This window comes from Citrobacter sp. KH_055_1 (assembly GCF_057838705.1).
Window position 1 is genome coordinate 4,137,521 of the sequence record NZ_CM174473.1, and the last position, 57,073, is coordinate 4,194,593.

56 protein-coding genes and 1 tRNA gene (2 of these 57 cut by a window edge) are annotated in these 57,073 nt (G+C 52.4%); 30 read left to right on the top strand and 27 right to left on the bottom strand.

Annotation, left to right across the window (positions count from 1 at the left end; translation table 11 throughout):
* On the bottom strand, positions 1-190 hold the beginning of the coding sequence (locus AC3ITF_RS19445; protein ID WP_146717640.1) for an AraC family transcriptional regulator. The gene continues 626 nt to the left of window position 1, outside the view; the window shows 190 of its 816 coding nt (coding positions 1-190); its start codon is at positions 188-190; its stop codon lies off the left edge, out of view.
* Positions 191-498: 308 nt separating this feature from the next.
* Between AC3ITF_RS19445 and AC3ITF_RS19450 the strand changes: the two genes are divergently transcribed.
* Genes AC3ITF_RS19450 through AC3ITF_RS19465 form a run of 4 tightly spaced genes read left to right on the top strand, consistent with a single transcriptional unit; the run spans position 499 to position 4,034 of the window.
* Entirely contained in the window at positions 499-1,440 is a 942-nt protein-coding gene (locus AC3ITF_RS19450) for a 4-hydroxyproline epimerase (protein WP_135912640.1), read from the top strand.
* The gene (locus tag AC3ITF_RS19455; protein WP_489175945.1) at positions 1,437-2,540 is read left to right on the top strand and encodes an NAD(P)/FAD-dependent oxidoreductase; all 1,104 of its coding nucleotides are present in this window, start codon (positions 1,437-1,439) and stop codon (positions 2,538-2,540) included. The genes AC3ITF_RS19450 and AC3ITF_RS19455 overlap by 4 nt, the downstream gene beginning before the upstream one ends.
* Positions 2,537-2,791 carry a (2Fe-2S)-binding protein gene (locus tag AC3ITF_RS19460; RefSeq protein WP_181618553.1) on the top strand — a complete coding sequence of 85 codons (255 nt, stop codon included), beginning with the start codon at positions 2,537-2,539 and terminating at the stop codon, positions 2,789-2,791. Before AC3ITF_RS19455 ends, AC3ITF_RS19460 begins: the two co-directional genes overlap by 4 nt.
* The gene (locus AC3ITF_RS19465) at positions 2,778-4,034 is read left to right on the top strand and encodes an FAD-dependent oxidoreductase (protein ID WP_489175946.1); all 1,257 of its coding nucleotides are present in this window, start codon (positions 2,778-2,780) and stop codon (positions 4,032-4,034) included. Before AC3ITF_RS19460 ends, AC3ITF_RS19465 begins: the two co-directional genes overlap by 14 nt.
* Before the next feature lie 434 nt (positions 4,035-4,468).
* On the opposite strand, the gene AC3ITF_RS19470 is transcribed toward AC3ITF_RS19465, so the two are convergent.
* The 3 genes from AC3ITF_RS19470 to AC3ITF_RS19480 are packed head-to-tail and all read right to left on the bottom strand — an operon-like array spanning position 4,469 to position 8,523.
* Positions 4,469-5,422 carry a hypothetical protein gene (locus AC3ITF_RS19470; protein ID WP_489175947.1) on the bottom strand — a complete coding sequence of 318 codons (954 nt, stop codon included), beginning with the start codon at positions 5,420-5,422 and terminating at the stop codon, positions 4,469-4,471.
* A complete protein-coding gene (locus AC3ITF_RS19475; protein WP_489175948.1) occupies positions 5,412-7,208 on the bottom strand; it encodes an ORC-CDC6 family AAA ATPase in 1,797 nt (598 codons plus the stop codon). The genes AC3ITF_RS19470 and AC3ITF_RS19475 overlap by 11 nt, the downstream gene beginning before the upstream one ends.
* A 1-nt stretch (position 7,209) precedes the next feature.
* On the bottom strand, positions 7,210-8,523 hold the full coding sequence (locus AC3ITF_RS19480) for a metallophosphoesterase family protein (RefSeq protein WP_489175949.1): 1,314 nt from the start codon (positions 8,521-8,523) through the stop codon (positions 7,210-7,212).
* Between the two features lie 474 nt (positions 8,524-8,997).
* Between AC3ITF_RS19480 and AC3ITF_RS19485 the strand changes: the two genes are divergently transcribed.
* Together AC3ITF_RS19485 and AC3ITF_RS19490 are read left to right on the top strand one after the other, a co-directional pair.
* Positions 8,998-9,378, top strand: coding sequence for a protein gop (locus tag AC3ITF_RS19485; RefSeq protein ID WP_116311779.1), 381 nt, complete (start codon positions 8,998-9,000; stop codon positions 9,376-9,378).
* Between the two features lies 1 nt (position 9,379).
* Complete coding sequence (locus AC3ITF_RS19490; RefSeq protein WP_116311780.1) at positions 9,380-10,444, top strand: beta family protein; 1,065 nt, start codon at positions 9,380-9,382, stop codon at positions 10,442-10,444.
* 23 nt (positions 10,445-10,467) lie between these two features.
* Here the strand turns inward: AC3ITF_RS19490 and AC3ITF_RS19495 are convergent, their stop codons facing one another.
* The 3 genes from AC3ITF_RS19495 to AC3ITF_RS19505 form a co-directional block, all read right to left on the bottom strand.
* Positions 10,468-11,262, bottom strand: coding sequence for a sce7726 family protein (locus AC3ITF_RS19495; protein ID WP_116311781.1), 795 nt, complete (start codon positions 11,260-11,262; stop codon positions 10,468-10,470).
* Between the two features lie 93 nt (positions 11,263-11,355).
* Positions 11,356-12,621, bottom strand: a complete 1,266-nt coding sequence (locus AC3ITF_RS19500) for a tyrosine-type recombinase/integrase (RefSeq protein WP_489175950.1) — start codon at positions 12,619-12,621, stop codon at positions 11,356-11,358.
* A gap of 164 nt (positions 12,622-12,785) precedes the next feature.
* Positions 12,786-12,870 (bottom strand) — tRNA-Leu (locus tag AC3ITF_RS19505).
* Between the two features lie 291 nt (positions 12,871-13,161).
* Between AC3ITF_RS19505 and AC3ITF_RS19510 the strand changes: the two genes are divergently transcribed.
* The 3 genes from AC3ITF_RS19510 (at position 13,162) to ahr (ending at position 15,850) form a co-directional block, all read left to right on the top strand.
* Entirely contained in the window at positions 13,162-14,175 is a 1,014-nt protein-coding gene (locus AC3ITF_RS19510; RefSeq protein ID WP_489175951.1) for an HNH endonuclease, read from the top strand.
* Positions 14,175-14,756 carry a class I SAM-dependent methyltransferase gene (locus AC3ITF_RS19515; protein ID WP_096758481.1) on the top strand — a complete coding sequence of 194 codons (582 nt, stop codon included), beginning with the start codon at positions 14,175-14,177 and terminating at the stop codon, positions 14,754-14,756. The genes AC3ITF_RS19510 and AC3ITF_RS19515 overlap by 1 nt, the downstream gene beginning before the upstream one ends.
* Before the next feature lie 74 nt (positions 14,757-14,830).
* The gene (gene ahr, locus AC3ITF_RS19520; RefSeq protein WP_096758482.1) at positions 14,831-15,850 is read left to right on the top strand and encodes an NADPH-dependent aldehyde reductase Ahr; all 1,020 of its coding nucleotides are present in this window, start codon (positions 14,831-14,833) and stop codon (positions 15,848-15,850) included.
* 31 nt (positions 15,851-15,881) lie between these two features.
* On the opposite strand, the gene idnK is transcribed toward ahr, so the two are convergent.
* Positions 15,882-16,403, bottom strand: a complete 522-nt coding sequence (gene idnK / locus AC3ITF_RS19525) for a gluconokinase (RefSeq protein WP_096758483.1) — start codon at positions 16,401-16,403, stop codon at positions 15,882-15,884.
* Between the two features lie 217 nt (positions 16,404-16,620).
* On the opposite strand from idnK, the gene idnD reads away from it, so the two are divergent.
* The 5 genes from idnD (at position 16,621) to AC3ITF_RS19550 (ending at position 22,474) form a co-directional block, all read left to right on the top strand.
* Entirely contained in the window at positions 16,621-17,664 is a 1,044-nt protein-coding gene (idnD, locus tag AC3ITF_RS19530) for an L-idonate 5-dehydrogenase (protein WP_489175952.1), read from the top strand.
* Positions 17,665-17,675: 11 nt separating this feature from the next.
* Positions 17,676-18,440, top strand: coding sequence for a gluconate 5-dehydrogenase (gene idnO, locus AC3ITF_RS19535; RefSeq protein ID WP_096758485.1), 765 nt, complete (start codon positions 17,676-17,678; stop codon positions 18,438-18,440).
* A gap of 82 nt (positions 18,441-18,522) precedes the next feature.
* Complete coding sequence (gene idnT, locus AC3ITF_RS19540) at positions 18,523-19,842, top strand: gnt-II system L-idonate transporter (protein WP_016155581.1); 1,320 nt, start codon at positions 18,523-18,525, stop codon at positions 19,840-19,842.
* Between the two features lie 51 nt (positions 19,843-19,893).
* Entirely contained in the window at positions 19,894-20,892 is a 999-nt protein-coding gene (gene idnR, locus AC3ITF_RS19545; RefSeq protein WP_181218743.1) for a DNA-binding transcriptional regulator IdnR, read from the top strand.
* A gap of 79 nt (positions 20,893-20,971) precedes the next feature.
* On the top strand, positions 20,972-22,474 hold the full coding sequence (locus tag AC3ITF_RS19550) for a helicase HerA-like C-terminal domain-containing protein (RefSeq protein WP_489175953.1): 1,503 nt from the start codon (positions 20,972-20,974) through the stop codon (positions 22,472-22,474).
* A 122-nt stretch (positions 22,475-22,596) separates the two neighbouring features.
* Here the strand turns inward: AC3ITF_RS19550 and lptG are convergent, their stop codons facing one another.
* From lptG to AC3ITF_RS19565, 3 genes are all read right to left on the bottom strand, one after another.
* The gene (gene lptG / locus AC3ITF_RS19555; protein ID WP_115259560.1) at positions 22,597-23,679 is read right to left on the bottom strand and encodes an LPS export ABC transporter permease LptG; all 1,083 of its coding nucleotides are present in this window, start codon (positions 23,677-23,679) and stop codon (positions 22,597-22,599) included.
* Positions 23,679-24,779, bottom strand: coding sequence for an LPS export ABC transporter permease LptF (gene lptF / locus AC3ITF_RS19560; RefSeq protein ID WP_115259561.1), 1,101 nt, complete (start codon positions 24,777-24,779; stop codon positions 23,679-23,681). The genes lptG and lptF overlap by 1 nt, the downstream gene beginning before the upstream one ends.
* Positions 24,780-24,841: 62 nt before the next feature.
* Complete coding sequence (locus AC3ITF_RS19565; RefSeq protein ID WP_212723231.1) at positions 24,842-24,892, bottom strand: hypothetical protein; 51 nt, start codon at positions 24,890-24,892, stop codon at positions 24,842-24,844.
* A gap of 153 nt (positions 24,893-25,045) precedes the next feature.
* Here AC3ITF_RS19565 and pepA point away from each other — a divergent pair, with 153 nt between their 5' ends.
* The 4 genes from pepA to AC3ITF_RS19585 all read left to right on the top strand — a co-directional run bounded on the left by pepA (position 25,046) and on the right by AC3ITF_RS19585 (position 30,696).
* Positions 25,046-26,557, top strand: a complete 1,512-nt coding sequence (gene pepA / locus AC3ITF_RS19570) for a leucyl aminopeptidase (RefSeq protein WP_115259562.1) — start codon at positions 25,046-25,048, stop codon at positions 26,555-26,557.
* Positions 26,558-26,686: 129 nt separating this feature from the next.
* The gene (gene holC / locus AC3ITF_RS19575; RefSeq protein WP_096758490.1) at positions 26,687-27,130 is read left to right on the top strand and encodes a DNA polymerase III subunit chi; all 444 of its coding nucleotides are present in this window, start codon (positions 26,687-26,689) and stop codon (positions 27,128-27,130) included.
* Positions 27,130-29,985: a valine--tRNA ligase gene (locus AC3ITF_RS19580; RefSeq protein WP_137400473.1), complete on the top strand. Its 2,856-nt coding sequence runs from the start codon at positions 27,130-27,132 to the stop codon at positions 29,983-29,985. Before holC ends, AC3ITF_RS19580 begins: the two co-directional genes overlap by 1 nt.
* Before the next feature lie 207 nt (positions 29,986-30,192).
* Positions 30,193-30,696 carry a GNAT family N-acetyltransferase gene (locus tag AC3ITF_RS19585; RefSeq protein ID WP_489175954.1) on the top strand — a complete coding sequence of 168 codons (504 nt, stop codon included), beginning with the start codon at positions 30,193-30,195 and terminating at the stop codon, positions 30,694-30,696.
* Positions 30,697-30,721: 25 nt separating this feature from the next.
* On the opposite strand, the gene AC3ITF_RS19590 is transcribed toward AC3ITF_RS19585, so the two are convergent.
* The 3 genes from AC3ITF_RS19590 to rraB form a co-directional block, all read right to left on the bottom strand.
* Positions 30,722-31,552, bottom strand: coding sequence for a topoisomerase II (locus AC3ITF_RS19590; RefSeq protein ID WP_489175955.1), 831 nt, complete (start codon positions 31,550-31,552; stop codon positions 30,722-30,724).
* A 148-nt stretch (positions 31,553-31,700) separates the two neighbouring features.
* Positions 31,701-32,459: a tRNA isopentenyl-2-thiomethyl-A-37 hydroxylase MiaE gene (gene miaE, locus AC3ITF_RS19595; protein WP_181506261.1), complete on the bottom strand. Its 759-nt coding sequence runs from the start codon at positions 32,457-32,459 to the stop codon at positions 31,701-31,703.
* A 51-nt stretch (positions 32,460-32,510) separates the two neighbouring features.
* Positions 32,511-32,936: a ribonuclease E inhibitor RraB gene (gene rraB, locus AC3ITF_RS19600; protein WP_096758495.1), complete on the bottom strand. Its 426-nt coding sequence runs from the start codon at positions 32,934-32,936 to the stop codon at positions 32,511-32,513.
* A gap of 99 nt (positions 32,937-33,035) precedes the next feature.
* On the opposite strand from rraB, the gene argL reads away from it, so the two are divergent.
* Together argL and argF are read left to right on the top strand one after the other, a co-directional pair.
* On the top strand, positions 33,036-33,131 hold the full coding sequence (gene argL, locus AC3ITF_RS19605; RefSeq protein WP_371414759.1) for a putative translational regulatory protein ArgL: 96 nt from the start codon (positions 33,036-33,038) through the stop codon (positions 33,129-33,131).
* Positions 33,101-34,105 (top strand): ornithine carbamoyltransferase, encoded by a 1,005-nt coding sequence (gene argF, locus AC3ITF_RS19610; protein ID WP_096758496.1) that lies wholly within the window; start codon positions 33,101-33,103, stop codon positions 34,103-34,105. Before argL ends, argF begins: the two co-directional genes overlap by 31 nt.
* Before the next feature lie 117 nt (positions 34,106-34,222).
* Here the strand turns inward: argF and AC3ITF_RS19615 are convergent, their stop codons facing one another.
* Complete coding sequence (locus AC3ITF_RS19615) at positions 34,223-34,675, bottom strand: YhcH/YjgK/YiaL family protein (protein ID WP_135912659.1); 453 nt, start codon at positions 34,673-34,675, stop codon at positions 34,223-34,225.
* Positions 34,676-34,914: 239 nt separating this feature from the next.
* On the opposite strand from AC3ITF_RS19615, the gene pyrL reads away from it, so the two are divergent.
* The 5 genes from pyrL (at position 34,915) to AC3ITF_RS19640 (ending at position 37,449) form a co-directional block, all read left to right on the top strand.
* A complete protein-coding gene (gene pyrL, locus AC3ITF_RS19620) occupies positions 34,915-35,049 on the top strand; it encodes a pyr operon leader peptide (RefSeq protein WP_096758504.1) in 135 nt (44 codons plus the stop codon).
* Positions 35,050-35,051: 2 nt separating this feature from the next.
* Positions 35,052-35,987, top strand: a complete 936-nt coding sequence (gene pyrB, locus AC3ITF_RS19625) for an aspartate carbamoyltransferase (RefSeq protein ID WP_489175956.1) — start codon at positions 35,052-35,054, stop codon at positions 35,985-35,987.
* Positions 35,988-35,999: 12 nt separating this feature from the next.
* Positions 36,000-36,461: an aspartate carbamoyltransferase regulatory subunit gene (pyrI, locus tag AC3ITF_RS19630; RefSeq protein ID WP_003025816.1), complete on the top strand. Its 462-nt coding sequence runs from the start codon at positions 36,000-36,002 to the stop codon at positions 36,459-36,461.
* A 76-nt stretch (positions 36,462-36,537) separates the two neighbouring features.
* Entirely contained in the window at positions 36,538-36,924 is a 387-nt protein-coding gene (gene ridA / locus AC3ITF_RS19635) for a 2-iminobutanoate/2-iminopropanoate deaminase (protein WP_135912660.1), read from the top strand.
* 72 nt (positions 36,925-36,996) lie between these two features.
* Positions 36,997-37,449, top strand: a complete 453-nt coding sequence (locus AC3ITF_RS19640; protein ID WP_135912661.1) for a transposase — start codon at positions 36,997-36,999, stop codon at positions 37,447-37,449.
* 65 nt (positions 37,450-37,514) lie between these two features.
* On the opposite strand, the gene AC3ITF_RS19645 is transcribed toward AC3ITF_RS19640, so the two are convergent.
* The 5 genes from AC3ITF_RS19645 to mgtL all read right to left on the bottom strand — a co-directional run bounded on the left by AC3ITF_RS19645 (position 37,515) and on the right by mgtL (position 43,884).
* Entirely contained in the window at positions 37,515-38,801 is a 1,287-nt protein-coding gene (locus tag AC3ITF_RS19645; RefSeq protein ID WP_006686394.1) for a TRAP transporter large permease, read from the bottom strand.
* Positions 38,802-38,831: 30 nt separating this feature from the next.
* Positions 38,832-39,341, bottom strand: a complete 510-nt coding sequence (locus AC3ITF_RS19650) for a TRAP transporter small permease (RefSeq protein ID WP_096758507.1) — start codon at positions 39,339-39,341, stop codon at positions 38,832-38,834.
* A 62-nt stretch (positions 39,342-39,403) separates the two neighbouring features.
* Positions 39,404-40,381 carry a TRAP transporter substrate-binding protein gene (locus AC3ITF_RS19655; RefSeq protein ID WP_096758508.1) on the bottom strand — a complete coding sequence of 326 codons (978 nt, stop codon included), beginning with the start codon at positions 40,379-40,381 and terminating at the stop codon, positions 39,404-39,406.
* 378 nt (positions 40,382-40,759) lie between these two features.
* Positions 40,760-43,468, bottom strand: coding sequence for a magnesium-translocating P-type ATPase (gene mgtA / locus AC3ITF_RS19660; protein WP_096759475.1), 2,709 nt, complete (start codon positions 43,466-43,468; stop codon positions 40,760-40,762).
* A 143-nt stretch (positions 43,469-43,611) separates the two neighbouring features.
* On the bottom strand, positions 43,612-43,884 hold the full coding sequence (gene mgtL / locus AC3ITF_RS19665) for a mgtA regulatory leader peptide MgtL (protein ID WP_370317568.1): 273 nt from the start codon (positions 43,882-43,884) through the stop codon (positions 43,612-43,614).
* On the opposite strand from mgtL, the gene treR reads away from it, so the two are divergent.
* The 5 genes from treR (at position 43,856) to nrdG (ending at position 51,224) form a co-directional block, all read left to right on the top strand.
* Positions 43,856-44,803, top strand: coding sequence for a trehalose operon repressor TreR (gene treR / locus AC3ITF_RS19670; RefSeq protein WP_117342399.1), 948 nt, complete (start codon positions 43,856-43,858; stop codon positions 44,801-44,803). The two genes, mgtL and treR, sit on opposite strands and share 29 nt — an antisense overlap.
* Before the next feature lie 157 nt (positions 44,804-44,960).
* On the top strand, positions 44,961-46,379 hold the full coding sequence (gene treB, locus AC3ITF_RS19675) for a PTS trehalose transporter subunit IIBC (protein ID WP_161959012.1): 1,419 nt from the start codon (positions 44,961-44,963) through the stop codon (positions 46,377-46,379).
* Between the two features lie 49 nt (positions 46,380-46,428).
* Entirely contained in the window at positions 46,429-48,081 is a 1,653-nt protein-coding gene (treC, locus tag AC3ITF_RS19680) for an alpha,alpha-phosphotrehalase (RefSeq protein WP_135912663.1), read from the top strand.
* Positions 48,082-48,499: 418 nt separating this feature from the next.
* Entirely contained in the window at positions 48,500-50,638 is a 2,139-nt protein-coding gene (nrdD, locus tag AC3ITF_RS19685) for an anaerobic ribonucleoside-triphosphate reductase (protein ID WP_115259574.1), read from the top strand.
* A gap of 121 nt (positions 50,639-50,759) precedes the next feature.
* The gene (gene nrdG, locus AC3ITF_RS19690) at positions 50,760-51,224 is read left to right on the top strand and encodes an anaerobic ribonucleoside-triphosphate reductase-activating protein (protein WP_489175957.1); all 465 of its coding nucleotides are present in this window, start codon (positions 50,760-50,762) and stop codon (positions 51,222-51,224) included.
* A gap of 3 nt (positions 51,225-51,227) precedes the next feature.
* On the opposite strand, the gene AC3ITF_RS19695 is transcribed toward nrdG, so the two are convergent.
* The 7 genes from AC3ITF_RS19695 to AC3ITF_RS19725 form a co-directional block, all read right to left on the bottom strand.
* Positions 51,228-51,512, bottom strand: coding sequence for a type II toxin-antitoxin system RelE family toxin (locus AC3ITF_RS19695; protein ID WP_000220581.1), 285 nt, complete (start codon positions 51,510-51,512; stop codon positions 51,228-51,230).
* Positions 51,502-51,744: a type II toxin-antitoxin system RelB/DinJ family antitoxin gene (locus tag AC3ITF_RS19700; RefSeq protein ID WP_115259576.1), complete on the bottom strand. Its 243-nt coding sequence runs from the start codon at positions 51,742-51,744 to the stop codon at positions 51,502-51,504. Before AC3ITF_RS19700 ends, AC3ITF_RS19695 begins: the two co-directional genes overlap by 11 nt.
* Before the next feature lie 77 nt (positions 51,745-51,821).
* Positions 51,822-53,735: a BglG family transcription antiterminator gene (locus tag AC3ITF_RS19705; protein ID WP_489175958.1), complete on the bottom strand. Its 1,914-nt coding sequence runs from the start codon at positions 53,733-53,735 to the stop codon at positions 51,822-51,824.
* A gap of 21 nt (positions 53,736-53,756) precedes the next feature.
* The gene (gene dagF, locus AC3ITF_RS19710; protein WP_174360793.1) at positions 53,757-54,497 is read right to left on the bottom strand and encodes a 2-dehydro-3-deoxy-phosphogluconate aldolase; all 741 of its coding nucleotides are present in this window, start codon (positions 54,495-54,497) and stop codon (positions 53,757-53,759) included.
* Positions 54,494-55,612 carry a DgaE family pyridoxal phosphate-dependent ammonia lyase gene (locus AC3ITF_RS19715; RefSeq protein ID WP_146717607.1) on the bottom strand — a complete coding sequence of 373 codons (1,119 nt, stop codon included), beginning with the start codon at positions 55,610-55,612 and terminating at the stop codon, positions 54,494-54,496. The genes dagF and AC3ITF_RS19715 overlap by 4 nt, the downstream gene beginning before the upstream one ends.
* The gene (locus tag AC3ITF_RS19720) at positions 55,596-56,729 is read right to left on the bottom strand and encodes an amidohydrolase/deacetylase family metallohydrolase (protein WP_174360794.1); all 1,134 of its coding nucleotides are present in this window, start codon (positions 56,727-56,729) and stop codon (positions 55,596-55,598) included. Before AC3ITF_RS19720 ends, AC3ITF_RS19715 begins: the two co-directional genes overlap by 17 nt.
* A gap of 113 nt (positions 56,730-56,842) precedes the next feature.
* Positions 56,843-57,073 carry the end of a DUF4310 family protein gene (locus AC3ITF_RS19725; protein WP_096758519.1) on the bottom strand. The gene runs 414 nt beyond the window's last position, so 231 of the gene's 645 nt are visible here — the last part of the coding sequence; its start codon lies beyond the right edge, outside the window; it ends in the stop codon at positions 56,843-56,845.

Here is a 57,073-nt window from a genome sequence, read left to right on the forward strand (position 1 = left end):
CCTGCACATCTTTGATAAAAAAAACCACATTCGGAATGGCATTAAGCAGTGGCGCAATCAATGCCATCGCATGGAGCAACGTCTGGATATTGTCCGGACGCTGGCGCGCCAGCCCTTCACATATCTGGCTAAGTTCAGCCACTTCCAGCACCGGCGACGGGGCCCGCACATCATCAATCACACAGGACATCATGCTTCCTCCCGATTAGTGACCTGAATATTTATTAACTTTTTGTTAACTGAGCAAGTGTCCTTACCGCGTTTTGCGATCCTGCCGTAGGTTTATAATTTCCCCTTTTCCAACCACTGGCGCGGTTGCCTTTTTTGGTTTACCACACCACTAACCAAATGATTAATAAAAAATAAATATGACAAAGCCATAACAATGATGCCGGCCATTATGCTGATTTCGTCATTTGGCGTGACGAAAGCGATCAAGCAGGAACGCAAGGCTTGCGTCAGCATTTAGCAACAAAGTATTAACCTTCCGGAGATCCTATGACAGCGCAGTACAGTGAACTGAGAGTGATTGATTCCCACACCGGCGGTGAACCCACTCGCCTGGTCATCGACGGTTTTCCGGATCTGGGAACGGGGAACATGGCCGAGCGTCGGGCGCGTTTTTCCCGCGACTACGACGACTGGCGTAAAGCCATTATTCTAGAGCCACGCGGTAACGACGTCCTGGTCGGCGCATTGCTCTGTGAACCTGTTTCGCCACAGGCCACGGCGGGGGTCATCTTCTTTAACAACTGCGGCTTTCTGAATATGTGCGGCCACGGCACCATCGGGCTTATTGCCTCGCTGGCATGGCTTGGCCGCATTCAACCCGGTAAACATCTGATTGAAACGCCGGTGGGCGATGTAACCGCCACGCTGCACGAAGATGGCAGTGTCTCGGTCGAAAACGTTCCGGCATACCGCTGGCGTAAGCAGGTACAAGTTGAAACCGTTCACGGTACGGTAACGGGTGACATCGCCTGGGGCGGCAACTGGTTCTTCCTCGTCAACGATCATCCGTTCGCGGTCACGCCGGACAAGATCCCTGAATTGACGGCATACGCATGGGCAATCCGTGAAGGGTTAGATCGTGCAGGCATCCGTGGCGAACATGAGGGCATTATCGATCATATCGAACTGTTTGCTGAGGATGATCACGCGGACAGCCGCAACTTTGTACTCTGTCCAGGTAAAGCCTGGGATCGCTCCCCCTGCGGCACCGGCACCAGCGCCAAGCTGGCCTGCCTGGCAGAGGACGGTAAACTCAAATCCGGAGAGTCCTGGCGGCAGGCAAGCATCATCGGCAGTGAATTTACGGCGCATTTCGTGCCGCATGGCGACAAGATCGTCCCGACGATCCGCGGAGAAGCATGGGTCTGCGGTGATAACCGGCTGATCCTCAATCCTGACGATCCGTTCTGCTGGGGGATCGTGCTGTGACCGAAAGTGACGTTATTGTCATCGGTGCCGGGATTATCGGCGCCGCCTGCGCCTGGCAGTTGGCCGCTCGCGGGCAGCGCGTCACGCTGGTCGATGACGGCAACCCGGGCGCGACGGCGGCAGGCATGGGCCACCTGGTGTGCATGGATGACGATCCTGCGGAGCTCGCCCTCTCCGCCAGGTCTCTGGCGAGCTGGCGTAAACTGACGCCCCGGATGCCGGAAAGCTGCGCCTGGCGCGGATGCGGCACGCTGTGGCTGGCAGAAACGCCGCAAGAGCTTGCGCTGGCAGAAGAAAAGAAACAACGGATGGCACAATACCAGGTTGTCAGCGAAATGCAGACCCGCGATCAGCTTGCCGCACGCGAACCGCTGCTCACCGCCGGGCTCACCGGCGGGCTGTGGGTCCCCGACGACGGGATAGTTTACGCCCCAAACGTCGCCCGCTGGTTTATTGACGATGCCGATTTAACCCATCTTCGTGATAGCGCCCTCTCTGTTGATGCCCCCTACGTCACCCTAAACAGCGGCAAACGACTGCGCGCACGCGCCATCGTCATCGCCAATGGTCTGGGGGCCAACACGCTGTTGGATGAACACTGGCTCAGGGCAAAAAAAGGCCAGTTGGCGATCACCGACCGTTACGGCCCCTTGCTCAGCCACCAACTGGTAGAGTTGGGATACGGTGCCAGCGCCCATGCAGGCGGCACCTCTGTGGCATTTAACATTCAGCCGCGCCCCACCGGACAGTTGCTGATTGGCTCCTCCCGCCAGTTCGATAACACCGACCGCGAGGTTGATCTCCCCTTGCTGGCACAGATGCTGGCGCGAGCACGCCATTTTTTACCGTCTCTGGAGACGCTTAATATCATCCGCTGCTGGAGCGGTTTTCGGGCAGCATCCGCTGACGGCAACCCGCTGATTGGCCCACACCCCACACGTCCGGGTATCTGGCTGGCGCTGGGGCATGAAGGTCTGGGCGTCACGACCGCACCGGCAACCGCCGAGTTACTCTGCGCCCAGATCCTGGGTGAACGCCCGGCGATATCTCCGGATGCCTGGCTCCCCGCACGCCTGCACAAGCAGGAGGCCATCGCATGACAACTCTGAACGTGATAATCGACGGCCAGACCTGTGAGGTTCCCGTCGGAATAAGTATTGCGGCAGCACTGGCCCTGGTGGGCAATGGCGTGATCCGCCGTTCGGTCAGCGGCAAACTGCGCGCGCCCTTCTGCGGAATGGGTGTGTGTCAGGAGTGCCGCATCACGGTGAACGGGCGCCGGGTGCTGGCCTGTCAGACGGAATGCCAGCCCGAAATGGTGATTGAAAGGAGCCATCATGCAAAACGTTGACTGTGAGATCCTGATCCTTGGCGCAGGGCCAGCCGGATTGTCGGCGGCACTGGCTGCCGCACGTTGTGGAAAATCGGTGGTGATCCTCGATGACAACCCGCGCCCCGGCGGGCAAATCTGGCGCGACGGGCCGCAGGTTTCGCTACCCAAGCACGCCCGGCAGCTTCGTCAGGCGGTGGCGGAACACCCCCGCGTTACGCTGCTGAACGGTGCCCGGCTCATTGCCCGTCCCGCCCCACATTCCGTTGTCTTCGAAACCGCAGACGACTGCGGCGAAATCCGCTGGCAGCGACTGATTTTATGCTGCGGTGCCAGAGAACTCTCGCTGCCTTTTCCCGGCTGGACGCTACCCGGCGTGACGGGTGCCGGAGGCCTGCAGGCCCAGATAAAGCACGGCCTGCAGCTCAAGGGGGAGCGCGTGGTCATTGCCGGCAGCGGTCCACTTCTGCTGGCGGTCGCCAGTACGGTGAAACGCGCTGGCGGGAATATTGTGGCCATCATCGAACAGGCACCGATGACCGCACTGGCCCGTTTCGCGACAGGGCTCTGGCGTTGGCCGGAAAAATTGCACCAGTTGGGCGAGCTCTTTCCGGCCCGCTATCACCCGGCAAGCCAGGTCATCCATGCGCAGGGGGATTCCTGTCTTCAGTCAGTGACCGTACGCTACCAGGGAAAAACCCGGGAGATCGTCTGCGACAGGCTGGCTATCGGCTACGGACTGGTACCGAATATTGAACCCGGCGCAATCTTTGGCTGCAAAACAGAAAATCAGGCGATTTGGGTCGATGCAGAGCAACGCACCAGTGTGCAAAATATCTATGCGGCAGGGGAATGCACAGGTTTTGGCGGCAGCGAGCTGGCGTTAGCCGAGGGAGAAATTGCCGGCTACGTCGCAGCAGATTGTCCACAAAAGGCCCAAGCCGCCATAGCCGCGCGCGCGCGCTGGCAGCGTTTTGCCCAGGCACTGCATGCGACGTTTGCGCTGCCGGAGTCGCTCAAAGCCGCGATCACCGCGGATACGTTGCTGTGTCGCTGTGAAGATATTCGCTGTGGAGATGTACAAAATGCCGAAAGCTGGCAGGCGGCTAAGCTCGCCTCACGCTGTGGAATGGGTGCCTGTCAGGGAAAAGTCTGCGCCACCAGCGCCCGCTGGCTGTACGGCTGGCCGCTACCGCAACCGCGCGAACCGCTCTCCCCCGCGCGAGTCGACACGCTTATCCATCTCGCAAAACCAGAGAGCTGATTTATTTGTTCCCGCGCTTTGCATTATGGCGATGCCGAGCGCGATAAAGGCTTTGCGCAGTACTGCCTGTGCACTAATGCTGGGTAGGATCAGGCAACTGATTCACCGGCCAGGCACAGACACTGACAGAAGGCGGATGATACGCTGTCGTTACAAAAAATACTCGTTATCTGCAGTAACATGTAGATTATAATTACTGGATATCTAGCAAGGCGGTCATCCATGATAGTGAATCCTTAGCTGACTGAGATATCACTCGACCCGCCTTTCGCTCACAGCGGACTTTCAGCTCAGTTAACGTGTCCGTTCCGTGCCAGAAGCTGATATCACGAACGCTATTGATCGTTAGGTCAGAACATGTGCCCGCTTGGGTGAGATACTTAGAACATCTTACACCCAAACTAAACCATCTAGAAATATAGTGAATAAATAAGTTATTCATATTTTTTGACATGCAAGCGAGATATTACAAAATCACCGGAGGATTCAACTTTCGTAGTTTCATTTCGAATATATTCAGAGTATAGGCAGGTAACATTAGGATAATTAAAACTACATAATATCGCCGCTAAAATATGTGGCTTTGGCCCAAATGGAATAATGGAGACGTTATATTCAGACCTAAGAGGGGAGAGCATTTGTGACATATTATCATAACATGTAGCAATACTATTGATTGGCAACTTTATGAGTTTATCTTCACCACCAAGGCAGTGTAAAATAAAGTCTTTGTTTTTTTCTAAACAAGTGTTTTCATAGTCATAGCTTGCAGCTGGTGCAGCCATGATACCAAAGCATCTGTTTGGGTTTAATAAGTTGTACAAACGTTGAGGACCATATCTATCAAATCCCAACATAAATATTGCTGCATTATGTCTTTTGGTTAATGAAATACCTTCACATCCCGGAATTATGCGTAACTCACCTAGTTCAACGTTGAGATCTAAATTTTTATACACTGCAGTTGCGTATATCAAATCTACTGTTACTTTTAATTCACAAAAATTGACTAGGTAGTTTAAAATTGCTGCATACCAAGCTCGAGACATCGAAGTGTAGTCAATTAGTATTTTTAATTCCCTAACATTAACTTTGTTAATTATTTCACTTAGTGCTTTTTGTATTTCAGAAATTTCTCTTTGTGAAATCTCTAGCAATTTGAAGCCAGTCCAGCTTTTTGAAAAATAACTCAAACTATCGATACGAACTGTATCTTCTTTATGTTGGTCAAAAGCTAAAACAATCACATTGTCGATATTATCCTTATTCAATCGTGTAGCTACATCAATACAGCGTTCTTCGTATCCACAAGAAAATAATGCTATATCATATTTTGATTGACTTAGCTCACCTATTGATAAGTCATCTACATGTAATTTATTCATCATCCCCCTCCCAGTCTAGACTATATTGCCCATCATCATTGTTTTTATTTATAGCTTTAAATCGGCTATAAGAAGAGTTGTTCATTATCACAGATAATTTGATTGAGTTTCCTTTTCTTGGCATTAAGTAAAAATGAGGTGACAGACAAAAGGCCAAAGAAAATCTGCCTTTTCTATTTGGCATTTTGTTATCGTTGTCCAACCCTCTAAAATCTGGGTAAATTAAACCTAGATCTACAGCTGTTTCTATATATTTCCATACGTTATCATCTTCAACATCGAATGAGAATGAGTTGTATGTATCTGTATTTATTTTGTCTGTATGAAGTTTGTCTTTTAAAAACCTACCAATTGTTGTAAACAAATCGAAAGCTTTCTTTCCGTCCACCTCTAGGTTTAAACCATCTAGCTCTGAGTATGAAAACTCTTTTAGTTTCGCACCTTGTTCCTTGTCTGATAGAGGCTTAAGTTCAGTACAAGACTCAATATTCTTTGAAAAAAGATAATTGAATAACCGTAATAGTCGACGGGGGTTTCCATCAGAACACCTTACTATCAGTGAATACCCGGAAAATATAAATGGCGAAGCATTTCCTTTATAACGCTGAAAGGAATCTTTTAATATCAGAGTCCCTCTCAATTTCCTTGATACTGAGCTTTCAAAAAGAGAATAGTCTTGTTCCAATAACCTCTCCGCTCTTTTGATCGTACTGGAATCACAATACTCTCTCACCTTCTCCATAAGTTTATCATCAGGGAGTACATCTTTAGGAGAGTCAACTAATATTGAATTACCCAAAAGAATCTCAAGTGTGATATCTTTATTTATAATAGATGAATTGTTTATTCTCTTTCTAAAAAGTTTATCTGCGAAATTTTCAAAGAAATCATGAGAGTTATTATTTGAACTACCATGGAGGCCTTGCTTATCAATATTTAAATAATCAAAGTCGTGCCCCATGTTTAACGGAGTGCCAGTAACAGTTTCCAGAGTGTAGTGCCGGTATGGCATTGTTGTTATTTTGAATACGATTTCATTATATGATCTCATATGCGTGTTCAAAATCCTATGATGATCTTTAGTTAAGAACTCAGCCTCATCAATACAGACACAGAATGTAGATGAATTAGAAAGTCCTATTTCTTTCCTTACCGTGGATAGTGCCATTATTAAAGGTTTGAATAGATCGGTATTAAAGTTAAGCCCAACCATAAGATCATCATCACTTAATCCAAGGCCTAATTTCATCTTGTTAAATATAATATTTTTTTTGTATTCGGTAATCTCTAACTCGTCATAAATATCGGTAATTGTATTTAACTTCTTAGATAACCATAATTCTGATATTTTATTACAAATGGACTTTTCTTTGATAATCCTATCTATTTCATCCTCAACATACGAATGAAGGCAGCTTCGTATGGTATCTAGAAACCTTGCGCATGAAGATAGGTTCAAACTCCACTTAAAAAGCTGGTTATTATCATCAATATCACCAATAGAGTTTACCCATTCAACTTTCAATGGAATATACGTCGCAATAAATGAACGTTGCTCTATTATTTTTCTTGCTTTTTCATCATTTAATTTAGTAAGACATTCATGAGAAAGCATTTTAATCAAAGCAGTCTTACCCGAACCTCGAGAACCTAGTATTATATGATTTTTGTTAGATATTAGAGATTCAAATGCTGGAGTCCAAACAAACTCTTCAGCTAGTTGGTCTGAAGTGAAGTATCTAGCATTAGAGTGTTCAAATATATTATTAAACCCAAATAAGTTATGCATGTTATTTTCCCTTCAGCAAAATGAACAACTCATCTTGTCCTGGAGTTTTAAATATTGTAAAGCCAATCTCATCCGATAAATCTACAATGGTTTTTTCAAGTAGCTTTCTCGAAGTATATATTATATCAGCATAATGATTAGATAGTTCACTCCACTTTACATGTGTCTGCGTCTCGAAAAAACTCTCAATAGATTTTTTTAGCTGATTTTTTAGTTCAATAGGTAACATGCGATTACCAAAAAATTCTTTATGCGGTATTCCGTTAATGGACTCATCTTTTGTCCACCCATGCCCTGTGTTGTGTGACCAAGTCACTACCTTCCCTAAAGGTGTTTTGTTTACATCACAAATTTTATCAACTTCAATTTGATGGATAGTATTCGGTACCCCTTGGAACCATCTATCATCTAAACGCGCAGAGAAACTGCCAGCACAAAGTATATTAATAGGGTGCTGATAGTCATCAGAATACTGTGCAAGCCTAGGTATATGTTTATGTCCATGTACGATAAAATTAATGTTATGCTTAGACGCAATATCCATCAGGATAGCTGCATTTTGTAAGATGCTATGGTCAGCGGCATCAAAAGGTAAATCAGGCTGCTGGATTGGATGGTGATGTACAACTAGCAGATTAATCTTCTCGCTATATGCAATCTTCAGTTCTTGAAGCTTTCTATCCAGTTCTGTTAGATCCTGTTTGCGAATAATGCCATGATGAGGTTTTCTATCATAGTGGTCATAAACCGAACTGTTCACACCAATTATATTGAGGTTCTCATCACTCCAAATAGCAAAATATGGTTCATTGTAATAACAGCCAAAATGAGCTCGGTCTAAACATTGTTTAAAAAAGTCATTGAAGCGTAAGTTGCTATATTTGCGTTCAATTGTTATATTAATGTTTTCTTTTGAGGACATTGAGAGTTCTTCCTCAATCCAGTTACCATCGTGGTTCCCTGGAACAAAAAAGACTTTTTCTTGCTCTACTCCCACAATCATCGCTATTTCTTTCAAGCGTGTAGATGCAAGTTCAAATTCTTCTCTGGTTGCTCTGTTAGTGATGTCACCCGCGACAACAAGATAGTCAGCTCGTATATCCTCTTGTTTAGCAAGATGTCTTAATTCATTTAGAAACTGATTTTTTACAGCGTTGTTAGAGCTCCCTACTGCAAACTCAGTTGAAACAGCTGCGTCACCAACATGTAAATCACTAATGATTATTATTTTCATATGCCAGATACCTATAGGTATACTAATACTGTTGTATGATATCACAGTTGGGTAAGTATCCAGTTTTAAAGGATAAATCATTTTTAGTGGCCTTTCACTTCCTCCCAGAGATAAATGTCCATAGACCGCTGTGAGTTCAACGGGTCGATGCAACGCTATCCTTAATCAAGGGGGGCGTTGCCATGAAACGAAGAACTCGGATTAACTACACGCCAAAGCAGGCGTCCTACTCCTCAGTTTGTCCCCCTTTGAACCTAGGGTGTAGATCCGGACTCTTGGGCGCATTAGAGTGGTGATGTATGTAATGGTCAACAAAAACCGGACACGGCGCCACAGTCGCCTCGGCGGCGTCAGTCCGGAGGCCTTCGAACAGGCCTCGTCGTGAGGACAGAATTTGTCTACGGGCGTGGGGTCAGTCCAAAAAGCTATTGCGATGAAACATATCCATAAGATATATATGGCATTACTGCTAAATATGTGTAAAAAATAGTGATACCGATGCAACCCTTTTCTCTGCTCTTTCAAGGACAAATCTCAGGTCAAGAGAGTCATAAGATGCTAAATCATATTTATGGAATTGTTGGTATAGTTGGCACACTAGTTACAATTGTGACGAGCTACATCAGAAATCAAGAATTGTCGCAATGGCTACTTGTATGTTCTGGTTGGCTTGCGGCTCTATTGATAGGTTGGTTCACGCATAGAACTATTAAAGTTCTAAGCAAAAATCACAAAGAAACCATCATTAGTAACGATGGTGTTAAGCAAACGCTCATAGAACGGAATGAAACATTAACCACACAACTTACACATGCATTAGAACAAAAAGAAAAAATGGAAGGAATCGCGGCTTATTTAGCCACTCAGAACCCACAAATTAACGCCATGCCTAGAGCCATCGCGCGACAAGAGAATACTGAGCCAGGAGGTAATTAAGATGAAAGTAAATTTTGATAGTTATTCATATTATCCTGCATTAAGGACTCGTGCTGCTGAAATTCTTGGGTTGAGTCAACTTGCTCATGATAAGAAAGAGAAAATACTTCCACTTATAACTTTAGGAAAATGGCCCCGTTCAGATGAAATTCAAGTTTCTCTTGATAAGAGTCTGGAAGCAATGAATAACTTGCCTTTTATACTGGATGTTACTCAAGAGAACAAGCATCATTGCGCATCAAGCTTTGACCTTCTATCTTCAGAAAATAATTTTTCAAACTGGATAGCTTTTTGCTCTAAGAATGAAAATATTATCCCGATAGTTCAAATGCCAGAATCTGCAAGATTAAGGGATATAGTACAGCAGGCAAGAACACTTGAAGAGAATAAAGGCTCCATTGCATTCCGCATAAAGAATCTTAACTCTGATATAAATAAAACAATAGCATCACTCGTGTCTCTCGACTCCCCTGAAAATGCAGTTATATTCATAGACTTAGGCTACATTCGCGGCCACGTCTCAGCAATGACGTCTGCTGCCATAAGTGCAATAAACCAAATAAGGACAGAAATTCCTGAGGCTATAATAAGTGTACTGTCGACTAGTTTCCCAAGTTCAGTCGCAAACTTTGCAGGAGAAAATGGTCAATCTGGTTATATTGATATTATGGAAAGAGAATTCCACCAAACTATCGGAGGGCGAGGAGTTTCTATATACGGAGATCATAGTTCAATTCACTCTGTTGTATATGATGATGTTGGTGGGCGTTATGTTCCTAGAATTGATATTGCATTAGATGATGCTTGGTTTTTTGAGAGAAGGCCAGGGCTTGATAGTAAAGGCTATATCGAAGCGGCAAGAGCGATTCTTAAAAGATACCCTAATTATCTTGAAGAGGAATCTTGGGGGGCGCAGATGATTAAAAACGCAGCATCAGGCGATATTGCTGGTATGGGGAGTCCTGCTAAATGGATTTCTGTGCGCGTGAACCTTCACATAACAAAGCAAATTGAGCTATCAGAAGCACTTAAAACAGATTACGATCCTGAAGAGGATTTCTTCTAAAAAATAAGGGAGGTCTCCCTCCCTTATCGCACGACCCTTTTCAAAACCTTGATAGGAGTGATGCTCCCAACTTCGCCGTGCTTTCTCATAAACCCCTCAATATCAACCGTATAAAAATCATTTAATCTTTCTTCAGTATTATCTTCGAAATCTTTAAAGTGGTTATGTTCCCGCTTCTTTTTTGATTTACTTAACAAAGTCAAATCATTAGCACTCGATAATTCACTCCCTGCTAATTTCTTCATATAATCATCAGAAGTTTCTTTATAGCGCTGCTTAATTGCATTAAGGGCGAATTCTCTAATTCTAGATAAGGGGATTTGCTCAGCTATCCGCTCTAAAGCCTCACGACCAGACTCAAATAAAAACTTTTTCCCGTTTTCAACAAGAAGTAACTGCAACTCTTTTTTCAATAAGAAATTAATATATACCTTCTTATTCCCGAGAACTGCCGTACGCCCACGTTGAACTATTTTAAAACGAATGCCTTTACTAGTATTTAGGTATTCAATAACACCAACATCTGATGTTACTTTCTTCGCTATTTCATAGGTAAATTTTGGGGCACAAACAACCGTTACCTTTTCAAAACGAGATGTAAAGGTTTCTAACTGACCGTCCAATCTTTTAAGAGAATCAAAATCACTTTTTATTTCAAAAGCTTGCAAGTGACCATTAGCCACGGCCAAATCAGCGCGGCGACTCCAATTCGCCACAACCATTTCATTAATAATAGTTGCGTTATCCAACAACCCCTTTCTAAAAAGCCAGTCAATAAATGCGACTTTTACATCTTGCTCTCTTAATAAAACTGACATAATCTCGCCACACTTTTAAAAATTATTAAATATTATAGCAAAAAAAACAAATTCTATCCATCAATCTATTTGAAATGATTTTTTGATAAAGAGCTAGATCTCATTTACTTTATTCCCACAGTCATAGGGCGATATATACTCCTTGTTATTCAATTCTAAATAATCAGCCCACCACTGAACCATTTTGCGCCTTTCATCTAAATGTTCTGATGTATGAATATAAGCAGCCCTAACGCCATTACGTTCTGTGTGACTCAACTGACGTTCTATCGCATCATCACTCCACAATCCTGACTCACCCAATGCACCACGCGCCATCGTCCTAAATCCATGCCCGCAGACCTCGGTTTTCGTGTCATATCCCATCGCACGCAATGCGCTGTTTACCGTGTTTTCACTCATAACCTTAGTTGAGTCATGATCACCCGGAAAAAGCAGCTCTTTATCACCACTAATCCGCTTTAACTGTTCTAACAAATTCATCGCCTGACGACTAAGCGGAACGATATGCTCCTCTTTCATTTTCATGCCGCGATACGAGTAACGCACCCCTTTGATTTCTTCTCGTTTAGCAGGCACGCGCCAAAGAGATTTATCGAAGTCAAACTCATCCCAGCGCGCGAAACGTAACTCACTGGAACGCACAAAAGTGAGTAAGGAAAGCTCGACCGCGATCCATGTCATTACGCGGCCACGATATGCAGCAAGACGTGCAAGAAACTCAGGGAACCGGCTGGAGGGTAAGGCGGGGTAATGTCGCGCTTTGGTTGTTGATAGCGCACCGGCCATGTCACTGGCTGGATTAGAGTCAATGTAATCGTTCTGTACAGCATAACGCATAATAGCCGTGACACGCTGCTGAAGACGCTGCGCAACATCATGCTTACCACTGGCATCAACTTTTTTAATCGGGGCTAACAGGTGGCTAGTTTTGAGCTGGCGAATGTCGGACGAACCGATATGAGGGAAGATATAAAGCTCAAGATAGCGAAGAACGCGCGATCGATGGTCTTCACTCCAGCGCTTGTTACTGGCATGCCATTCACGAGCAATGGTTTCGAAAGTATATGCCCCCGAATTCTCGGCCTGAGCTTCTTTCTGTTCGGCTTTTGGATCAATGCCCTGCACTAACAGCTTTTTAGCTTCGTCGCGCTTCGCTCTTGCCTGAGCAAGCGTCACAGTCGGCCAAACGCCAAAAGCGAGGCGATCCTCTTTTTTGTCAGAGGGGCGTCGGTATTTCATGCGCCAGTATTTAGAACCCTTGGCCGAAACCTCGAGATACAAACCGCCGCCATCGGCCATTTTGTAAGTTTTGTCTTTTGGCTTTGCGGTCTCGACCTGTCTAGCGTTGAGCTTCATTTTGGGGGCACATTTCTAATCGAAGTTAAGATGCCCCCAATTATGCCCCCAATGACATCCGGATTTCAACGGACAACCTCGGACGACTCAGGACGTAAAAATCGCTGCAAGCATTGATTTTTAAGGGATAATTGGACTTTCTCGGATGGTCTTGGAAGTACTAATGGTGCCGAAGGCCGGACTCGAACCGGCACGTATTTCTACGGTTGATTTTGAATCAACTGCGTCTACCGATTTCGCCACTCCGGCACGGAAGGGATGCGGAAAACGTTGTGGATTATACCTGTCGCACGCCACCATGCAAGCGGCAGCGCACGATAGTCGCGCTAAGTGTTGAAAAAAACAGCGTCATTGCGGTTCGATCGCCCATACGCCCTTCTTCCTCCCGCTATTCTCATCTCTAAAACCTGAATTTTTCCGGAATTTACCTCGCAAAAAAATGCAACGTGACCCGCTCGGTTTACATTTGCTGCTGTTTACTATGAGATGTCGTTACTGAATCCAGTAATAGCAGTTACCAACCGTTCTCAGGACACCGTTATGCGTTTCTATCAGGTTGAACCCACGCTGGAAAACTACTGGCGTGGGATTATCCTCTTTGGCAAGAATGTGGCTTCCTACAAGTTTGCGCTCGCCCATGCATTGCACGAACTCAAACCTGATGGCAGCGATCTCATCACGCTTGAAGATCTGGCTGTACCGTTCAGCAGCCATTTATGCCGCCATCTCAGACATGCGCCAAAGCAGATAACCTCACGCAGCAGCCAGTTTATTGCCGCCTGTACGCAATTTAATAACGGCGAGATCACGCGTGATGAACTCACCCCCATCACGGTCCGGCAGGGGTTTAATAATGTGATTGATGCCTTTCACAATGTGAATCAGGGCGAAATTGAAAAACGCTTTTTTATTGATGAGCGTAAAACGCATAAAGGCATCCGGATGACGGATAATTTCTACAATCTGGGTGAACGTCTGCAATACCGAAACCTTATTTTTGAAACAGATGCGCGCTGGAGCCTCGTCGAACAAGCCTGGGCAATGAATATCTCCAGCCACCTGATAAATGTCGAGTATGACAACGATGACCAAATGCTGTTTAGCAGGAACAGTGACCGGCGGGTGACGATCTCCAGCTGTCGGGACAGCCTTAACGGTTATCAGAAGGGGCGCTGCTTCTACTGTTTTGCGCCTATTAGCTTGCTCCCTGGCGACGACACCTTTGCCGATGTTGATCATTTTATCCCGTGGAAAGCTCGGGGACAGGTCGCAAATATCGATGGCGTCTGGAATCTGGTACTCGCCTGCAAAGAATGTAACCGGGGTGGGAAAGGCAAATTTGCCCAACTTCCCTCACCCAGGCTACTTCAGCGTCTTCGGGACAGAAATGAATATTTCATAAACAGCCATCTCCCACTGCGTGAAACATTGATTCGCCAGACGGGCGCGACCCCGACGCTGAGAAACACATTTTTGAACGACAGCTGGAACGAGGCGCTTAAAATACTCTTTCACCAATGGGAACCCCTTGCACAAGGAACGGATACATTCTGATGACTCTCGAATATTACCAGCGCCACGCGCAGGATTTTTTTAGCTCTACAGTTAATGTCGATATGGAATCGCTTTATCTCCCCTTCCTGCGACACCTCCCGCAGAGCGGACGTATTCTGGATGCAGGCTGCGGCTCCGGCCGTGACAGTAAGGCCTTCCTGGAAAAAGGTTATCAAGTCGAAGCATTCGATGCCTCTGCAGAAATGGTTAACCTTGCCAGCCAGCATACCGGACTGTGCGTCAAACAGATGACATTTAACGATATCGCCGACACCGAACGCTATGATGGTATCTGGTGCTGTGCATCGTTGCTGCATGTGAGCGCCGAAGCGTTACCCGGTGTAATGAGCAAACTCGCCCACGCGCTTAAAACCGGGGGAATATGGTATGTCTCGTTCAAATACGGCGAAACAGAAAGAGTGAAAGACGGCCGTCACTTTACCGATCTCACCGAGCAGGGACTGGAAAAGCTGATCGCACCGCTGAGCGATATCACGCTAATCAGCAGTTGGACGACGCTCGATAAGCGTCCTGACCGCGACGAAATGTGGCTCAACGCATTGCTGCAGAAAAGGCCCTAATCCCCCCTTCTGCGAAGCACCCTATTTCCCCATGCTCTACACTTCCTGTTCAACACCACACTGAGGGAAACACGATGTCGATGATAAAAAGCTACGCCGCAAAAGAGGCGGGCAGCGAACTCGAACTCTATGAATATGATGCGGGCGAGCTAAAGCCGGAAGATGTCGAAGTACAGGTCGAATACTGCGGTATCTGCCATTCCGATTTGTCGATGATCGACAACGAATGGGGGTTCTCTCAGTATCCGCTGGTTGCCGGGCATGAGGTGATTGGTCGCGTGGCGGCGCTCGGCAGTGCGGCGCAGGATAAAGGCCTGAAGGTCGGCCAGCGTGTCGGCATCGGCTGGACGGCACGCAGTTGCGGGCACTGCGATGCCTGTATCAGCGGTAATCAGATTAACTGCCTGGAAGGTGCCGTTCCCACGATCCTCAATCGTGGCGGCTTTGCCGAGAAGCTGCGCGCAGACTGGCAGTGGGTGATCCCGCTGCCGGAGAGCATCGATCATGCGGCTGCCGGTCCATTGCTGTGCGGCGGCATCACGGTGTTCAAACCGCTGCTGATGCACCACATCACCGCCACCAGCCGCGTCGGGGTGATTGGTATCGGCGGCCTGGGGCATATCGCCATTAAGCTGTTACACGCGATGGGGTGCGAAGTCACCGCGTTCAGCTCCAACCCAGCGAAAGAACAGGAAGTTCTGGCGATGGGGGCCGATAAAGTGGTTAACAGTCGCGATCCGGAGGCGCTGAAAGCGCTGGCGGGCCAGTTCGATCTCATCATTAATACGGTTAACGTCGATCTCGACTGGCAGCCCTATTTTGAAGCGCTGGCCTACGGCGGTAATTTCCACACCGTCGGCGCGGTGCTGAAGCCGCTGCCGGTGCCGGCGTTTACTTTAATTGCCGGCGATCGCAGCGTCTCCGGCTCGGCAACCGGCACGCCGTTCGAACTGCGCAAGCTGATGAAGTTTGCCGGGCGCAGCAAGGTGTCGCCAGTCACCGAGCAGTACCCGATGTCGAAAATCAATGAAGCTATCCAGCACGTGCGTGATGGCAAAGCCCGTTACCGCGTGGTGCTAAAAGCCGATTTCTGATGCGGTGGCTCAGTCCCGTAAGGGGCTGAGCTTATTGCCCATGACGAAATGCGAGCACCGCCTGGCGGCACTGTTCCGTCACATGCTCGATGTCATGGTTCACGTCGATGCGGGCAATATCGCGTTCATCTTCCTGCGGGCACTCCAGCGCGTCGAACTGACTTTTTAGTAATCCCACCGGCATAAAATGACCTGCCCGACGCTGCATGCGCGCCAAAATAGTCTCGTAATCGCCATCCAGCCACAAAAAATGCACATTCGGGCTGCCCTGGCGCAATATATCGCGATACTGTTTTTTTAATGACGAGCAGACAATAAATCCGGTTTCATTCTTTTTATACAGGCTGTATGACGCGTCATTTAACCGTTCTAACCACGGCAGCCGGTCTTCATCAGTTAATGGAATACCTTCCGACATTTTATCAATATTTTTGGCGGGATGGAGATCGTCACCATCTATGAATTTAGCGGATAATACGGCGGCAACTTTGCTGCCAATGAGTGATTTACCGCTACCAGAAACGCCCATCAAAATATAACTTTCCCCAGCCATCTAAAAAACTCCAGATTCATATTCCATGGCGCGATATTACGCCTTGCTGATGGGGAAATTCACGCTTTTTCAGTACCACGGAGCAGATTTACAAGGCGCATCACGTTATGCGTAACATTGTAGTGTAACAATTTTCCAGCGTGATCTTCATCACAAATAATAACAATTAAAACCGTTTAAATGCTGCCGAGGTTACTACCTGACCAGTGAGGAATTTATGCAAGTCAAAACCCAATCCTGCGTTGTCGCGGGTAAGAAAGCTGTTGCCATTACCGACCAAAATATTGAATGGAATAATAAAGGAACGTTAGTGCAAATTACCCGAGGGGGAATTTGTGGTTCCGATTTACATTATTATCAGGAAGGCAAAGTCGGTAATTTTACCGTTAAAGCCCCGATGATTTTAGGCCATGAAGTTATTGGTAAAGTGGTCCAGAGTGATTCACCTGAATTACATGAAGGTCAGTCGGTGGCGATTAACCCGTCGAAGCCCTGCGGCCACTGCAAATACTGTCTGCAGCATGAAGAAAATCAGTGTACAGAGATGCGATTTTTTGGCAGCGCCATGTATTTTCCCCATGTTGACGGCAGCTTTACCCGGTTTAAAACCGTCGATACCGCGCAGTGCATCCCCTACCCGCAGCAGGCCGATGAAAAAGTCATGGCCTTTGCCGAACCGCTGGCGGTAGCAATCCATGCCGCGCATGAAGCGGGCGACCTGCAGGGTAAACGGGTGTTTATCTCCGGCGTTGGGCCAATTGGCTGCCTGATCGTCAGCGCAGTGAAAACGCTCGGCGCAGCAGAAATCGTCTGTGCAGACGTCAGCCCGCGTTCGCTTTCGCTGGCGCAACAGATGGGCGCAGACACGTTGATTAATCCGCAACAAGACTCGCTCGACGCATGGAAAAAAGAGAAAGGCTATTTTGACGTCAGCTTCGAAGTCTCCGGCCATCCTTCCTCAATCACCACCTGTCTGGAAGTCACCCGCGCGAAAGGCGTGATGGTGCAGGTCGGCATGGGCGGCGCGGTACCAGAGTTCCCGATGATGATGCTGATCGGCAAAGAGATCGCGCTTAAAGGCTCGTTCCGCTTTACCACCGAATTCAATACCGCGGTGTCGTGGCTGGCAAATAACGTTATCGATCCGCTGCCGTTACTCAGCGCCGAATATCCGTTTACCGACCTTGAACAGGCGCTGATCTTCGCCGGGGATAAAACCCAGGCGGCGAAAGTCCAGCTCGTTTTTGAAGACATAAAATAAGGAATAGCATGATGAACGATCTTTTTTCACTGGATGGCAAAAATATTCTGATCACCGGTTCGGCGCAGGGAATTGGTTATTTACTGGCGACCGGGCTGGGCAAATATGGCGCGCAGATCATCGTCAATGACATTACGCCGGAACGCGCAGAAGCCGCCGTGGCAAAACTGCAGCAGGAAGGGATCCGCGCCGTTGCCGCGCCTTTCAATGTTACGCATAAACAGGATATCGACGCCGCCATTGACCATATCGAAAAAGATATTGGCCCGATTGATGTGTTGGTGAATAACGCCGGTATTCAGCGCCGTCATCCGTTCACCGAGTTCCCGGAACAGGACTGGAACGACGTGATTGCGGTGAACCAGACAGCAGTATTCCTGGTGTCGCAGGCGGTCACTCGTCGCATGGTGGAACGCCAGGCCGGGAAAGTCATCAACATCTGCTCCATGCAGAGCGAACTGGGCCGCGACACCATCACGCCATATGCCGCCTCAAAAGGGGCGGTAAAAATGCTCACCCGTGGGATGTGCGTTGAGCTGGCGCGCCACAATATCCAGGTGAACGGCATCGCGCCGGGCTACTTCAAAACCGAGATGACCAAAGCGCTGGTCGAAGACGAAGCCTTCACCGCCTGGCTGTGCAAACGGACGCCTGCCGCACGTTGGGGCGATCCGCAGGAGCTAATTGGTGCGGCGGTTTTCCTCTCGTCCAAAGCATCCGATTTTGTTAACGGACACCTGCTGTTTGTCGATGGCGGCATGCTGGTCGCCGTCTGATACAACACAACGCAACATCACGCAGCGCCCTGGCGCTGCATTTTTGGCACACCACTCTACATAATTTATAAGAGAAAAGATTATGCCATTAATTATTATTGCGGCAGGCGTCGCGCTGCTCCTGGTCCTGATGATTGGCTTTAAAGTTAACGGCTTTATTGCTCTGGTCCTGGTAGCGGCGGTCGTCGGTTTTGCCGAAGGGATGGATGCCCAGGCCGTTCTGCACTCAATACAAAATGGGATCGGCGGGACGCTCGGCGGGCTGGCGATGATCCTCGGGTTCGGCGCCATGCTCGGAAAGCTAATCTCCGATACCGGCGCAGCCCAGCGTATCGCCACTACGCTGATTGGCACGTTCGGTAAAAAACGCGTGCAGTGGGCGCTGGTCATTACCGGGCTGGTCGTCGGTCTGGCGATGTTCTTCGAAGTCGGTTTTGTTCTGCTGCTGCCGCTGGTGTTTACGGTGGTGGCCTCATCCGGACTGCCGCTGCTGTACGTCGGCGTGCCGATGGTGGCGGCGCTGTCCGTGACCCACTGTTTTCTGCCGCCTCATCCGGGACCAACGGCGATTGCCACCATTTTCGAGGCCAACCTTGGCACCACGCTGCTGTACGGCTTTATCATTACTATCCCGACGGTGATTGTCGCCGGGCCGCTGTTCTCCAAGCTGCTGACCCGCTTTGAGAAAGCGCCGCCGGAAGGCTTATTTAACCCTCACTTGTTCACCGAAGAAGAGATGCCGTCGTTCTGGAACAGTATCTTTGCCGCGGTTATCCCGGTCATACTGATGGCGGTCGCCGCAGTGTGCGAAATTACGCTACCGAAGACCAACAGCGTGCGGGTGTTCTTTGAGTTTATCGGTAACCCTGCTGTCGCCTTGTTTATTGCCATCGTCCTCGCCATTTTCACCCTTGGCCGTCGTAACGGACGTACGATCGAGCAAATAATGGATATCATTGGCGACTCTATCGGTGCCATCGCCATGATTGTGTTTATCATCGCCGGCGGTGGGGCGTTTAAGCAGGTGTTGGTCGACAGCGGCGTGGGCCAGTATATTTCGCACCTGATGACCGGTACCTCACTCTCTCCGCTGTTGATGTGCTGGACGGTCGCGGCGTTGCTGCGCATCGCACTCGGTTCAGCCACCGTGGCGGCGATTACTACCGCGGGCGTGGTGCTGCCGATTATTAACGTCACCCATGCCGATCCGGCGCTGATGGTGCTGGCAACCGGTGCGGGCAGCGTGATTGCTTCCCACGTTAACGATCCGGGATTCTGGCTGTTTAAAGGCTATTTTAATCTCAGCGTCGGTGAAACGTTGCGCACCTGGACAGTCATGGAAACGTTGATTTCCATTATGGGACTCCTTGGGGTTCTGGCGCTTAACGCCATTCTGCATTAGTTCGGCATTACCGGGGAGCACAAGCCAGCGCTCCCCAGCTCAGGAGAGAAGATGAGGAACCACAGAATTTCTTTGCAAGATATCGCCACCCTGGCGGGTGTGACCAAAATGACGGTGAGTCGCTACATCCGCTCGCCGAAAAAAGTCGCAAAGGAAACCGGCGAGCGCATCGCGCAGATAATGGAGGAGATTAACTACATCCCCAACCGCGCGCCGGCAATGCTGTTGAACGCGCAAAGCTATACGCTCGGCGTGCTGATCCCCTCGTTTCAAAACCAGCTGTTTGCCGACATTCTGGCGGGGATTGAATCCGTGACCTCGGACCATAACTATCAAACGCTGATCGCCAACTACAATTACGATCGGGAGTCCGAGGAAGAATCGGTTATCAACCTGCTGTCGTACAACATCGACGGCATTATTCTTTCCGAGAAATATCACACTTTACGTACCGTGAAGTTTCTGCGTTCAGCGACTATTCCGGTGGTTGAGCTGATGGATATCCAGGGCGATCGTCTGGATATGGAGGTGGGATTCGATAACCGCCAGGCGGCGTTTGATATGGTCAGCACCATGCTGGATAAACGCCCGCGCCACAAAATCCTGTATCTGGGTTCGAAAGACGACGTTCGTGACGAGCAGCGCTATCGCGGCTATTGCGATGCCATGACCCGCCGGGGTCTGGAACCGCTGCGCGTGAATCCGCGCGCCATCTCCTCCATCCATCTCGGTACCCAGATGATGCGTGACGCGCTGGCTGCGCACCCGGATGTAGACGGCGTGTTCTGTACCAACGACGATATTGCGATGGGCGCGCTGCTGCTGTGCCGCGAGCGCAATCTGGCTGTGCCGGAGCAGATCTCGATTGCCGGATTCCACGGGCTGGAAATGGGCAGGCAGATGATCCCAAGCCTCGCGAGCGTGATCACCCCACGTTTCGACATTGGTCGCATGGCGGCGCAGATGTTGCTCAGTAAAATCAAGAACAACGACCATAACCACAACACCGTAGATTTGGGATATCAGATTTATCACGGCAATACGCTTTAAGTCATTTTCTCTCCCCTGCGCATATTCTCTTTCATCGACATTGCCTATACTCCAGGCAGGATAAATGGAGGAAATCTCAATGAGCGCACCCCTGTTAATTGCCCGCACGCCGGACACCGAACTGTTTTTACTGCCTGGCATGGCCAACCGCCACGGGCTGATTACCGGCGCGACCGGGACCGGTAAAACCGTCACCTTGCAGAAGCTGGCCGAATCGCTGTCGGAGATCGGCGTGCCGGTGTTTATGGCCGATGTTAAAGGCGACTTAACCGGCGTGGCGCAGGCTGGACTGGCGTCTGAAAAGCTGCTGACCCGTCTGAACAACATCGGTATTACCGACTGGCAGCCGCATGATAATCCGGTCACGGTGTGGGATATCTTCGGTGAGAAAGGTCACCCGGTGCGCGCCACGGTATCGGACCTCGGCCCGCTGCTGCTGGCCCGCCTGCTGAACCTGAACGATGTGCAGTCCGGCGTGCTGGATATTATCTTCCGCATTGCCGATGACCAGGGGCTGTTGCTGCTCGATTTCAAAGACCTGCGGGCCATCACTCAGTACATCGGCGATAACGCTAAATCCTTCCAGAATCAGTACGGCAATATCAGTAGCGCCTCGGTCGGGGCTATCCAGCGCGGGCTACTGTCGCTGGAGCAACAGGGCGCGGCGCATTTCTTTGGCGAGCCGATGCTGGATATCAAAGACTGGATGCGCACCGACGCCAGCGGCAAGGGGATAATCAACATCCTTAGCGCAGAAAAACTGTACCAGATGCCCAAACTGTACGCCGCCAGCCTGCTGTGGATGCTCTCCGAGCTGTACGAGCAGTTGCCGGAAGCGGGCGATCTGGAAAAACCCAAGCTGGTGTTCTTCTTCGACGAAGCCCATCTGTTGTTCAACGATGCCCCGCAGGTATTGCTGGATAAAATCGAACAGGTGATCCGCCTTATCCGCTCGAAAGGCGTCGGCGTGTGGTTCGTGTCGCAAAACCCCGCCGATATTCCGGACAACGTGCTCGGTCAGTTGGGTAACCGCGTGCAGCACGCCCTGCGCGCATTTACCCCCAAAGACCAGAAGGCGGTGAAAACCGCGGCACAAACCATGCGTGCCAATCCGGCATTTGATACCGAAAAAGCCATTCAGGAACTGGGGACCGGCGAGGCGCTAATCTCGTTCCTCGATGCCAAAGGCAGTCCGTCGGTGGTGGAGCGGGCGATGGTGATTGCGCCGTGCTCGCGCATGGGACCGGTAACCGACGATGAGCGCAACGGGCTGATTAATCACTCCGCGCTGTACGGCAAATATGAAGAAGAGGTTGACCGTGAGTCGGCCTATGAGCGCTTACAGCAAGGCGTGCAGGCCTGTACTGAGCAGCAAAACACACCACCCGCCAACGGCAAAGCGGTCGCAGTGGACGACGGTATTCTCGGCGGGCTGAAGGATATCTTGTTTGGCAGCACCGGGCCGCGCGGCGGCAAGCGTGATGGTGTGGTGCAGAGCGTGGCGAAAAGCGCGGCGCGTCAGGTCACCAATCAGATTATTCGTGGCATGTTGGGAAGTTTGATGGGCGGAAGAAAACGCTAGTACCTGTGTTACTTTGCCAGATAAGGCATTAACGCCTTATCTGGCCTCCGGGTCCTGAGTAGGCCGGATAAGCGCAGCGCCATCCGGCACTGCGTGTGACGTTGCCGGATGGCGGGCTGTAATTACGATTTACGCAGCATCAGCCACAGGCTTATCAGGAAGAAGCTGGCACTTGGCAGCAGCGCCCCGATAATCGGTGGAATACCGTATACCAGCGTCAGCGGACCAAAGATCTGGTCCAGCACGTAGAACACGAAACCGAAGCTAATCCCCGTCACTACACGCACGCCCATCGGCACACTACGCAGCGGGCCAAAGATGAACGACAGCGCCATCAGCATCATCACCGCCACGGACAGCGGCTGGAAGACTTTGCTCCACATGTTGAGCTGGTAGCGTCCGGCGTCCTGGCCGCTGGACTTCAGGTACTTCACGTAATTATGCAGACCGCTGATCGACAGCGCATCCGGATCCAGCGCCACGACACCGAGTTTGTCTGGCGTGAGGTTGGTCTTCCAGGTGCCGCTCACCGTTTGTGAACCGGTAACCTGCTTCGGATCCTGCAGGTTGGACTCATCCACCTGCGACAGACGCCAGACCTTATTGTCTTTATCAAATTTGGCAGACGCCGCATAGCGCACGGACTGCAAACGACGCTGGTCGTTAAAGGTATAAATACTGATACCCCCTAACTCTTCGTCGCCCTTCACCCGCTCAATGTAGACAAAGCTGTCGCCGTCTTTCGCCCACAGCCCTTGCTGGGTAGACAGCAGCGAGCCACCGTACATCTGCTGTGCGCGGTAGTTACGCGCCATCTGTTCACCCTGCGGCGCAACCCATTCCCCGATGGCCATCGTCAACAGCACCAGCGGAATAGCGGTTTTCATCACCGACAGCGCAACCTGCATGCGGGTAAAACCGGACGCCTGCATCACCACCAGTTCACTGCGCTGGGCCAGCATGCCCAATCCCAGCAGCGCGCCGAGCAGCGCCGCCATCGGGAAGAAGATCTGAATGTCTTTAGGGGCACTGAGCAGCGTATACAGCCCGGCCCCCATCGCGTCGTAGCTCCCCTGCCCGGCCTTTTTCAACTGGTCAACAAACTTGATGATGCCGGAGAGCGACACCAGCATGAACAACGTCATCATGATGGTGGTAAAAATGGTTTTACCGATATAGCGGTCAAGTACACCAAAGGGCTGCATTATACCGCTCCTTTACGCAGAAAACGGGCACGCAAGCGGCGCACAGGCACCGTATCCCACAGGTTAAGCGCAATCGCCAGAGCCAGATAACTCAGGTTAACCGTCCACATCCAGAACACTGGATCCAGTTTCCCTTTGCCGCCGTTCGACTTCAGTGAGGTCTGGATCAGGAAGAACATCAGATACAGCAGCATGGCGGGCAGCATCGACAGTACGCGTCCCTGACGTGGATTCACCACACTCAGCGGTACCACCATCAGCGCCATCATCGCCACCGTGAATACTAACGTGATACGCCAGTGCAGCTCCGCACGGGCGCGATCGGTGTCAGTCGTCCACAGCGTGTGCATGTCCATCTGGTCGGTGTCGTTCGGATCCAGCGCCACGGCCTGATGGCCGATAATCGCCTGATAGTCCTTGAAGTCGGTAATGCGGAAGTCACGCAGCAGCGCGGTCCCTTCAAAGCGCGTACCTTCGTTCAGCGACACCACCTGGGAGCCATCGCGCAGTTGCGTCAGATGTCCGGAATCGGCCACGACCACGGAAGGACGGGCGTTACCTTTTGGGCGGATCTGCGCGAGGAACACATCTTTGAAATTACTGCCATCGACGCTTTCGATAAACAGCACCGAGCTGCCGTTAGTGGCCTGCTGGAACTGTCCCTGCGCGAGTGCCGCCATGCCGGGGTTCGCTTTCGCTTCCGCCAGCACTTCGTCCTGATGCTTTGAAGACCAGGGCCCCGCCCACATCACGTTGATCGCCGCAAAGATACTGGTAAACAGCGCCAGCACCATCGCCGCTTTCACCAGTACGGCCTTACTCAGCCCGCAGGCGTGCATCACCGTAATTTCACTTTCGGTATACAGTTTGCCCAGCGTCATGAGCAGCCCGAGGAACAGGCTTAATGGCAAGATAAGTTGCGCCATTTCTGGCACGCCCAGCCCCAGCAGCGAGAGCACCAGATTTGCCGGGATGTCACCGTCAACCGCCGCACCGAGGATCCTGACCAGCTTTTGACAAAAGAAGATCAACAGCAGGATGAATAGGATCGCAAGTTGGCTTTTGAGCGTTTCCCGTACCAGATATCTTATGATTATCACTTTAAATACGCCCGTAAAAACCCGTCTTTTGCAGGAAAATAGCTTGTTTCATGGCTTAAACGTCATTTATTCTCTTGAGTCGTCGAAATCGTCGCTAAGATCATTATACTCAACGGATCCACCTCTCAGAAATTGTTCTGACGTGCCAATGCCGTAATAACGTTAAGATTAACACGAAGTCACCGCAACAGCGGGTATGAGTTACGAAAGCTTGCAATTCTATCCGTAGCCACCGCCGTTGTCTTTAAGATTCAGGAGCGTAGTGCATGGAGTTCAGTGTAAAAAGCGGTAGCCCAGAGAAACAGCGGAGTGCCTGCATCGTCGTGGGCGTCTTTGAACCACGCCGCCTTTCTCCGATTGCAGAGCAGCTCGATAAGATCAGCGACGGGTACATCAGCGCCCTGCTGCGTCGTGGCGAACTGGAAGGCAAACCGGGTCAGACCCTGTTGCTACACCACGTTCCTAACGTTCTGTCTGAGCGCATTCTTCTCATTGGTTGTGGCAAAGAGCGTGAGCTTGATGAGCGCCAGTACAAGCAGGTTATTCAGAAAACCATCAATACTCTGAATGATACCGGCTCCATGGAAGCCGTCTGCTTCCTGACCGAACTGCACGTTAAAGGCCGTAACAACTACTGGAAAGTGCGTCAGGCTGTCGAGACAGCACAAGAGACCCTCTACAGTTTTGATCAGTTGAAGACCAACAAAAGCGAGCCACGTCGCCCGCTGCGTAAAATGGTGTTCAACGTCCCTACCCGCCGTGAACTGACCAGCGGCGAGCGCGCCATTCAGCACGGCCTGGCGATCGCCGCCGGTATTAAAGCCGCGAAAGATCTCGGCAACATGCCGCCGAACATCTGTAACGCAGCGTACCTGGCTTCTCAGGCGCGTCAACTGGCCGACAGCTACAGCAAAAATGTCGTCACGCGCGTCATTGGCGAGCAGCAGATGAAAGAGCTGGGTATGCACTCTTATCTTGCCGTCGGCCAGGGTTCGCAGAACGAGTCCTTGATGTCGGTTATCGAGTACAAAGGCAACCCGTCAGAAGACGTGCGCCCGATTGTGCTGGTCGGTAAAGGGCTAACCTTTGACTCCGGCGGTATTTCCATCAAGCCTGCCGAAGGCATGGATGAAATGAAATACGACATGTGCGGCGCGGCGGCAGTGTACGGCGTGATGCGCATGGTGGCGGAACTTCAGTTACCCATCAACGTTGTCGGCGTGCTGGCGGGCTGTGAAAACATGCCAGGCGGGCGCGCGTATCGTCCGGGTGATGTGTTAACCACCATGTCCGGTCAGACTGTTGAAGTACTGAACACCGATGCCGAAGGCCGCCTGGTGCTGTGCGACGTGTTAACCTATGTCGAGCGTTTCGAACCTGAAGCGGTCATCGACGTCGCCACCCTGACCGGTGCCTGCGTGATTGCGCTGGGTCATCACATCACAGGCCTGATGTCGAACCACAACCCGCTGGCGCACGAGCTGATTGGCGCGTCCGAACAGGCGGGCGATCGCGCATGGCGTTTACCGCTGGGTGATGAGTTCCAGGAACAGCTGGAGTCCAACTTCGCAGATATGGCGAACATCGGCGGACGCCCTGGCGGCGCGATTACCGCTGGCTGCTTCCTGTCGCGCTTTACCCGTAAGTACAACTGGGCACACCTCGACATCGCGGGAACCGCCTGGCGTTCAGGAAAAGCCAAAGGTGCAACCGGTCGTCCGGTGGCGCTGCTGTCGCAGTTCCTGCTCAATCGCGCCGGGTTTAACGGCGAAGAGTAAGTTTGCTTGATTGCCGGATGGCGCCGCATACGCGTCTTATCCGGCCTACAGTGAGTATTTAACCGTAGGCCGGATAAGCGTAGCGCCATCCGGCTTTGCATTTAAATCCACAACAAGAAGCCCCATATTATGAGAAACGCAACGTTCTATCTTCTGGATAACGACACACAACAAGATGGCTTAAGCGCCGTTGAACAACTGGTGTGTGAAATTGCCGCAGAACGTTGGCGCGCGGGCAAGCGCGTACTGATCGCCTGTGAAGACGAAAAACAGGCTATTCGGCTGGATGAAGCGCTGTGGGCAAGACCGGCAGAAAGCTTCGTGCCGCATAATCTGGCGGGGGAAGGTCCGCGTGGCGGTGCTCCGGTCGAAATTGCCTGGCCAGAAAAACGCAACAGCAGCCCACGCGATCTGCTGATCAGTTTGCGTGTCGGCTTTGTAGATTTTGCCACCGCTTTCACAGAAGTGGTAGACTTCGTCCCTTATGAAGATTCTTTGAAACAATCGGCACGCGAGCGCTACAAAGCTTACCGCGTGGCTGGTTTTAACCTGAATACGGCAACCTGGAAATAATGGAAAAGACATACAACCCACAAGATATCGAACAGCCGCTTTACGAGCACTGGGAAAAGCAGGGCTATTTCAAACCTAACGGCGATGAAAGCAAAGAGTCCTTCTGCATCATGATCCCGCCGCCGAACGTCACCGGCAGTTTGCATATGGGTCATGCTTTCCAGCAAACCATCATGGACACCATGATTCGCTACCAGCGCATGCAGGGTAAAAACACCCTGTGGCAGGCCGGTACCGACCACGCGGGTATCGCCACCCAAATGGTGGTTGAGCGTAAGATTGCCGCTGAAGAAGGTAAAACCCGTCACGACTACGGTCGCGATGCGTTTATCGATAAAATCTGGCAGTGGAAAGCGGAATCCGGCGGCACCATTACCCGTCAGATGCGCCGTCTGGGCAACTCCGTGGACTGGGAGCGCGAGCGCTTCACCATGGACGAAGGTCTTTCCAATGCCGTGAAAGAAGTCTTTGTTCGCCTGTACAAAGAAGACCTGATTTACCGTGGCAAGCGCCTGGTAAACTGGGACCCGAAACTGCGCACCGCCATCTCCGATCTGGAAGTAGAAAACCGCGAGTCAAAAGGCTCAATGTGGCACATCCGCTATCCGCTGGCTGACGGCGCAAAAACCGCAGACGGGAAAGATTATCTGGTGGTCGCCACCACGCGTCCGGAAACCGTGCTGGGCGATACCGGTGTGGCCGTCAACCCGGAAGATCCGCGTTATAAAGATCTTATCGGCAAATTCGTTATCCTGCCGCTGGTTAACCGCCGTATTCCGATTGTTGGTGATGAACACGCCGATATGGAAAAAGGCACCGGCTGCGTGAAGATCACCCCGGCGCACGATTTTAACGACTATGAAGTCGGTAAACGTCACGGCCTGCCGATGATCAACATCCTGACCTTTGACGGCGACATCCGCGAAACCGCGGAAGTGTACGACACCAAAGGCGAAGAATCTGACGTCTATTCCAACGCGATCCCGGCTGAGTTCCAGAAGCTGGAGCGCTTTGCCGCACGTAAAGCGGTGGTTGCCGCTATCGACGCGCTGGGCCTGCTGGAAGAGATTAAACCGCACGACCTGACCGTGCCTTACGGCGACCGTGGCGGCGTGGTTATCGAACCGATGCTAACCGACCAATGGTACGTCCGTGCCGACGTGCTGGCAAAACCGGCGGTAGAAGCGGTTGAGAACGGCGACATTCAGTTCGTGCCGAAGCAGTACGAAAACATGTACTTCTCCTGGATGCGTGATATCCAGGACTGGTGTATCTCCCGTCAGCTGTGGTGGGGTCACCGCATCCCGGCCTGGTATGACAACGACGGCAACGTCTATGTCGGCCGTACCGAAGACGAAGTGCGTCAGGAAAACAACCTCGGCGCCGACGTTGCGCTGCGTCAGGACGAAGACGTTCTCGACACCTGGTTCTCCTCCGCGCTGTGGACCTTCTCTACGCTGGGTTGGCCGGAAAACACCGACGCGCTGCGTCAGTTCCACCCAACCAGCGTGATGGTTTCTGGCTTCGACATCATCTTCTTCTGGATTGCCCGCATGATCATGATGACCATGCACTTCATCAAAGATGAAAACGGCAAGCCGCAGGTTCCGTTTAAGACGGTCTACATGACCGGTCTGATTCGTGACGACGAAGGCCAGAAGATGTCCAAGTCCAAGGGTAACGTTATCGACCCGCTGGATATGGTTGATGGTATTTCCCTGCCGGACCTGCTGGAGAAACGTACCGGCAACATGATGCAGCCGCAGCTGGCTGAGAAAATTGCTAAACGTACCGAGAAGCAGTTCCCGGACGGCATCGAGCCGCACGGTACCGACGCCCTGCGTTTCACCCTTGCGGCACTGGCCTCAACCGGTCGCGATATCAACTGGGATATGAAGCGTCTGGAAGGTTACCGTAACTTCTGTAACAAGCTGTGGAACGCCAGCCGCTTTGTGCTGATGAACACTGAAGATCAGGATTGCGGCTTCAACGGCGGCGAAATGACCCTGTCGCTGGCGGACCGTTGGATTCTGGCGGAATTCAACCAGACCATCAAAGCGTACCGCGAGGCACTGGATAACTTCCGCTTCGATATCGCCGCGGGCATTCTGTACGAGTTCACCTGGAACCAGTTCTGCGACTGGTACCTGGAGCTGACCAAGCCGGTCATGACCGGTGGTTCTGAGTCTGAGCTGCGCGGCACCCGCCATACGCTGGTCACCGTGCTGGAAGGTTTGCTGCGCCTGGCGCACCCAATCATCCCATTCATCACCGAAACCATCTGGCAGCGTGTGAAGGTCATTTGCGGTAACACTGCCGACACCATCATGCTGCAGCCGTTCCCGGAATACGATGCGGCGCAGGTTGATGAAGCCGCGTTGGCCGATACCGAATGGCTGAAGCAGGCAATCGTGGCCATCCGTAACATCCGTGCGGAAATGAACATCGCGCCGGGCAAACCGCTGGAGCTGCTGCTGCGTGGTTGCAGCGAAGCCGCGATGCGTCGTGTGAACGACAACCGTAGCTTCTTGCTGAACCTGGCACGTCTGGAAAGCATCACCGTGCTGCCTGCTGATGATAAAGGTCCGGTTTCCGTGACTAAAATTATCGACGGCGCCGAGCTGCTGATCCCGATGGCTGGCCTGATCAATAAAGAAGATGAGCTGGCACGTCTGGCGAAAGAAGTGACCAAAATCGACGGTGAGATTGGCCGCATTGAAGCCAAACTGTCCAACGAAGGCTTTGTCGCACGCGCGCCGGAAGCGGTGATCGCTAAAGAGCGTGAGAAGCTGGAAGGTTACGCGGAAGCGAAAGCGAAGCTGATTGAACAGCAGGCGGTTATTGCCGCGCTGTAAAGCTGTTTGCCGGATGGCGCTACGCTTATCCGGCCTACAGACACCGTCATCGTAGGTCGGATAAGCGTAGCGCATCCGACACCGCAGACGATAAAAGCCTCTGACGCACTCGCCCAGAGGCTTTTTATTGAATTATCCTCGCTTGCGCTTTCCCTCTCCGCAGTGGTATTAACTGCATATGTCCCACTTTTACGTCATGAGTTCGCTATGAGTGTCATTACACCTGTCTCGGCGACGCTGCGTCGCATTGCTGCCGACGATAACACCGCCATTGCCCACGTGATCCGCCAGGTCTCCGCCGAATACGGTTTGACCGCTGATAAAGGTTACACGGTGGCTGACCCTAATCTCGATGAGTTATTCCAGGTATACAGCCAGCCGGGTGCGGCCTATTGGGTGGTTGAACAAAATGGGCAGGTCGTCGGTGGCGGTGGCGTTGCGCCATTAGGCTGTAGCGAGCCGGATATTTGCGAATTACAGAAGATGTACTTTCTGCCGAGCGTGCGTGGTCAGGGACTGGCGAAAAAGCTGGCGTTGATGGCTCTCGATCACGCCCGTGAGCAGGGATTTAAACAGTGCTATCTGGAAACCACCGAATTTCTGACCGAGGCGATTCACCTCTACGAACGTCTGGGCTTTGCGCATATTGCCGAGCCGCTGGGCTGCACGGGGCATATAGATTGCGAAGTGCGGATGCTAAAACCCCTCTGACGTTAGGCAAAGGGGCAATACTGCGTTATTGCATTTCGACTGAGAGCATCAGACGAATCACGCCGGCGGCGCGAGCGGTCGGCAATTTGAGAACCTGCGTCCACAGATCCTGAACCATATCGCAAGCCAGTTGCTCTTTACCCACGCCTTTATTCGGGTCGGCCATGATTTGAATATCCGGCCCATAGCGCTGCACCAGTCCCGGACTAATGGCTTGCAGATCCTGAAGCGCCAGCTCTTTTTCTTCCGCCGTAACTGTATGTTTTCCCGGGCCGTAAGCCGCCTGCAGCATCGTCATGTCATTCGCCATACGGCGACTCATAATTTCACGTGGAATAAGCTGTACCGGGTTGATACCGCCCTTTACCGCCGGGAACAGGAAGCGAAAGCATTCGTCACCGCCTACTTTCGCTATCGCGTCAATTTGCGCGAGGTTCACCTGCATATAGGCAATCACGTTGGCATCGGGTGCCTGCTGTAAGCGCGCCATCTGGAACGTCAGGATCTGCGGCTGTATGGTGTCAATAATCTGCTGCTCGCTTTTCCCCGCCGTTTTCATCTCCACCGCCTGGTTGAGAATCGTCTGCCATAGCGCGGGTTCCTGCTCCTTAATGACCTCATAGACGGGCATTGTCAGCATTGCTTTCTCGAATTTCTGCGTTTCAGTCAGCCCATAGTCCGGACTTTCGCGCGGGATGAGATAGTGCGTATCAAACAGATTCCAGCCGATAATCGCCACGACAAAAATCACCGCACCGGAAACCTTACCTACCCAGCCCTTTTTACGACAGACGCCCACCACGGTCGCAATCACCGCCCCGATATAGCCTGCCAACAATACGTGTGCCCAGTTCATTCACCATCCTTTTTCATATCAATGCATATGGCGAGGATATATTCCCCCTTCAAGTGGTTTGATTATTGCGGCAGGCGCGATCGATTTCTAGCCACCAGATTTTAGCTACCGGGAAGGAGGAAGAGAGACACCGTACCAGAGAGTGGAGCTAGGCTGGCACGCCGCTATGAAAACGAAACTCATCGTCCGGCGATAAGATCAGGGATGCTTCCACCTCACCAAAAAACCGTACCCGGTCACTGATGTCATGGTCGGCCGCCTGCTGTGCCAACGCCAGATAATCCTGATAATGGCGCGCCTCTGAGCGCAGCAGCGACAGATAAAACGCCTGTAATTCATCATCCAGATACGGTGCCAGCGCGGCAAAACGCTCGCAGGATCGCGCCTCAATGTAGGCGCCGCAGATCAGCTTATCAATCAGCGTTAACGGCTCATGGGTACGGACTTCTTTAAGCATGCCCTTGGCGTAACGACTGGCGGTCATTTTGATATACGGAATTTGGCGGCTTAGCATCGCTTCACGCACTTGCCAGAAGTGGTGTAGCTCTTCTTTGATCAGCAGCACCATGCTGTCGATAAGCTGTTGCCCCCACGGGTCGTCAGTCTGGGGCATGATGCTTTTGCTGATCTGCTTGTTCAGCAAGGTGAAATCCGGCTCTTCCCCTTCCCGGAAGGCAAAGGCTTCATAGGGTTTCAGCCACTCCAGCATCGCCTGCGATCCCTGCTTATCCGCAACATATTTACGCACCAGCAGCATCGCGGTTTGCGCCGCTTTCAGCTCGCAGACCAGATGGTCAGTCAGCAGCAGGGGAAGATTTGCCGGGTCGCGCGCTTTATCAAGCCAGGCCTCGGGCGTTTTGCAGTGCAGGAAATCCAGAATCGGGGAGAGTATTTGCGGGTAATCCATACGTTGTCCTTGCCCTACGGCAGCATGCGCCGCCGTAGGTCAGCAGATGACTTAGTGACGCACGCCGTCATCATCTTCGTCGACGAGATCGTCATCGTCGCCGTCTTCACCTTCTTCGCCGTTAGGGTCTTCAAAATAAGTGCCCCATCCGTCGTATTCCACGTCAAATTTTTCAGCCAGGTTCATCAGTTGTTCAACCTGAGTGTCAATCAGCTCGGCGTTCAGCGCACATTCACTGAGGATGTCACAGCAAATGACCGTGTCGCCTTCTTCCACTTCCAGCTCTTCCGGCTCGGTGACTTCATAACCCAGCTTGAAGGCTTCTACCGCTGCTTTTTCCAGGGTTTCAAAGTCATCCGCGGAAAGGTGATGCTCAATGGTATACAGCGCGTCAGGATCGCTACCATCTTCAAGTAACTCTTCAATAATCAAGCGTGTTTCTTCACGCTGTTCTTCCAGGTGTTCCGGGTTTGCCATGGCTCATATCCTCATAATGTCCTGCCGATACTCTTATTGTCACATACCGCTGACATTGCCTCCACCTTTCCAGGAAAGATTTGTTAAACAAGGTTGCAAATGAATAAACATACATATAAATTGAATTTTAATTCAATAAATGGCCTAAGCCATGTGAGGGAACCATGTCTGCATTTTATCAGAAGCACTTCTTGAAACTGCTCGATTTTACCTCTGCTGAACTCACGTCACTGCTGCAGCTCGCCGCCCGGCTCAAGGCGGACAAGAAAAACGGCACAGAGGTCGCTATGCTGACCGGTAAAAATATTGCGCTCATCTTCGAAAAAGACTCGACCCGTACTCGTTGCTCTTTCGAAGTTGCCGCTTACGATCAGGGCGCGCGTGTGACCTATCTCGGGCCAAGCGGCAGCCAGATTGGCCATAAAGAGTCGATAAAAGACACCGCCCGCGTACTGGGCCGCATGTATGACGGTATCCAGTATCGCGGCCACGGTCAGGAGGTGGTGGAGACGCTGGCCGAATATGCCGGGGTTCCGGTATGGAACGGATTGACCAACGAATTCCACCCCACCCAGTTACTGGCCGATCTGCTAACCATGCAGGAACACCTGCCGGGCAAAGCGTTTAATGAGATGACGCTGGTGTACACCGGCGATGCCCGTAACAACATGGGCAATTCAATGCTGGAAGCCGCCGCGTTAACTGGGCTGGATCTGCGCCTGGTGGCACCACCGGCTTGCTGGCCAGAAGAGAGCCTGGTAGCCGAATGCAAAGCGCTGGCACAGAAAAACGGCGGTAATATCACCCTGACCGACGATATTGCGACAGGCGTGAAAGGTGCGGACTTCATTTATACCGACGTCTGGGTATCCATGGGTGAAGCCAAAGAGAAGTGGGCCGAACGAATTGCCCTGCTGCGTAACTATCAGGTCAACAGCGCGATGATGGCGCTAACCGGCAATCCGCAGGTGAAATTCCTGCACTGCCTGCCAGCATTTCATGATGACCAAACCACGCTGGGTAAACAAATGGCGCAAGAATACGGTTTGCACGGTGGGATGGAAGTAACCGATGAGGTCTTTGAGTCACCTGCCAGTATTGTCTTTGATCAGGCAGAAAACCGCATGCACACCATTAAAGCGGTGATGGTGGCGACATTAGCGAAGTGAGTACGTCGGTAAAAAGAATGCCGGATGGCGATGCTACGCATCTTATCCGGCCTACAACCGTGCTCCCGTAGGCCGGATAAGACGCTATTGCGTCGCCATCCGGCATCATAAAATCACTTATTCGACCAGCATTTTTACCACGGCTTTGCGCACCAGCGCAGGCGTACCTACCGCGCACAGCGGCTTATGCACTTCGCCCGGATAGAACACCACAAAATCACCTTCATTCAGCACTACCGTCTTCTCTTCCGCCCCTTCCGGCAAGAAAGCGATATCTTTGTCCGCCAGCCAGTCGGTTTCCGGTGCGCCCGCAGGCAGCGTACTGAAGGTCATCCCTTCCTGGCCTTTTAGCAGGATCTGAATATCCAGATAACGGGCATGATACTCGGCGCGACGCTGCTCAAACGGCTCGGTCATATCTTCGGCGATCAGATAAAACAGGCGGTTACCGTCGATATCATGTTTCCCTTTTTCGGTTGTGTCCGTCACGTGCGCTTTAATGTGTTCAATTGCCTGACGCAGCTCTTCCGGCAGCCATGCTTCCAGGTGATGAATATTGCCGATAATCATTTCAAACCCCTTAATTAAAACATTGTTTCATTTTAATTGTTATACGAAAAATCCGTCTGCCATACCACTGCTATTTACCGATATTTTGCGTCAACGCATGTTTATCGCCTGCGGCGGTCCCCGCGGGCTTGGGTGAATGAATATTCATGAGAATCGTTTGCGATGAATAATTTGTGCATTATTCGCTTGATCCTATAACGTAGCTGAGTATAATCGCCGACAATTTGCCGGGAGGATCTATGGTTCAGTGTGTACGACATTTTGTCTTACCGCGTCTGAAAAAAGACGCTGGCCTGCCGTTTTTCTTCCCGTTGCTCATCATTCTAAGCCCCTCAATTGAGGGGCTTTTTTTTTGCCCAGGCGTCAGGAGATAAACATGGCTAACCCGCTCTATCAAAAACACATCATTTCCATAAACGACCTCAGCCGCGATGACCTCAATCTGGTACTCGCGACGGCGGCGAAACTAAAATCCCACCCGCAGCCGGAGCTGTTGAAGCATAAGGTGATCGCCAGCTGTTTCTTCGAAGCCTCAACCCGCACCCGTTTATCTTTTGAAACCTCGATGCACCGTCTGGGCGCCAGCGTGGTGGGATTCTCTGACAGCAGCAACACCTCACTGGGCAAAAAAGGTGAAACGCTGGCTGACACCATTTCAGTGATCAGCACCTACGTCGACGCCATTGTAATGCGTCATCCGCAGGAAGGCGCCGCGCGTCTGGCCACGGAGTTCTCCGGCAATGTGCCGGTACTGAACGCGGGAGACGGCTCTAACCAGCATCCGACCCAGACGCTGCTGGATCTGTTCACCATTCAGGAAACGCAGGGTCGCCTGGACAATCTGCAAATTGCGATGGTAGGCGATCTGAAATATGGCCGTACCGTTCACTCTCTGACTCAGGCGCTGGCGAAGTTCGAAGGCAACCGCTTCTACTTTATCGCCCCGGATGCGCTGGCAATGCCGCAGTACATTCTGGACATGCTGAATGAAAAAGGTATCGCCTGGAGCCTGCACGGCACGATTGAAGAAGTGATGGCGGACGTAGACATCCTCTACATGACCCGCGTGCAAAAAGAACGCCTGGACCCGTCCGAATACGCCAACGTGAAAGCACAGTTCGTTCTGCGCGCCAGTGACCTGGAAGGTGCCAGAGAGAACATGAAGGTGCTGCACCCGCTGCCACGCATCGATGAGATCACTCCCGACGTCGATAAGACGCCACACGCCTGGTATTTCCAGCAGGCAGGCAACGGCATCTTCGCCCGCCAGGCGTTACTGGCACTGGTACTGAATAGCGAACTGGCACTGTAAGAGGACATGACGATGACACACGATAACAAACTGCAGGTTGAAGCCATCAAACGTGGCACCGTGATTGACCATATTCCCGCACAGGTGGGTTTTAAGCTGCTGACGCTGTTCAAACTGACAGAGACCGATCAGCGTATCACCATCGGCCTGAACCTGCCGTCCGGTGAGATGGGGCGTAAAGACCTGATCAAAATTGAAAATACCTTCCTGACCGACGAGCAGGTCAACCAGCTCTCGCTGTACGCCCCGCAGGCCACGGTAAACCGCATTGATGACTATGACGTGGTGGGTAAATCACGTCCCAGCCTGCCTGAGCGTATCGATAACGTGCTGGTGTGCCCGAACAGTAACTGTATCAGTCATGCCGAGCCGGTTTCCTCCAGTTTTGCAGTGAAAAAGCGTGCCGATGACATCGCACTCAAATGCAAATACTGTGAAAAAGAGTTTTCCCATTATGTGGTGCTGGCCAACTAATTGGGGTTGGTTATGAGATCCCGGCTCCCTATAATGAGCGGGAACATTCTATTACCGCTGTAATTCAGGAGAAATCATGAGCAAGACTATCGCGACGGAAAATGCACCAGCAGCAATCGGCCCATACGTTCAGGGTGTTGATCTGGGTAGCATGGTAATCACTTCCGGTCAGATCCCGGTTGACCCAAAAACCGGTGCCGTATCGGAAGACGTGTCCGCTCAGGCGCGTCAGTCGCTGGAAAACGTTAAAGCTATCGTAGAAGCAGCAGGCCTGAAAGTAGGCGACATCGTAAAAACTACGGTCTTCGTTAAAGACCTGAACGATTTCGCCACCGTCAACGCCACCTACGAAGCGTTCTTCGCCGAGCACAACGCGACCTTCCCGGCACGCTCTTGCGTGGAAGTGGCCCGTCTGCCAAAAGACGTGAAAATCGAAATTGAAGCGATCGCCGTTCGTCGCTGATTTTTAGCGCAGAGATAATCCAGGCGATGTTCTGGATTATCTCCAGGTTGACCGCGCCATAGAGGGCCGGTAATGGCAAAAGCTCGTTTTACCGCAGAACAAATCGCCGATTTTCTTCAGCAGTCTAAAAGTGGCGTATCAAATAAGGTATTGTGCGAAAAATACGAATTTAGCGTCAGCACGCTCCGTCGTTGGCAGGAGCAGCACGCCGAAGGCGTTCGCCGCGAGTTAAAACAATTAGAATCGACTGGCTTAATCGTATTCTTATGCTTCTTCATTTCCACCCCATTACTCACCGTTATATTCTCTAAACTCCTCGGCGCAGGTGTAATGTTCTTTTTCCTTGTGTACTGCGTTGGCTACATCCACCAATTTCGCAAGGTATCTGCAAAACATATCCGGGAAGAGAATATCTTTCTCTCCCGCTCCGGGCGCGGAGCGCGAAATGCGTTTTATCATTTCTGTTGGGCCTTCATCGCTCTTTTTGTCTTTGCCGTTGGATATATGATTGTGCATCTGGTCTGAAAGATTATCGGCCTGGGGAAGCGTAGTTTGCAGGCCCGGTAAGCGCGAGCGCCACCGGGCATTTATCACATTACACCAAACAGTTTCGGCAGGAACAACGAAATCGCCGGAATATACGTCACCAACATCAGCACCAGGAACAGCACCGCATAGAACGGCAGCATCGCCTTCACCACCTGCTCAATCTTCTGCTTACTCACCGCACTGGCGACAAACAGCACCGATCCTACCGGCGGCGTAATCAGGCCAATCCCTAAGTTCACCAGCATGATCATGCCAAAATGCACCGGATCGATACCCAACGCGTTGGTCACCGGCAGCAGGACCGGAGTCAGGATCAGGATCAGCGGCGCCATGTCCATTAGCGTACCGATCAGCAGCAGCATGATGTTAATGCACATCAGAATGACGTATTTGTTGTCCGAGATGCTGGTAAAGGCTTCGGTGATACGCATCGGCAGCTGCATATAGGTCATTACCGCGCCGAAAGCGGCGGCAAAGCCGATCAGGATCATCACGATAGTGACCGTTTTCACCGTGCGGAACATCAGCTTCGGCAGCTCAGACCATTTGTAGTCACGATAGATAAACATGGTGACAAAGAAGGCCCACAGACAGGCGATCGCCGCGGATTCCGTCGCGGTGAAGATACCCGAGAGGATCCCTCCCATAATGATCACCACCGTCATCAGGCCCCACAGCGTGTCGACAAAAATCTTCAACGCCTGGCGAAACGGTACGCGCTCCCCTTTTGGATAACCGCGTTTGTGCGCAAACGCTACGCACATCACCATCAGGCTAAAGCTCAACAGCAGACCCGGTAAGATGCCGGCAATGAACAGCGCGGCAATAGACACCGTACCGCCGGTCGCCAGCGAGTAAATCACCGAGTTATGGCTGGGGGGCGTCAGGATCGCCTGTACCGATCCGCTGGCGGTCACCGCCGCCGCAAAGTCACGCGGGTAGCCTTTTTTGTCCATCTCCGGGATCATCACCGAACCAATAGAGGCGGTGTCGGCTACGGACGATCCGGAAATTGCACCAAAAAAGGTGGAGGCCACAATATTCACCAGTGACAGTCCGCCGCGAATAAAGCCCACGAATATGTAGGCAAAATTCACCAGCCGACGCGCAATCCCGCCTTCGGCCATAATCGCTCCGGCCAGAATAAAGAACGGGATCGCCAGCAATGAAAATTTATTCACCCCACTGGTCAGTTGGATCATCACCGCTTCCAGTGGAATATCAATGTACCAGGCGCCAATGATCGCGCTAATACCCACCGCGTACGCTACCGGTACCCCAATCGCCAGCATAATGCCGAGCGTAAAGACGAGAATAAATGCATCCATCTGCTTTCCTTTCTGAAATGGGGGCGGTAACTAGCTGGTCGAACCCAGCATGACAACAGGACGTTGGTACTGCGGACCACGGCAGATCTTCTCAACAATAAAAAGCAGCGTGATGGCAGAGCCAATCGGTAACGGCAAGTAGTTTTGCCCGGCGCTTAACAGCGGGAATTCCGCAACGGGTTGTTCCCACAGTTCAAGACACAGCGTGGTGCCGTACCAGAGAATAAACAGGCTAATCGCCGTCAGCATAATATCGGCGATAAGAGAGCAGTAACGGCGGGCGGTTTCACCCAAACGATCGGTCACCATGCTTACCGCGATATGCGAACCTGCGCGATAACTCACCGCGGCGCCAATAAAGGTGAATGTCACCATACAGAGAATAGCGACAGGCTCAGGCCATGACAGGGCATTGTTCAGAACATATCGTGCAAATATCCCAATTGGGATGATGGCGACCATCACTAATAATGCCATCCCGGCAATCCACATTGAGACCCGGTAAAAAAAATCCATTACCGATGAATAGCATTCACCCATAATCATCACCTCGAATTAATCAAAAGACTCAGGCAGATGGTGGATGCCATCCGCCTGATGAACTACTTCACATCCTGAATACGTTTGATCAAATCTTGGTGATCTTTACCGTAATTATCCCTTACTGACTGCGTGGCTTTATAGAAAACATCAGTATCAATATCATGGAACTGAACACCATTGGCTTTCATAGTTTCCAGTGATTTCGCATTATAGGCTTCCCACAATTTACGCTGTTCTACCTGCGCTTCTTTCGCGAGCTTAATAATGAGATCCTGATCTTCTTTTTTCAATTTATCCCATTTCGTTTTCGAGAACAGGAATAGCTCAGGAATAATAAAATGTTTGCTCCAGGTGTAGTTTTTAACCACCGGTAAATAGTTGTGCGCCACAAACGTTGGCGGGTTATTTTCCGTGCCATCAATTACGCCGGTCTGCATGCCGCTAAACACTTCGCTGACCCCCATCACAATGGAGTTCGCGCCCATCGCTTTTAAGGTATCCAGCGCGATTGGGCTGGCCTGCACGCGGATTTTCATCCCATGTAAATCTTCTGGCTTGATAACCGGATTTTTAGTGATCAGGTTGCGCGTACCTGCATCCATCCAACCAAGGAATACCAGTCGTGATTTACTGTTTGCGGTCAGACGGTCGCCAATCTCCTGGCCAATCATCCCGTCCAGCACCTTATGCATATGGTCTTCATCGCGGAAAATATACGGCAGGGTAAAGACATTAATTTCAGGGAGTATGGCGGCAACTGGGGTCATTGAGACGCGAATAATATCGATGGCGCCTAATTGCGCTTGCTCAATCATCTGTTTCTCATCGCCTAATACGCCACCGGGAAAGGTTTTAATCTCCAGACGCCCGTCGGTCGCTGCACTGAGTTTTTCCCCCATGTGCTTCACGGCAACAACGTTCGGGTAATCAGCCGGATGCACATCAGCGGCGCGGAAGGTTTGGGCTAACGTGGTATGGCTGGCCAGCAAGACTGACGCGCCAATACACAGGCTTAACAGGTTTTTTGTCAGTTTCATTTGTCCTTCTCCAGAAGTTCATAATTTCCATTAATAGAAATGGTATGCAGAGCAAATGACTGCCGGAATTAAAAATGGGCAGCGAGAAACTTTTTTAACGACGTTACCTGCGCAGACTAGCTGGTGTAACAATTTATTTCGATGACTGCCTTCACAAAAAAACGTCAATGCTAATAATTTTTAGCACACTGTTTCATTTTTGCAACGGAGATCGTTTTATTGAGAAAAAACAAAAGGCGAGAACGGGATATGTTAATACTTTACCCCGTTAGTATTTCAATAAAATTAAAACAAAAATATTGCGAGGGAATATCTTCGAATGAAAAAGAAAAATGCCGAATGGCTGTACCCGCACCATTCGGCAGAGAAACGAAACGGTTATTGCCAGCCGTAACGGCGGCTATAAAAACCTTTCACTAATTGGGTCAACGTCATGTAACCCGCCAGAATCGCAATCAGCCACGGGAAGTAGCTCAGCGGCAATGCCTGCAATTGCAGGTAGCTCGCCAACGGGGAGAATGGCAGCGCAATCCCCACCACCATCACCACCAGCGTCATCAGCATCAGCGGCCATGCGGCGCGGCTCTGGATAAACGGTACGCGGCGGGTACGGATCATATGCACAATCAGCGTTTGTGACAGCAGCCCCACCACAAACCAGCCCGACTGGAATAACGTCTGATGCTCTGGCGTATTGGCATGGAAGACAAACCACATCAGGCAAAAGGTCAGAATGTCGAAGATCGAGCTAATCGGTCCAAAGAACAGCATAAAGCGCCCCAGTTCGGCGGGATTCCAGCGCTGTGGTTTTTTGATCTGCTCTTCATCGACGTTATCAAACGGAATTGCCACCTGGGATACATCATACAGCAGGTTCTGGATCAGTAAGTGCAACGGCAGCATTGGCAGGAACGGCAGAAATGCGCTCGCCACCAGCACGCTAAAGACGTTACCAAAGTTGGAGCTGGCCGTCATTTTGATGTACTTCAGCATGTTCGAGAAGGTTCGACGCCCTTCGATCACCCCTTCTTCCAGCACCATCAGGCTCTTTTCCAGCAGGATGATATCCGCCGCTTCACGGGCAATATCGACCGCACCATCGACGGAGATACCAATGTCCGCCGCGCGCAGCGCCGGGGCATCGTTGATGCCATCGCCCATAAAGCCGACCACGTGGCCTTCGCGTTTGAGCAGGGTCACTATGCGTTCTTTGTGCATTGGCGTCAGGCGGGCAAACAGCGTGGTGCGCTGGGCAAGCCGGGCCAGCTCGTCGTCGCTCAACCCTTCAATGTGGCTACCAATCACCACCTCACCCGCGTCCAGACCGACTTCATGACACACTTTTGCCGCCACCAGTTCGCTGTCGCCGGTGAGGATTTTTACCGTAATGCCGCTGGCCTTCAGCGCCTTCAGCGCCGGGGCGGTAGTCTCTTTCGGTGGATCGAGGAATGCGATGTACCCTTCGAGGATCAGATCGGACTCATCAATACGCTGGTAGTCCCCTTCACGCGCGGGCAGGTATTTGGTTGCCACTGCCACCACGCGTAGCCCCTGACGGTTCAGCGTGTCGGTCACGCGCTTCACCCGACGCAGCATGTTGTCGTCCAGCGGAACAATTTCACCGTTGTGGCGCACCTGGGTACAGACGTTGAGGATCTCCTGCAGCGCGCCTTTGCACACTAACTGGTGAACATCGCCCACTTCTGCCACCACCACCGACATGCGGCGGCGTTCGAAATCAAACGGGATCTCATCGATTTTCTGCCAGCGGGTCGAGAGTTGACGCGCCGATTCTTCATCCACACCGTCCAGCACCGCCGTATCCAGCAGGTTCTTCAGCCCGGTCTGATAATGGCTGTTCAGCCACGCAGAATGCAGAACGTGCTCGCTGGGTTTACCGGAGATATCGGTATGATTCTCCAGCACAATTTTATCCTGGGTCAGCGTACCGGTTTTATCGGTACACAGAATATCCATCGCACCAAAGTTCTGGATGGCGTCGAGGTGCTTAACGATAACTTTTTGTTTTGACAGCTTCACCGCCCCGCGCGCCAGCGTTGAGGTGACGATCATCGGCAGCATTTCTGGCGTTAAGCCTACTGCCACGGACAGGGCAAACAGCGCCGCTTCCCACCAGTCGCCTTTGGTGTAACCGTTGATAATCAGCACAATCGGCGCCATCACCAGCATAAAGCGGATCAGCAGCATGCTGACGCGGCTGATCCCTTTCTGGAATGCATTCTGCTCGCTATCCTGCTCGGTCACGCGACCCGCCAGCTGTCCAAACCAGGTGTTCGCCCCGGTAGAAATGACGATCGCCTGCGCCGTACCGCTCACCACGTTGGTGCCCATAAAGCACAGGGTATCGCACTCCAGCGGGTTGCTTTGCTGCGGGTCACGGCTGGTCGCCACCTTCTCAACCGGCAGTGACTCACCGGTCAGCGAGGCCTGCGCGACAAACAGATCGCGCGCCTGAACGATGCGTAAATCCGCCGGGATCATATCCCCCGCCGCCAGCTTGATAATGTCGCCGGGCACGAGCTGATCGATAGGCAGTTCAACCCAACCGTTTTCGCCGGTCTCGTTAATCACCCGCAGGACCGTGGCGGTGTTGCTGACCATCGCTTTTAGCGCATCCGCCGCTTTGGTGGAGCGCGCCTCCTGCACAAAGTTCAGCAGCGTCGAGATAATCACCATCAGGGCAATCACGCCTGCGGCAAACAGATCCTCGGTGGCATAGGAAATCCCGCCCAGAATGGTGAGCAGAATATTAAACGGGTTGCGGTAACAGACCCACAGATGTACCCACCACGGCGACGGTTTCTGCGCCGGCAGCTGGTTTTCGCCATGCTGCTCACGGGCGCTTTCCACTTCCGCGGCGTTCAAGCCTTCAGGGTGGGTATTAAAGGTTTTCCACAGCGTCTCTTCGTTCATCAGCGCCATCTTCAGGCAATGTTCACTCAGAGAAGGCGGAATAGGCGTGCTGGCAACGGTCTGGGCGTTTGGCAGCGGATCACGATGCACCAGACGATGCGGTAAATGGCGGTTCAGCCGGGCAAACAGCTGGCGGGTGATATTTTTAAACATAGGCAGTCCCTCTGCGCCGGTATCAACAGGCGCAGTGAATCCTTCAGGCGTGGCAAAGCCTTGCCTGATGGCAATCATAAAATCACAACAGGGACGTCAGAACGTCACTGTCTTACGTTTCCGGTAAGACAGTGAATGCAGGCTTACCGGAAAGGGGTTTTTCTCCGTTTCGGGAGAGGGGTGGGATCGGGATCCATACAGCCTCCGGTAAGTGAATGATTTGCCCCGCGCATTATAGGGATAAATCTATAAGGTTCGTGGCAATTATGGCGGTATGATAAAGCACAGAAACTAAACCAAACGTATACCAGACTTTGCCCATTGCGCTGAGCATGAGTAAAGTTATTCTCTTTTGGCATAACTTCACACGCGACACGGGAATACAGGATGCAAAATCGGCTGACCATTAAAGACATCGCCCGCTTAAGCGGTGTGGGAAAATCAACCGTTTCCCGCGTCCTCAACAATGAAAGCGGCGTCAGTGAGCGCACCCGCGAACGCGTTGAAGCGGTGATGAATCAGCACGGTTTTTCCCCTTCCCGCTCTGCCCGTGCCATGCGTGGGCAAAGTGACAAAGTGGTGGCGATTATCGTCACGCGACTGGATTCGCTTTCCGAGAATCTGGCCGTGCAGACCATGCTGCCCGCCTTCTATGAGCAGGGCTACGACCCGATTATGATGGAAAGCCAGTTCTCGCCGGAGCTGGTGGAAGAACACCTGGGTATGCTCCGACGCCGCAACATTGACGGCGTGGTGCTGTTCGGTTTTACCGGTATTACCGAAGCGATGATCGCCTCCTGGCAGGACTCCCTGGTGCTGCTGGCAAGGGATGCTAACGGTTTTGCCTCGGTTTGTTATGACGATGAAGGCGCAATCCATACCCTGATGCAGCGTTTATACGATCGCCAACACCGCCATATTAGTTTTCTTGGCGTTCCCCACAGCGACGTCACCACCGGTCAACGGCGTCATGCCGCCTACCTGGCCTTCTGTAAAAAACATCAACTACATCCTGTTGCGGCCCTGCCGGGTCTCGCCATGAAGCAGGGCTACGAACACGCTGCCGATGTCATTACCCCAGAGACCACCGCCTTAGTGTGCGCCACGGATACTCTGGCTCTTGGGGTCAGCAAATATTTGCAGGAGCAGCGCATTGAACATCTGCAGCTGGCGAGCGTGGGCAGCACACCGCTGATGAAATTCCTCCATCCGGAGATCGTCACCGTCGATCCCGGTTACGCCGAAGCCGGTCGACAGGCGGCGTTGCAGTTGATCGAGCAGATCAACGGCCGCAGCGAACCCCGACAGATCGTCATTCCCGCCACCCTTTCCTGATCGCTTTCTGAGCGCTAATTTGTGATCTTCGCTGCGTTTCGGGAACGTTCCCATTTTTAAATATCCAGCGAAGATATACTCTGGCGCCAACAACAAGAACGTTGCCGGATGGCGACGCTAACGCCTCTTATCCGGCCTACGGGGAAGACACTTCATCATGAGCAAAGTAAAACAAGCAGACATCGACCGGCTGGTAGAGCTGGTTGGCGGGCGCGACAATATCGCCACGGTGAGTCATTGCATCACGCGCCTGCGTTTTGTGCTGAATCAGCCCGCGAATGCCAGACCGAAAGAGATCGAGCAGCTGCCGATGGTCAAAGGCTGCTTCACCAACGCCGGGCAGTTTCAGGTAGTGATTGGCACCGAGGTGGGCGACTACTACAAAGCGCTGCTGGCCACCACCGGACAGGCCAGTGCCGACAAAGAGCAGGCGAAAAAAGCCGCGCGACAGAACATGAAATGGCACGAGCAGCTGATCTCACACTTCGCGGAGATCTTCTTCCCCCTGCTGCCCGCGCTGATCAGCGGCGGCCTGATCTTAGGTTTTCGCAATGTGATCGGCGATCTGCCGATGAGCAACGGTCAGACGCTGGCGCAGATGTACCCGTCGCTGAAAACCCTCTATGACTTCCTGTGGTTGATCGGGGAAGCGATCTTCTTCTATCTGCCGGTCGGCATCTGCTGGTCAGCGGTGAAGAAAATGGGTGGCACGCCGATCCTCGGCATCGTGCTGGGCGTCACGCTGGTTTCACCGCAGCTGATGAACGCGTATTTGCTGGGCCAGCAGGTGCCGGAAGTGTGGAACTTCGGCCTGTTTACGATCGAAAAAGTCGGCTACCAGGCGCAGGTTATTCCTGCTCTGTTGGCAGGTCTGGCGCTGGGATTGATTGAAACGCGCCTGAAACGCCTCGTCCCGGATTACCTGTATCTGGTGATCGTCCCGGTGTGCTCGCTGATCCTCGCGGTGTTCCTCGCCCACGCGTTTATTGGTCCGTTTGGTCGCTGGATTGGCGATGGTGTCGCCTTTGCCGTGCGTCATCTGATGACCGGCAGCTTTGCCCCGATTGGCGCAGCGCTGTTTGGCTTCCTGTACGCCCCGCTGGTGATCACCGGCGTGCATCAAACTACGCTGGCCATTGATATGCAGATGATCCAAAGCATGGGTGGCACGCCGGTGTGGCCGCTGATTGCACTGTCAAATATCGCCCAGGGCTCGGCGGTAATAGGGATTATCATCGCCAGCCGCAAGCAAAACGAACGTGAAATCTCGGTACCTGCCGCTATCTCCGCCTGGCTCGGCGTGACCGAACCGGCAATGTACGGCATCAACCTGAAATACCGCTTCCCGATGCTGTGCGCAATGATCGGTTCCGGCCTCGCCGGTCTGCTGTGCGGCCTGAACGGCGTGATGGCGAACGGGATTGGCGTCGGCGGTATACCTGGCATCCTCTCCATCCAGCCGACTTACTGGCAGGTATTTGGCCTGGCGATGGTCATCGCGATTGTTATCCCGATGGTACTGACCTCGTTCGTCTACCAGCGTAAATACCGTCAGGGTACGTTACAAATTGTCTGACTCTTTTTTGGGGTGCCATTGCACCCCTCCGCATTTGCAGGAAACCACAATGACTATTCCACACTGGTGGCAACACGGCGTTATCTATCAGATTTACCCCAAGAGTTTTCAGGACACCACCGGCAGCGGCACCGGCGATTTGCGCGGCGTTACGCAGCGTCTCGACTATCTGCAAACGCTGGGCGTTGATGCAATATGGTTGACGCCGTTCTACATTTCGCCACAGGTTGATAACGGCTACGACGTTGCAGATTATATCTCCGTTGACCCGGCCTACGGCACGCTAGATGACTTCGACGAACTGGTGGCGCAGGCGAAAGCGCGCGGCATACGCATTATTCTTGATATGGTGTTTAACCATACATCGACGCAGCACGCCTGGTTTCGTGAAGCGCTGGATAAAGACAGTCCGTATCGTCAGTTCTATATCTGGCGTGACGGTACGCCTGAGGCCTGCCCGAACAACTGGCGCTCCAAATTTGGCGGCAACGCCTGGGACTGGCACGCCGCAAGCGAACAGTATTATCTACACCTCTTTGCCCCGGAACAGGCCGACCTGAACTGGGAAAATCCGGCGGTTCGCGCCGAGCTGAAAAAAGTGTGTGAGTTCTGGGCCGATCGCGGCGTAGACGGACTGCGCCTCGACGTGGTGAATCTGATCTCCAAGGATCAGGACTTCCCGAGCGATCCTGACGGTGATGGCCGCCGTTTTTACACCGATGGTCCGCGCGTGCATGAATTCTTACGCGAGATGAACCGCGATGTCTTCACCCCACGCAGCCTGATGACAGTGGGTGAAATGTCCTCCACCACGCTCGAACATTGCCAGCAATACGCCGCACTGGACGGCAGCGAATTGTCGATGACCTTTAACTTCCACCACCTGAAAGTCGATTACCCGAATGGTGAAAAGTGGTCGTTAGCCAAACCGGATTACGTGGCGCTGAAAACCCTGTTCCGCCACTGGCAGCAGGGGATGCACAACGTCGCGTGGAACGCGCTGTTCTGGTGTAATCACGATCAGCCGCGCATCGTTTCACGTTTTGGCGATGAAGGACAATATCGCGTACCGGCCGCCAAAATGCTGGCGATGGTGCTGCACGGGATGCAGGGCACGCCTTATATCTATCAGGGCGAAGAAATTGGCATGACCAACCCACATTTTCGCCAGATTACCGATTATCGCGACGTCGAAAGCCATAACATGTTTGCCGAGCTGAATGCTAGCGGGCGTGATGCCGACGAGCTGTTGGCGATCCTCGCCAGTAAATCCCGCGATAACAGCCGCACGCCGATGCAGTGGGACGGAAGCCAACACGCGGGCTTTACCCAGGGGGAGCCGTGGATCAACCTGTGCGACAACGCGGCGGAGATCAACGTTGCTGCAGCGCTAAGGGATTCCGATTCGGTGTTTTACACCTATCAGAAGCTGATTGCCTTACGCAAAACAGAACCGATTCTCACCTGGGGCGATTATCAGGATCTGTTGCCGGACAGTCCGCATGTCTGGTGCTATCAGCGCGAATGGCAGGGACAACGGCTGCTGGTCGTTGCTAATCTGAGCAACGCCTTCCAGCCCTGGCAACCGGCGAACACTCGCGACAACTGGCAGGTGTTGATGCACAACTATGACGAGGTCGCCCGCCAGCCCGGCGCGATGACGCTACGTCCTTTTGAAGCTATCTGGTGGCTGCAAAAATAGCTTGCAATTAGCATCAAGCCCGGCGCGTATAGCGCTGCCGGGCTTCACGGCATACGCTCAACTTACCCGTCTGTTTTTGCTGAATAATTAATCAGAATTTTCTACGGGCAATTTACAATCGCTGTACTGCCCGTCATCTGTACGCTCTGGTTTTTACTTTGAGCTACATCAATAAAATCGCAAACATCCTTGATGCAAATCACTACATATAGAACTTAAAATGCACGCCGACCCAATATGTTGTATTAATCGACTACAATTGCTACAACGCCATTTCCCTCGGTAGCGGTGGAAATGTGGATAAATGGGGTCTGAATTACGGGAAGTCATTGACCAGAGAGATGAATAAACCAGTGAGTGCTTCCCCCCCTCTGTGGATAACCTGTTCTTATAATGTTCTTATAAATATGGAGTGATCATGACACCGCATGTGATGAAGCGTGATGGCTGTAAAGTGCCGTTTAAATCAGAGCGCATCAAAGAAGCCATTCTGCGTGCAGCTAAAGCAGCGGGAGTCGATGACGCAGATTACTGTGCCACCGTCGCAGAAGTCGTTAGCAGCCAGATGAATGAGCGCAGCCAGGTCGATATCAACGAGATCCAGACAGCGGTGGAAAACCAGCTGATGTCTGGCCCGTACAAACAACTCGCCCGTGCGTACATCGAATATCGCCACGACCGTGATATCCAGCGTGAAAAACGTGGCCGCCTGAACCAGGAAATTCGGGGTCTGGTTGAGCAAACCAACTCCGCGCTGCTGAACGAAAACGCCAACAAAGACAGTAAAGTGATCCCAACCCAGCGCGACCTGCTGGCCGGTATCGTCGCCAAACACTATGCGCGCCAGCACCTGTTGCCGCGTGATGTAGTTCAGGCACACGAGCGCGGTGATATTCACTACCACGATCTCGATTACTCGCCGTTCTTCCCGATGTTTAACTGTATGCTTATCGACCTGAAAGGCATGCTGACGCAGGGCTTTAAGATGGGTAACGCGGAGATTGAGCCGCCAAAATCCATCTCCACGGCGACCGCGGTCACCGCGCAGATTATCGCCCAGGTTGCCAGCCACATTTACGGCGGCACCACCATTAACCGTATCGATGAAGTTCTCGCGCCTTTCGTCACCGAGAGCTTTAACAAGCACCGTAAAACCGCAGAAGAGTGGCAGATCCCGGATGCCGACGGCTATGCGCATTCCCGTACCGAGAAAGAGTGCTACGACGCATTCCAGTCCCTCGAGTATGAAGTGAACACGCTGCATACCGCCAACGGCCAGACTCCATTCGTCACCTTTGGCTTTGGCCTGGGGACCAGCTGGGAATCACGGTTGATCCAGCAATCTATTCTGCGCAACCGCATTGCCGGTTTGGGTAAAAATCGTAAAACCGCCGTGTTCCCGAAACTGGTGTTCGCGATTCGTGACGGTCTGAACCACAAGTTTGGCGATCCAAACTACGACATCAAACAGCTGGCACTGGAATGCGCAAGCAAGCGTATGTATCCGGACATCCTGAACTACGATCAGGTCGTAAAAGTGACCGGTTCGTTCAAAACCCCGATGGGCTGTCGCAGTTTCCTCGGCGTATGGGAAAACGAGAACGGCGAACAGGTTCACGACGGGCGTAACAACCTTGGCGTGATTAGCCTCAACCTGCCGCGTATTGCGCTGGAAGCACACGGTGATGAAGCCACCTTCTGGAAACTGCTCGACGATCGCCTGGTGCTGGCGCGCAAAGCGCTGATGACCCGTATCGCGCGTCTGGAAGGCGTAAAAGCGCGCGTGGCGCCAATCCTGTATATGGAAGGTGCCTGCGGCGTGCGTCTGAAAGCCGACGATGATGTGTCTGAAATCTTTAAAAACGGCCGGGCGTCGATCTCTCTGGGCTACATCGGTATTCACGAGACCATCAACGCGCTGTTTGGCGAAAAGCATATGTACGACAGCGAGCAGCTTCGCGCCAAAGGCATCGCCATTGTTGAACGCCTGCGTCAGGCCGTCGATAAATGGAAAGACGAAACCGGCTATGGCTTCAGCCTGTACAGCACGCCAAGTGAAAACCTGTGCGACCGCTTCTGTCGTCTGGATACCGCCGAATTTGGCGTAGTGCCGGGCGTGACCGACAAGGGCTACTACACCAACAGCTTCCACCTCGACGTGGAGAAAAAGGTTAACCCGTACGACAAAATCGATTTCGAAGCACCGTATCCACCGCTGGCGAACGGCGGCTTCATTTGCTATGGCGAGTACCCGAACATTCAGCACAACCTGAAAGCGCTGGAAGACGTCTGGGATTACAGCTATCAGCACGTGCCGTATTACGGAACCAACACGCCGATCGATGAGTGCTACGAGTGCGGCTTTACCGGTGAATTCGAATGCACCAGCAAAGGCTTCACCTGCCCGAAATGCGGTAACCACGACGCTGCCCGCGTGTCAGTCACCCGTCGCGTCTGCGGTTATTTAGGCAGCCCGGACGCACGTCCGTTTAACGCCGGTAAGCAGGAAGAAGTGAAGCGCCGCGTGAAGCACTTAGGTAACGGGCAGCTCGGTTAATTTCCGTTTACAAAGACCGTAGGCCTGATAAGACGCAATCGCGTCGCCATCAGGCATCACAATGTTGCCGGATGGCGGTGCAAGCACCTTATCCGGCCTACATTCTTTCTGGACATCCTCTATGCGATATCATCAATATTACCCCGTCGACATCGTCAACGGCCCCGGTACGCGCTGCACCCTGTTTGTGTCTGGATGCGTGCATGAATGCCCAGGCTGCTATAACAAAAGCACCTGGCGTCTGAACTCCGGCGAGCCGTTTACCAAAGAGATGGAAGATAAGATCATTGCCGATCTCAACGATACGCGGATCCCTCGCCAGGGGATCTCGCTGTCCGGCGGCGATCCGCTGCATCCGCAAAACGTGCCGGATATCCTGAAACTGGTGCAACGCATTCACGCTGAGTGTCCGGGGAAAGACATCTGGGTATGGACCGGCTACAAGCTTGATGTACTTAACGCCGCGCAAATGCAGGTGGTGGATCTCATCAACGTGCTGGTCGATGGCAAATTTGTACAGGATCTGAAAGACCCGGCGCTGATCTGGCGCGGCAGCAGCAACCAGGTGGTACATCACTTGCGATGATCGCTAAAGCCGTTTGTTTGCATCGTGATAGACGGCTGAATGTTCTCGCTTGCCTACCGCGACAACAAACACAATCACAACTTCATCCCGAACCTGGTACACCAGACGATAGCCGGACGATTTAAGCTTAATTTTATAGCAGTCAGGAAGACCGTTTAAACGGGCAGAGTCAATTCTGGGGTTCAATAGCACATCAGCCAACTTTTTCTTAAGCTGAGCCTTCACTGTATCGCCCAGCTTATGCCACTCTTTTAAGGCCCTCGGGTCGAATTCCAGTTCATAAGTCATCCAGACTAACCTTGATTCCCTTTTGCGGACTAGACAGCCTCTCCCGAACTGTCTGAATCAGTGCATCTTCACTATCGCTAAGAGTGACGGTTTTCACTGGCATGCGCCCCGTTTCTGCGACGTACTGGAACAGTAATCGCACGGCTTCCGTTGGAGTAATGTTCAGTTTATCCAGCACGGCATAAGCCTCATTTTTGAGTTTGTCATCCAGACGGACGTTCAGCGTGGCCATTATGCCTCCGGTAGAATCGAATGTGTAATGCAGTTTAGCATTACATTCGCATTACATCGAATTATGGATAACACCTCTCAAAAACGACTGACGCACTCCATGGCAACCGTTTTGAACTCGGTAAAATTCTGACACGCACAGAGCCGCGTCATGGCGCGTTCACGCAGGAAGGTGACGAAAATATCGTAGATGGCCATCGCTTCTTCATACTCGCTTTTACTAATGGCCAGCAAGAAGATCACATGTGCGGTTTCGTCTCCCCAGGCGATGCCCTGCGGGGCGAGCACCGTATAGACCACCGTTTTTTTAGCCAGCAAACCGAGGGAGTGCGGCAGCGCAATGCTATCACCCAGCAGGGTGCTGACGATGGCCTCGCGCTCAACGACGGAGTCGAGAAACTCCGCATCGACAAAGCCTTCATCGTGCAGCTGGCCGCATAACGTGTTGAACAGCGTCTGTTGATCCATCGGTTCGTCAATAATGCGAAAATGGGCGGCGTCGAAGAACTTGTTCAGCATCCACGGGCGGGTGCGATCCACCAGCACCAGCTTACCAATTTGCTCCAGTTGATAATCAGTGGGGAACGGGGCGATCATCACCACGGGCTTATCTTTTTCATTTATTCGTGCGGTAGAAATCACGAAGTCTTCGCTGATGGCGTCCCGTTGTTCGTAGTCGCGCAGCGTCACGGTGCCGACAATCTCAATCTGCGGATATTTACGCGCCAGCACCGCTTCAATCATGCGCGCCATGGCGTTTCCTGCGTCACAAACCAACAGCACACGAGGCTGTCGCTGGTAACCGATGTTGTAACTACGTTCCAGCCCAACGCCAATGTGCAGCACGAGGAAGCCAATCTCATTTTCGCTAATGGTATACGGGGTGTATTTCCCCCACCCCGACACGGCGGCCAGCGTCATATCCCATGCCATCGGATAGTGCTGTTTAATATTTTCCAGCAGCGGATTGGGGATCATGATCTGGTAGCGTACCCGGGTGATCATGGTCTTAATATGAGTCAGTAGATCGGCATGCAGTTGCCGATCGTTCATCAGGTTGTAATTGTACTGCGTGTTGATAAAACGCAGGATGTAATTGACCAGCGCTTCGTCATCGTCAGCGTTAATCGTGCTGGGGGCGATATCCTGTACCTGACGGGCGGCGATATGTACCTTCAGCCAGTTCTCCTCAAACACGGAGAGTGGTTTGTCTGCCAGTTGGTGCAGGACCGAAGCAATTTCCCGCGTCGCCAGGCACACCTCATGTTCCACCTCTTCTGCGGTAAATTCCGGCAGCGGATAGCCCTCGCTAATCCGGCGTACCGCCACCGCACAATATAAGCGCAGAAAGAGCTCTCCTTCGTCGGTCAGGCGAATATGAAAGCGGGTGAAAATATCCTGTAAAACCGGCTGCAGCTGTTGCGGGACGCCCGCATTGAGCGCCTCTTCCATCACCAGTGGATGGGCCGGGTCCTGCTGCGCCAGCGTCCACAGAAGATCGGTCAGACAGGCGCGGATCGCCATCTCACTGCCAAACAGCTTCATCCCATGTCGGGGGCGCGTTTCCAGCGTCAGTCGATAGCGTTGCAGGTGCTCACGCACGTCTGCCATGTCGTTTTGCAGCGTCGCCCGGCTGATGAACCATTCATCAGCTAAATCTTCCAGCTTCAGCGAAAAAGCCGATGTCAGAAAACGAACCACCAGCCAGTGTACCCGCTCCTGGCTGGTACGCGGAATGCGCAGCAACCGCTCGGGCTGCTGCGTTTGTAACGTCTGGTAGCGTGCCGGATCGTCAATTTTCAACTGATAACCGTTGCCCCGGCTAAGGACAAACTGCGCGCCATACGGGGTGAGAAGCGCGTTCAGCGCGGTAATATCCGCCCTGACCGTGCGTGTGGAAACCGACAACCGCTGCGCCAGCTCATCCTGCGGCAGCGCCTCGCTTTGCAGCATGCCAAACAGCTGCGCTAAACGTTGGTTGGGGAATCGCACGTCAGTTTCCTCACTAATCAGTTAACCTACGCAGGCCCGGGTCATTGCCAACAGCTGGCGCACATCGTCAGGCCGGGTGTTGCCGCTCACCTTATCAATAATAGAACTATAAATGTGAGGAATGATTTTGCTCACGCCGGCATCAAGGGCAATCTGCAGAATCTCAGTAAAGTTGTCCAGGTCGATACCGCCCGTAGGCTCCAGCCAGAAGTCATGCCGGGCGCAGGCTTCAGCCACCGCCTGATATTCGTCGCGGCATTGCAGACCGCCCATCGGAAAGTATTTAATCGAGCTGCCGCCCATGTCTTTCAGCAGTGCAATGGCGGTTGCCACCGGTACCACACCATCTGCTGACTGGCTGCTGAGCGGGCCGGTGGAGATCTTCACCCAGCCCGGCGTACCGGTTGGCGAAACCAGACCGTTGACCACCGTTTGAGATTGCCCCAGCAGCGCCCGACTGGTCGCCACGCCGGTAAACACCTGATTGACGTGCTGCGGCTGCACCTGACGGGAAATTTCACTAACCATCGCCGACTGGTTCGGATCGCCCGCCCCGAGACCAACGGACAGCGCATTGTCGATAAGCGCCGCGTATTCACGCATATCCGCCACCGCGCTTTCAACGCTCGGGTAATTTTTGGACAGCACACCGACCAGCACATGGCCTTCGGCCGCCGCGTAAATATCACTGGCGTTCTCTTTTGACCCCGCCAGCACGTTCAGGCAGACGCGATCGCGATAAAAGTTAGGCGTCAGTTTCATACTTTTTTCTCCTGCCCGGTCACGTCCGCAATACGACGCGCCACTATCTCCAGCTGCGCGCGGTCTACACTGCGCACGTCCGCTTCAATAATGCCTTCGTTGGCTTTGTAGCCGCGGAAGTAGATCGCATACTCGCCCTGCTTAAGCGCCTCAACCAGCTCGCCGGTGGCGATCCCGGTTACCGCTTCGTCAAACTTAATTTCGGTACGCGCAATGTCGCGCCCTGCGCTGTCCCACACCACCCGCGCACTGACGCCATTGAAGGTATTCAGCGTATTAATAAACGGCGTCATTTTTTCGACCATCTCCGCGCCGCTCTCTTTCTGCGCGCTGAGGTACAGTTCAATGGCGCAGGTCAGCCCGAGAATGCCCTCTTTGCCGACCTTCATCGCCCGGCCAATACCTGCCGTCTGGCGTTTCACCCACTCCACATATTGTGTTTTACCAATCACCAGGCCGCTGGTTGGCCCTTCGATCGCCTTGGCGCCGCTGTAAATCACCAGGTCCGCACCGACACGGTAGTAGCACTGCAAATCTTCTTCCGCCGCTGCATCCACAATCAGCGGCAGATTATGCGTACGTGCGACCACGGCGGCCTGCTCTACGCTGAGCATGCTTTTTTGTACGCAGTGGTGCGATTTGATATACAGAATGGCCGCCGTGCGCGGCGAGATGGCGGCTGTCAGCTGCGCCGCCGAGCATTCATTGGCGTAGCCGGCCTCGACTAACTTGCCACCGCCAAGCGCCACCATGCTGCCAACCGGTGCGCCAAAGTTGACGTTATGGCCGCGAGGCAGCACGATTTCGTTGTTGTCGATTGGTGTGGCGTGCAGGTTTTCCAGCAGCCAGTCGCTGTCTTTTACCAGCACAGCCGCCACTGACAGGGCAATCCCCGCCGAGGCACAGGACACCACCGTGGCGCCTTCCACCTCGAGCAACTTCGCGATGTAGTCTCCGGTTTTATTGACCAGATCTTTCATTTCGAAGTACTGATTCATCCCCGCCATCGCGGCCTGTACCACTTCGGGTCGCGGCGTAGAGACCCCAAGCGCAGTCATGCGCCCAGAGGTATTAATAACCTGTTTTAAATGGTATTTCTCAAAAATCGAAGGCATGTTCCACGCTCCCTTGTTCGGTCATATAGCCCTTGCCTGCACGTATTGCAGCAAGCGGTACCAGCAGTTGTTCAGCCTGCAGGCTGTCGTTTTCGGCATCGACCAGCACGGCGGGCTGGCGCTTCAGCGTAAAGAGGGTGAGATCGGCATCCAGACCGACCTGAAGTCGGCCTTTATTTTTCAGGCGCAGGCCGTCGGCGGCACTGGCGGTCACGCACTCAATGACCTGCGGGAGCGACATACCGATGGCGAGAAATTTCGACATCACGTTGGCCAATGAATGCACCGGGCCGCTGATGCGGTTGCGGCAGTAAATATCTGAGCTGATGGTGTGCGGCAAAATGCCTAAGCTGATGGCGCGTTTCGCCACCGCAAAGCTCAGACTGGCGGTACCGTGTCCAACATCGAGGCGTACGCCGCGCGAAATCGCCCGCGTTACCGAGGCCCGTAACTCGCCTTCTGGCGTCAGAATACGGTTCGGTTTGCCGTTATAGCAGTGGGTAATAATGTCGCCCGCCGTCAGGCGTTCGGCGACCTCATCCAGATCCGGCGGGTTGTTACCGATGTGCACCATTAGCGGCAGGTCACCATTCTGCGCTTGCATCGCTTTGGCGTGGTCCAGCGGGATAATGCCATTTTCACCGACCACGCTGCTGCTCATCCGCGCCTTCAGGCCGACAATAAAATCCGGGTGACGTTGCACCGCCTGCTTCACCGCGTCAGCGTCGATATTAGCCATATTGGCCAGCTCGTTTTGCGCAATCAGCCCCACGCGGGAAATATTCAGCAAGGCATAAACATCGGTGGTCGCTTCACGGGTTAAGGTATAGAAATCATCAATATCATCAGCGCCGGTGCTACCGGCATCCACCACCGTGGTGACGCCGGTGGCAATCCCGATGCTGTCAGGCTGGTCATGATAAATCGGGGATTTCGGGTAGCAGTGGACGTGAGAATCAATCCACCCGGCGCTGACGTAGCACTCACCGCGTAAATTGACGGTTTTCACCGCCGGATCGGTTATCTCGCCCAGCGCCGCAATTTTGCCGTCCTTGACCGCAATATCGCTCACCGTATCGTCTACCAGACGCGCATGGCGCAGGAGTAAATCAAACATCACACTCTCCTGTAGAAAGAGGAAATCGGTTGCCGGATGGCGACATAAATGTCTTATCCGGCCTACAACGAGTACGATGCTGTAGGCCTGATAAGCGCAGCGCCATCAGGCAATTAGCTAATCGCAATCGGGAAGATGGAACCGAGGATCATGGCCCCAAGGATCGCACCGCCGGTGATCGGTTTCTGCCACAGGTAAAACAGCAGCGCCCCGGCCAGAGAACCGACGCCGATAGGGATGGAAGCCGTCATCGCGCTGAGGATGATCAGCGGTCCAAGGAAGCGACCTGAGGCGTTACCGGCTCCCATCATCACGTCCGCCCCGTAGGTCGAATCGCTCTGATT

Bases quoted from the DNA above. Each gene is read 5' to 3' on its own strand.
- AC3ITF_RS19495 (WP_116311781.1), bottom strand. From the start codon at position 11,262: ATGTCAGTTTTATTAAGAGAGCAAGATGTAAAAGTCGCATTTATTGAC.
- mgtL (WP_370317568.1), bottom strand. From the start codon at position 43,884: ATGTCTTTAATGGTCAGCCGATTTTGCATCCTGTATTCCCGTGTCGCG.
- AC3ITF_RS19720 (WP_174360794.1), bottom strand. From the start codon at position 56,729: ATGTTTGATTTACTCCTGCGCCATGCGCGTCTGGTAGACGATACGGTG.
- AC3ITF_RS19485 (WP_116311779.1), top strand. From the start codon at position 8,998: ATGCTAAATCATATTTATGGAATTGTTGGTATAGTTGGCACACTAGTT.
- idnO (WP_096758485.1), top strand. From the start codon at position 17,676: ATGAACGATCTTTTTTCACTGGATGGCAAAAATATTCTGATCACCGGT.
- pepA (WP_115259562.1), top strand. From the start codon at position 25,046: ATGGAGTTCAGTGTAAAAAGCGGTAGCCCAGAGAAACAGCGGAGTGCC.
- AC3ITF_RS19515 (WP_096758481.1), top strand. From the start codon at position 14,175: ATGACTCTCGAATATTACCAGCGCCACGCGCAGGATTTTTTTAGCTCT.
- AC3ITF_RS19650 (WP_096758507.1), bottom strand. From the start codon at position 39,341: ATGGGTGAATGCTATTCATCGGTAATGGATTTTTTTTACCGGGTCTCA.
- idnR (WP_181218743.1), top strand. From the start codon at position 19,894: ATGAGGAACCACAGAATTTCTTTGCAAGATATCGCCACCCTGGCGGGT.
- argF (WP_096758496.1), top strand. From the start codon at position 33,101: ATGTCTGCATTTTATCAGAAGCACTTCTTGAAACTGCTCGATTTTACC.
- treR (WP_117342399.1), top strand. From the start codon at position 43,856: ATGCAAAATCGGCTGACCATTAAAGACATCGCCCGCTTAAGCGGTGTG.
- AC3ITF_RS19460 (WP_181618553.1), top strand. From the start codon at position 2,537: ATGACAACTCTGAACGTGATAATCGACGGCCAGACCTGTGAGGTTCCC.
- AC3ITF_RS19655 (WP_096758508.1), bottom strand. From the start codon at position 40,381: ATGAAACTGACAAAAAACCTGTTAAGCCTGTGTATTGGCGCGTCAGTC.
- mgtA (WP_096759475.1), bottom strand. From the start codon at position 43,468: ATGTTTAAAAATATCACCCGCCAGCTGTTTGCCCGGCTGAACCGCCAT.
- treC (WP_135912663.1), top strand. From the start codon at position 46,429: ATGACTATTCCACACTGGTGGCAACACGGCGTTATCTATCAGATTTAC.
- miaE (WP_181506261.1), bottom strand. From the start codon at position 32,459: ATGGATTACCCGCAAATACTCTCCCCGATTCTGGATTTCCTGCACTGC.
- AC3ITF_RS19465 (WP_489175946.1), top strand. From the start codon at position 2,778: ATGCAAAACGTTGACTGTGAGATCCTGATCCTTGGCGCAGGGCCAGCC.
- ahr (WP_096758482.1), top strand. From the start codon at position 14,831: ATGTCGATGATAAAAAGCTACGCCGCAAAAGAGGCGGGCAGCGAACTC.
- rraB (WP_096758495.1), bottom strand. From the start codon at position 32,936: ATGGCAAACCCGGAACACCTGGAAGAACAGCGTGAAGAAACACGCTTG.
- AC3ITF_RS19645 (WP_006686394.1), bottom strand. From the start codon at position 38,801: ATGGATGCATTTATTCTCGTCTTTACGCTCGGCATTATGCTGGCGATT.
- pyrI (WP_003025816.1), top strand. From the start codon at position 36,000: ATGACACACGATAACAAACTGCAGGTTGAAGCCATCAAACGTGGCACC.
- AC3ITF_RS19480 (WP_489175949.1), bottom strand. From the start codon at position 8,523: ATGATTTATCCTTTAAAACTGGATACTTACCCAACTGTGATATCATAC.
- AC3ITF_RS19550 (WP_489175953.1), top strand. From the start codon at position 20,972: ATGAGCGCACCCCTGTTAATTGCCCGCACGCCGGACACCGAACTGTTT.
- dagF (WP_174360793.1), bottom strand. From the start codon at position 54,497: ATGAAACTGACGCCTAACTTTTATCGCGATCGCGTCTGCCTGAACGTG.
- holC (WP_096758490.1), top strand. From the start codon at position 26,687: ATGAGAAACGCAACGTTCTATCTTCTGGATAACGACACACAACAAGAT.
- idnD (WP_489175952.1), top strand. From the start codon at position 16,621: ATGCAAGTCAAAACCCAATCCTGCGTTGTCGCGGGTAAGAAAGCTGTT.
- AC3ITF_RS19695 (WP_000220581.1), bottom strand. From the start codon at position 51,512: ATGACTTATGAACTGGAATTCGACCCGAGGGCCTTAAAAGAGTGGCAT.
- AC3ITF_RS19700 (WP_115259576.1), bottom strand. From the start codon at position 51,744: ATGGCCACGCTGAACGTCCGTCTGGATGACAAACTCAAAAATGAGGCT.
- pyrB (WP_489175956.1), top strand. From the start codon at position 35,052: ATGGCTAACCCGCTCTATCAAAAACACATCATTTCCATAAACGACCTC.
- idnT (WP_016155581.1), top strand. From the start codon at position 18,523: ATGCCATTAATTATTATTGCGGCAGGCGTCGCGCTGCTCCTGGTCCTG.
- AC3ITF_RS19585 (WP_489175954.1), top strand. From the start codon at position 30,193: ATGAGTGTCATTACACCTGTCTCGGCGACGCTGCGTCGCATTGCTGCC.
- idnK (WP_096758483.1), bottom strand. From the start codon at position 16,403: ATGGCTGGGGAAAGTTATATTTTGATGGGCGTTTCTGGTAGCGGTAAA.
- AC3ITF_RS19615 (WP_135912659.1), bottom strand. From the start codon at position 34,675: ATGATTATCGGCAATATTCATCACCTGGAAGCATGGCTGCCGGAAGAG.
- AC3ITF_RS19475 (WP_489175948.1), bottom strand. From the start codon at position 7,208: ATGCATAACTTATTTGGGTTTAATAATATATTTGAACACTCTAATGCT.
- AC3ITF_RS19590 (WP_489175955.1), bottom strand. From the start codon at position 31,552: ATGAACTGGGCACACGTATTGTTGGCAGGCTATATCGGGGCGGTGATT.
- AC3ITF_RS19450 (WP_135912640.1), top strand. From the start codon at position 499: ATGACAGCGCAGTACAGTGAACTGAGAGTGATTGATTCCCACACCGGC.
- AC3ITF_RS19715 (WP_146717607.1), bottom strand. From the start codon at position 55,612: ATGCCTTCGATTTTTGAGAAATACCATTTAAAACAGGTTATTAATACC.
- nrdG (WP_489175957.1), top strand. From the start codon at position 50,760: ATGCGATATCATCAATATTACCCCGTCGACATCGTCAACGGCCCCGGT.
- lptG (WP_115259560.1), bottom strand. From the start codon at position 23,679: ATGCAGCCCTTTGGTGTACTTGACCGCTATATCGGTAAAACCATTTTT.
- AC3ITF_RS19500 (WP_489175950.1), bottom strand. From the start codon at position 12,621: ATGAAGCTCAACGCTAGACAGGTCGAGACCGCAAAGCCAAAAGACAAA.
- pyrL (WP_096758504.1), top strand. From the start codon at position 34,915: ATGGTTCAGTGTGTACGACATTTTGTCTTACCGCGTCTGAAAAAAGAC.
- AC3ITF_RS19510 (WP_489175951.1), top strand. From the start codon at position 13,162: ATGCGTTTCTATCAGGTTGAACCCACGCTGGAAAACTACTGGCGTGGG.
- nrdD (WP_115259574.1), top strand. From the start codon at position 48,500: ATGACACCGCATGTGATGAAGCGTGATGGCTGTAAAGTGCCGTTTAAA.
- ridA (WP_135912660.1), top strand. From the start codon at position 36,538: ATGAGCAAGACTATCGCGACGGAAAATGCACCAGCAGCAATCGGCCCA.
- AC3ITF_RS19580 (WP_137400473.1), top strand. From the start codon at position 27,130: ATGGAAAAGACATACAACCCACAAGATATCGAACAGCCGCTTTACGAG.
- AC3ITF_RS19470 (WP_489175947.1), bottom strand. From the start codon at position 5,422: ATGATGAATAAATTACATGTAGATGACTTATCAATAGGTGAGCTAAGT.
- treB (WP_161959012.1), top strand. From the start codon at position 44,961: ATGAGCAAAGTAAAACAAGCAGACATCGACCGGCTGGTAGAGCTGGTT.
- AC3ITF_RS19490 (WP_116311780.1), top strand. From the start codon at position 9,380: ATGAAAGTAAATTTTGATAGTTATTCATATTATCCTGCATTAAGGACT.
- AC3ITF_RS19640 (WP_135912661.1), top strand. From the start codon at position 36,997: ATGGCAAAAGCTCGTTTTACCGCAGAACAAATCGCCGATTTTCTTCAG.
- argL (WP_371414759.1), top strand. From the start codon at position 33,036: ATGAATAAACATACATATAAATTGAATTTTAATTCAATAAATGGCCTA.